Here is a 57,671-nt window from a genome sequence, read left to right on the forward strand (position 1 = left end):
TAGGATAGACGCAGTCAACGCCTGTACCTAATACTGCAATCGTTTTCCCGCGGGCAGCAAGGCATCCTTGATGCGCTTGGGCATCAATTCCTAGAGCTAAGCCACTAACGACAGTAATACCATTTGTTGCAAGATCAAAAGCAAATTGCCATGCAGCTCGGGAGCCGGTTACAGATGGTTTCCGGGTACCAACGATGGCTACAGTTAAGTGCCTTAAGCAGGTTAGATCGCCTATAGTATATAAAACGGGCGGAGCGTCATAAATTTGTTTTAGCAAAGTAGGATAGTGCTCATCCTCCCAGGTGATTAAATGATGATTGCTCATCTTTTCCCAGTTTAAATCTGACTCAATGTTTTCTAAATCGAATCTTTTAATAGCACTCGCTAATTTAGTTGGTATACCTACTGTTTCTAATTGATTTTGAGATAAAGCAAACATATCTGCAAGTTGTGGCCAACGCGTTAAAAATTTTTTTATAGTACGAGGTCCAATACTAGGAATATGATTAAGCGCAATTAAATAATGTTTGTTATTCATGGGTTTGTAACAATATCTCCTAAATGAATTGCTCGTATTGAGCGTACTACTAAAGCAAAACTAGTTTGAGTGAATACCCGAAAAATCATTGCTTCGCCTAACCGCTCGCGCGGTAAAAGTACTGATTTAGAGCATTTTAAAGGGGTATAACAATCTTTAGGATCACGAATTAAGTGAGCAGGCGAATAAATTCCTAATACATCACCAGATTCAAGGCCTGCATCCTGACCTCTATTAATGACAGCTACTAATCCTACAGCACCTTGTGTATATCTAGGTAAAACATCAATAATGACGCCTCGTAAAGGGTAAGCAGGTGTTTTAGGTAGGAAATTAGGATTAAAGGCAGGAAAGTCATTAAACAAAACCCGATCTCCTATGCGGACACCTTCTGTAACTTCAGTAATTGATACTGTTGCTGGCTCACCACCCTTTACTAGTTGCCCATAGCCAACTAAGGTGGCTTTGTAACCTAATATCTTTTTTGTACTTGGATCTTTGTAAGGGCAATTAGGTCGGTAAATAGCATAAGCAATAGTTGTATCATCACAAGCTTCAGGTGCTCGGTGTAGTCTTCTAACATAAATCTCATCGCCTTGACCCCCTAACATGTGCTCACCTACATAAGCAACCACATAGGGTGCCTGAGCTAAACGATTATCATCCATAATTAAAGAGTCATTTAAAAAGGGATTAATCTCTGCAAGTGGAATAGGCAAAATGGGCTCGCCTAAAATATAAGGACGAACGTAAGGTGATAGTTTAATAGTTCCATTAGATAAAACACGAATATAAGGATTTTTTTTAAAAAATCGTAGTTCAAGTATTGCTCCAGCATAAAGGCGATCTGGATTTTTAATTTGAGGATTTGCATACCATAATTCTTTCCACTCCCACGGACGGTGCAGGTAGCAATTGGCAATACTCCATAATGTATCACCAGGTTTAACAATATAGCGTTTAGGATAATCAGCACGAAGGGAAAGTGCTTCAGCGCAAAAAGATAATAATAAACAAACTATAATCAGCACATTTCGCATTCATCAATCCTTGAAGCAAGAGGTTCCGAGGCTTAACACTTTGGCATTTTAGTTTGAAGTGTTAATTTTATTTAATATTTGCTTCTTACATCTAAGGGCTTTTATGAAGAATAACATTAAGACGTTACTTAAGTATATTGCTGCACTTCATAAATAATTTTTTTGCCCTGAAAAGTCTATGGCTTTAACTTTAAGTGTTTTAAAGCCTAATTATCTTGCAGCAACTAAATGTATTGGCGATAATACCACGCATTCTTATTATTAACATAGATCCATATGGCTATTAGGAAAATCCTTTATTTACCCGATGCTTGTTTAAGACAAGTGGCAAAACCCGTAGAAAAGTTTGATGAGCGGCTTCATGAGTTAATCGAAGATATGTTTGAAACCATGTACGCTGCTGATGGTGTAGGTCTTGCTGCGCCCCAAATTGGTGTCAGTTTACGTTTATCTGTTATCGATATTATTGGTGACAAAAAAGAACAATTGGTTTTAGCAAATCCTGAGATTATTGCGTCAGAGGGCGTTGCTGAGTATCAAGAAGGCTGCTTATCAGTCCCCGGTGCTTATGATACGGTTAAAAGGGCTCAAAAAGTTACTATTCGTGCTCAAGACCGCTTTGGTGAATTTTATGAAATGAGTGGCGAAGGTGTTTTAGGTGAGTGCTTTCAGCATGAAATTGATCATTTAAATGGCAAACTTTTTGTTGATCTTCTTTCTCCTTTAAAGCGTGCTATGGCAAGAAGAAAATTAGATAAATTTAAACGTCACTTGCAGGCACGTAGTAAATAATGACAAGTTTAAAAATAGCTTTTGCTGGCACACCTGAGTTTGGTCTACCTTGCTTGGAAGCCTTATTTAACTCTAAACATGAGCTTTTGGCTATTTATACTCAGCCTGATAGGCCAGCAGGGCGAGGTCGAAAACTGCAACCCTCGGCAGTAAAAAGTTGGGCTTTAAAACATCAATTACCTGTCTATCAACCAATAAATTTTCGCGACATAGAAGAAGTTGAGAAATTAGCTGCGCTAAACCTTGATCTATTAGTTGTTATTGCTTACGGCTTAATTTTGCCAAGACGTATTTTGTCTATACCGCGATTAGGCTGTGTGAATGTGCATGCTTCTTTATTACCACGCTGGCGTGGTGCCTCTCCTATTCAGCATGCTATTTTACATGGTGATGAGTGTTCCGGAGTAACAATCATGCAAATGGATGTTGGTATGGATACGGGTGATATGCTTAATAAAGTGACTTATCGACTAAAATCGACGGAAACGGCTGGCTCTTTACACGACGAGTTAGCTCAATTAGCTGTAGCGCCTTTACTGGAAACCCTTAATGCTTTATCGGAGGGTGATAGCCTGCCTATACCACAAGACAACTCTTTAGCGAGCTATGCCGGAAAAATTAATAAACAAGATGCGTTAATTAACTGGAACCAAACAGCAGCAGTCATTGATAGACAAATAAGAGCTTATAACCCTTGGCCTATTGCTTATGCTGGTACAGGCTCTGATGTTGTACGTATTCATCAAGCTGAAATTGAATTTATGACTACTACTCAAAGTCCGGGAACAATTATTAATATTGATAAAAAAGGAATTTTAGTCGCTACGGGTGATCAATTAATACGTATTCAGCGATTACAGTTTGCTGGCGGTAAAATTTTATCTGTAGCCGATTGGCTCAACTCTGCTCGCCTTCAACTTGAAATTGGTCAGGTTCTTCAATGAATAACTTGCGATTAAACGCTTTACATGTTTTATTAAAATTATTAAAAAATAAAGTGTCTCTGACACAATTATTACAAAATGATATAGAGCAATCTTCATTAACTAAAGCTATTTGTTATGGCGTCTGCCGCCATTATTATCGCCTTGAAGCGATAGCAGATCATTTACTTACAAAAAGGCCTAAGCAAATAGATGTGTGGTTAACTGTACTGATAGGATTATATCAATTAAATTATCTAAATAAGCCTGAATATGCGGTTGTGCAAGAAACAGTAGCCATGCTTGATAAAGAAAGGAAAAGTTGGGCAAAGGGGTTAGTTAATGCTGTTTTGAGACGTTTCTGTCGAGAAAAAGAAACAATTTTATCTGGCCTAGAAAAGCAAGATAAGTTTATGTATGGTCATCCTGAATGGTTTGTTAGACAAGTAAAGCAAGATTGGCCGAATGCTTGGCAAACAATTTTAACTAATAATGATGCACATCCACCCCTGAGTCTAAGGGTCAATCAGCAGCGAGTTAACCGAGATGCATATTTAGAGCACTTAAAGCAGTCTGGTTTTAATGCCAGAGCACACAAATACTCCTCGGTTGGAATAGAGCTGGATGTCCCTTGTGATGTACATGAGTTACCCGGTTTTGCAGAAGGCCATGTTGCGGTGCAAGATGAAGCAGCACAATTAGCTGCTCCTTTGTTAATGCTTAAACCTAATTTAAGCGTTTTAGACGCATGCGCTGCCCCAGGTGGAAAAACATGTCATATTTTAGAAACCGAGCCACATTTAAAAGAATGTATTGCATTAGATATTGATGCTAAGCGCTTACAACGGGTACAAGATAATTTAAGCAGGTTAGGGTTGAAAGCGACTCTTCGCCAGGGTGATGTGCTGGACCTTGATGCTTGGTGGGACGGACAACTCTTTGACCGTGTTCTTCTCGATGCGCCTTGTTCTGCAACAGGTGTAATAAGAAGACACCCTGATATTAAATTATTACGAACCCCAACTGAAATTGAAATGGTTGTAAAATTACAAGCAGCTTTGCTACAACGGATTTGGCATGTACTCAAACCTGGCGGAATTTTAGTTTATGCAACATGCTCTATTTTAAAGAAAGAAAATACTGATCAAATTGCTCATTTTATAAGAAATCAGGCAGATGCTCATTACATTATGGAAAAACAGCCATGGGGCGTTGTTACAGATTATGGTTATCAACTTTTACCTGGAATAAACAATAGTGATGGTTTTTTCTATAGTGTGTTGAAAAAGGGAAATTATGACATTTAATTGGTCAATTACATTCTTTTTGTTTTTCTTAGCGCTACCTGGTGTTTACATTGCTATTCCGCGGCTCATTCATTTACTTCTACCCCATAACAGCAAAGAATTAAAAAGTCGCTTCACACGTATTATTACTGTACAAACGTTAATTATGGTTTTATTAATGAGTGCGGCAGGAAGTATTTTATCGTTAGTAACAGGACTAGGAGATCCAATTTTAAATGGACTTTTACAGGGTCAGTCGATTTTAGACTTAATTGACGTTATTCCGGTCTTAATTGCAACTACCTTGGGACTCATCTTTTTCCTTTTTCTTTATTATGGTTTAGCTAGCAAACTATTAGATAAGACAACGCTTACTGTCATGCAAACATTACGCGCAACTTTTGGTATTGATGGTTGCCTTTTATATGGCAGTGTAGTTGAAGAGATTCTAGTCCGTTGGGGTTTAATTAATGTAATTACTTTTTTTGCTTTCCTATATACAGGTGACAAACAGCCATTGTTAATTTGGATTGCTATTCTAATTAGTGGCTTAGTTGTGACCCTTGGACATTTACCTGCTTTTATTGCAGCTGGTTGCTTAACGACTCAGCGCTTTATTTATGTTATGTTGTTACTTCATATGACTCAAGCAATTATTTTTGGTTGGATTTTCTGGCATTACGGATTATTGTCGGTCATTTTTGCACATATGCTTTTCTATTTAGGTTGGTACTTTTATGATAGAGCTTAAGGTATTAAGCTATTTTAGGACACTAAATGGCGACAGTTTACAAAATCCTACCCATTGAAAATTTGCAAAGGGGACGTTATCAACCTAGGCTTCATTTTGATGAGCAATCATTACAAGAATTAGCAAATTCTATTCAAACCCAAGGTTTAATTGAACCATTAATTGTTCGTGAGATTGTATCTAACCGCTATGAAATTATTGCTGGTGAAAGGCGCTGGCGAGCAGCAATGCTTGCCAACCTTACCGAACTACCCTGCCTTGTTGGTGATTATACTGATGCACAAGCAGCAGCAATTACCCTAGTTGAAAACATTCAACGTAAAGAATTAAATTTAATCGAAGAAGCAAGAGGTTATCGGCGTTTAAGGGACGAATTTAATTTTCATCAAGATGAGATAGCAATTTTAGTTGGTAAATCTCGCAGTCATATTGCCAATATTCTCCGTTTATTGACTTTATGTCAAAATGTACAAGAAAAAATTATTTCTGGTAAGCTAACCTTGGGTCATGCGCGCTTACTTGTAGGTTTTTCTCCTCTAGTACAAAATGAATTAGCAGGGCTAATTGTTAATAAGGATTGGTCAGTTCGAACTTTAGAAAAACATGTAAAGGGATTGAAAAAATCAATAGGAAAAGATAAAGCGACTTCTAATTTAGATGTTAAATATTTAGAAACTCAATTAGCTGAGCAAGTAGGTGCGCCAGTACAGATTGTTACACATCATTCTGGAGGAGTACTGCAATTTCAATTTTTTGATAATGATACACTAGCCGGCCTTCTGGAGCGAATGGGCTTGCGTTATGACTAAACGTAATTCTTAAATAAGGATATCTAATTAATGAAAAGGATTTTCACTCACATGGCTTTAATGTTAAGCCCAGCAATTTTATATGCTAGTATTCAAAGTGGTGCTGATAAATTAATTAATCAGATTGATCCTAACATTAATATGGGTATCGAAGTAGTTGACTTAACTAGTGGCGTTACTTTATATCAAAGAAATTCAGCTCATTCTTTTATTCCTGCCAGTAATATGAAGCTTTTTTCAGATGCTGCTGCTTTAATGGTACTTGGCCCGGATTACCGTTTTAAAAACAAACTCAGTATTAATTCCGCGCAGGTTCAGCAAGGAATATTAAAAGGAAATCTCTATTTGCATTTATCCGGGGATCCTTCTTTTAGCCGAGAACGCTTAAGAGAGCTAATTAGCGAATTAAAAAATTGGCATATAAATCGAATTCAAGGCAATGTCATTATTGATAGTAGTCATGCAGCCATTGATCCCTATGCGCCTGGTTGGATGACTGAGGACTTAGCTTACAGCTATGGCGCTCCACTGGCGCCTGTTATGATAGATGCAAATAGGATGACTGTCACAGTTAATCCTGCTGATAAACCATCTTTACCTGCAATAGTTGAAGTAGATGACGATAGTGGCAGTATTAAAGTAAATAACCAAGTTACTACAAAAGATAAGGCTGGGCATTGTGGTGTGAGCTTTATTATGGACAAAGAGAATCATCTTAATGTTTATGGCTGCATTGGTATCGGACAATGGGCAATTCAACAGAAAATGGCTATTCGTAATCCGCTCATGTATGCTCAAGGCTTATTAAGACAGCAATTATTACGAGCTAATATTACCCTTGAAGGCGATGTGTTATTAGGGAGAGCACCGGTAGGTAATTTGTTAATTGCTACCGATATTTCAAAACCAATTTCACAGTTATTAGCAGACACTTTAAAGCCTTCAGATAACCTATACGCTGATAGTCTATTTTTACATGCAGCCGATAAATTAAATGGCGCACCTGTTAATTGGAGTCAAGCCCAAACAATTATCAAGCAATTTTTACAGCAACAAACCGGAATTGCTCTAAAACAGGCTGTTTTAACAGATGGTTCTGGTTTATCACGTTATGATTTGCTTACGCCTAATCAAACAGTTAACTTACTTCGTTTTCTTTTTGCTCGCTTCCCCTTAGCTTATGAATATATAGCCGCCCTACCTGTTTCTGGCCGAGATGGCACTTTGCAAAAACGCTTTAAAAAGCCGAATCAACAGGATTTAGTCCGTGCTAAAACCGGAACCATGCGTGGAATAATTAGTTTGTCAGGATACTTATATACAGCAAATGCCCATACGCTTGCTTTTGCTATTTATGTTAACACCCGCCGAGGTACAAGTCCGGCTATTTCTGGCAAGTATCGCTATTTAGTAGATGCTTTATGCACTTACTTTTTACAACAAAAACCAATCAATAATACCTGGTCTAATGTACTTATGCCACATACTAGGTTTAAATTTCAGCAAAACCCAACTCAAGCAGAGCAGCAACGAGGAAAACAAGCAAAATGGCGGCGGCTGGAGACGGTCATAAAACAAGCTCTTAGAGGGCAGCCTGTGACAGTGATTTATCGGAATAATGAATTGATCTTGCAAGACAAGCAAGTTGATATTGGTCATGTCCTAGCTGTTTTACAAGCAGCCCGTAAAAGATATCCTTTCTCAGTGGCGTTAGCTTCTAAATCAATGCCGGCTATGCACAGCAAAAACTTCTTTTTATGGGTTGAATCAACATTATTGCCACCTAAGACACAACGGATATGGACAATTCGTGAAGCAGCAAGTTGAACGGATAGTATTGCCTGTTTGAATAAGCTAATGAGTTACGAAATACATTAATTGAGGATTCCAACCAGGCATCTAATTACATATCTTAATAAGTAGTTTTTACATTAAACATCTGAACGAAGTCTTCTAGTTACTAAGATATACTGGTGGTGTTACTGTAAGCACCCTTAAAGAATCATCATTGGTATAAGCGCAGCCCCACCTATCTCCATTCTCTTTAGGGCCACCTATTAAATGTATGCTTGAAAGTGCTTTGTTCGTTTTGCTTATTGCATATGGCTATCACGGGCTTGGATAAGAACCATGAGAGTCCATTTATTAGCAGTTCCGAAGCTATGGCTTGCGCGATAAGTAACCCAGGCATCATCATTAGAATGAAATGTCTCATTAACGCCAACAGCTGCAAGGGTTTTCGGATCCGGGCAAGTAGCAGGTTGGTTTGACGGAAGGGCAAATACTAACTGAGAAATTAAAAGAAGTAGGACAATCGCTAGTTTCTGAAAATTCATTACAACACCCCTTCTAAGATTTTTTAATTATGCTTCTTAAAACCAGTCTAACACTTAAGACACTAAGTATTGATCAACTATCCGAGAAAATAGATACCTGCTTAAGTTACTAACTTAGCAGATATCTATTTATAATTTTAATGAGTAATTTTTACATTAAACTTATGAGCTAACGCTTTCCAGTTACCAAATAAAGGAGGCGTTACAGCGATAGCCATGAAAGAGTTATCACTATTGGCATATAAGCAACCCCACATACCGTCTTCTTCTACAGGGCCTTCTAGTAAAGCTAAGCTTGGTATTGATTTATTCGCTTTTTTGATTGCCTCAGAGGCACTTTTAGCTTCTATAGGTGCAACTGCTAAAGTCCATTTATTTGTGGTTTCAAAGCTATTGCTTGGACGATAAGCTAGCCATATATTACCATCGTCGACAGACTCAGCATCACTTACACCTACCGAAGCGAGAGCTTGCAAAGAAGGGCATGTGTTAGGTTTATCAGAGGTTAAGGCAAATACAGATTGAGATACTAGCAGTGGAAGAGCGAAAACTAATTTTGAAAATTTCATTACAGATATTCCTTATATTAACTTCCATAGGACTATGCTTACTAAAATTATTTTTAGTAGTTAAAGACTAGGGTATAGGGTTAAACACTTGAGAAATTAAATACCTACTTCAATTGCTAGCTTAAGCAATTATTTAAAGCAGGTATTTATTGATAATTTAATGAGTAATTTTTACATTAAATTTATGAGCTAACGCTTTCCAGTTACCAAATAAAGGAGGCGTTACGGCAATAGCCATTAAAGAATAATCATTATTTGTGTATATGCAGCCCCACATACCATCCTCTTCACTTGGGCCTTCAAATAAAGCTAGGTTTGGTAGTGATTTATTTGCCTTACTAACAGCTTCAGAAGCATTTTTAGCTTCAATTGGTAGAACAACCAAAGTCCATTTATCCGCTGTTTCAAAGCTATTGCTTGGACGGTAAGTTACCCATAAGTTGCCGTCTTCTACAAACTCAGCATTGCTGACGCCTACAGCAGAAAGGGCTTTAATACTAGGACAGGCATCTGGCTTGTCAGCGGTTAAGGCAAATACAGATTGAGAGACTAACAGGGGAAGAGCTAAAACTAATTTTGAAAACTTCATTACAAAAACTCCTTATATTTACTTCCATACATGAAGCTGTGAGCATTTAATTTACAGCCTAGGCATGTTATGTAAACTAGACCGGCTCTGTCAATAGTTTGATTAGTTTTAAAAAAATTAAGCTCACCTGAAAAAGCTATTCTATCATTGATTTAATGACAAATTTTTTATTTTAATTTTAAAAATTAACTTTATCTAAGCTTTCTACTATATTGAATAAAGAGATTATGTAGGAATTTTAATGAAAGAACAGCGATTTCGGTATAAAGATATTGAGCTTAATGTGATGGAAGGGCCAAAGCAGGGTTTACCTATTTTACTACTTCATGGTGCCACCAAAAATTGGCAAGTTTTTAAGCCCATCATTGAGGAGCTCGTACATTACTTACATGTTTTAGCGATTGATTTTCGTGGCCATGGTAAGTCTAAACATGTACCTGGCGCTTATAAATTACAAGATTATTTATTAGATACACATTGTTTTATAAAAGAATATATTAAAGAGCCTACGATTATCCTAGGACACTCGTTAGGCGGAATGATTGGCTTAATGACTGCTGCCCATTATCCTAAACTTGTACGGGCATTAATTATGCTTGATGCGCCACTAACAACAGCTGCCTTAAAAAGGCTTATAACAGAGCAGGGTGAATTTGCTAATCATTTAATTCAATGGCTTAAAGTTAGCCGTCTTTTAAATATCCCTGCATTTAATAATATACATATCCCTGAGAGCCTAGCCCAATGTGACCCCGATATGTTACATGCTATGATTAATGATTTTGAAGCGACGTTTCATCAATATAGTATTGATGAATTATTTCCTAAAATAAAATGTCCTCTTTTAATTATTCGAGGTAATCCAAAGATTGGCAGTTTAGTTGAGGATCATGAAGTGAGGCAAGTTAAAGCATTTCTATCGGACTTTACTGATATCAAATTACCTTATGCAGGGCATTCACCCATAAATCATGATAAGCGAGCAGTATTAAAAGCAATAAGTGTTTTTCTTAGACAGTATTTTAAAATTTAATCGAGCTAAAGTATTAATAGGCTTTCATATTTTATTAAATAAGCCAGCTTTACATATTAATAAGTTGAATAACATTTTGAAATTTACACCTATTGTAAACACAGCGATTGAAGTATAAAATGAAAACCCTTCCACCGCTATGGAAGGGCTTTTTAAAGCTAATTGAATTTGTCTATTCTGAATTAATATCTTTTCTACTGCGGCCCTCACTTTTCTTGCTAGCTTGACTTGAGCTACTGAGGCCGCGTGTTTTCGATGTTTGCCGCTGCTCTCCGCCTTTTTTTCCTGCTGCACTTAGAGATTCATGTCCACGGCTTGCTGCTGCTTTTTTACCACCTTGTGTTGTTCCAGTCATACTGTTCTCCTTAAATTAAATTAATTAATAGACACCTATTGTCAAATTTTAATTGACATTTCGAGACAACAATAAGTGTTAATAATTAACTTAACATAAATGACATCTAAGTCAACACGGTAATTAAGTTTTTTTACATTATATGGCAAAGAAAAATAGACAAAACAGTCATACATTTAGTGCTAAAAATTTTGACAATTTTGCCTATTAGTTAATATAAGATGCTAAGCCTGAGACTTATTAAAGCTAATAATAGCTAATTTCTGTAGTTGTGACATTAAGCGGTACTTCATCCACATACGTTACAGATTCATAAGGCGGAGGTGTTACTACGACTTCTCTATAATCAACTATTTCAGAATTATAATAGCCACAGGCAGTTAATAGTATTATTGGCAATAATGTTATCCATTTCATAAATAATCCTTAATAATCCTTTGTTTAAATTGTAGGTGAACTGCTTAAAACATGCCAATTAACGAAGCGCTTAATAACAAATATTAAATTTACTTGTCACGAGTAAACACCTTTAACTATACTGACACCCACTTAACATCAATAACTAATTAAGTTTGAAATTGTGACACTGTTATAGCTAGTTTTCAGGATAAAGATATAAAGGATTGATTTTTTCAAAATTAACTTTGGCTTAAAAAGTGTATTTTATAAGATAAGTAAAGCAAATATATTTTGGAAAAATTAAACTACAGGGTGTAAATATGTTAGATAGAGCAAGTGTAGTTGATGAGCAATTTATTAAACGTGTTAAAGAAGCTAATTTCCCTAGCCCTCGAAGTAATACTACGCTGCTGTCAACAAGACTAGATAAAAAAGTTGCTATTGATCTCTTCGATTCACAAATTAAGTCACGCCTGCTTGATATTATTGCAAGAGAACTTAAGGAGAAAGGTTTATCATTTTATACAATAGGTAGCAGCGGTCATGAAGGAAATGCCGCTGTCGCTTATACATTTCGTCATACAGATATGGCATTTTTGCACTATCGAAGTGGCGCTTTTTATCTTCAACGCGCCAAGCAAGTAGCAAGCTGTGATGGCGTTAGTGATATTTTATTATCTCTCGTTGCTTCAGCTAATGATCCTATTTCTGGTGGGCGCCATAAAGTATTTGGTAGCGTAGCGTTAACTATTCCTCCACAAACATCAACCATTGCTTCCCATTTACCAAAAGCGCTAGGCGCTGCAGTATCAATTACTCGTGCAAAAGAGTTGAGGATTGATAGTAAACTTGCAGCTGATTCCGTCATTTTATGTTCTTTTGGTGACGCCTCGACGAATCATGCCGCAGCGCAGACTACATTTAATGCGTGTTCTTGGCTTGCAGCGCAAAATTATCCTCTACCGCTTGTCTTTATTTGTGAGGACAATGGTATAGGTATTTCTGTCCCAACACCCACAGCTTGGATTGAATCTTCAATCAAAAATCGATCAGGCTTACACTATATAGCGTGTGATGGTTTAAATATTGCCGATGTTTATCTCAAATCAATGCAAGCACAAAACCTAGCTCGCCTAAAAAAACAGCCCGTATTTTTGCATCTTAAATGTGTAAGATTATTAGGACATGCTGGCTCTGATATTGAGTCGCAATATTTACAGCAAGCTCAAATTGATGCAACAGAGGCGAATGATCCCTTGCTACATACTGCTAGAATGCTCTACGAGGAAGGCTTTATGGAGCTTGAGTCAATGATTGAGCTTTATCAAACTAATCGTTCTTTAATTGAAGCAAAAGCGTTAAAGGTAGTACGGTTACCCAAATTAAATAGTGCTGATGAGATTATGAGATCAATCATTCCTAAGGCTCATAATAACAGTGTGTATCTACCGCCAGCAGAAGAGCGACGTAAAGAAATATTTGGTAGTTCTTATAACCAATTAGCAATTAAGCGTAATTTATCGCAACATATTAACTTTGCCTTAACAGATTTAATGTTGCAGTATCCAAACATGCTTATTTTTGGAGAGGATGTTGGGAGAAAAGGTGGTGTTTATCGTGTTACAGCGGATTTACAAAAACGCTTCGGTCAACGCCGTGTTTTTGATACTCTTCTTGATGAAACAACAATTTTAGGTAGTGCTATTGGGCTTGCGCATAACGGTTTTTTGCCTGTTCCTGAAATTCAATTTTTAGCTTATTTACATAATGCAGAAGATCAATTACGTGGAGAAGCGGCGACTTTATCTTTCTTCTCTTCAGGACAATACCAAAACCCTATGGTTATTCGTATTGCTTCACTTGCTTACCAAAAAGGTTTTGGCGGTCATTTTCATAATGATAATTCAATTGCTGTACTAAGAGATTTGCCAGGTGTTATCGTTGCTTGCCCATCTAATGGGCCTGATGCGGCAAAACTGTTGCGTACTTGTTTACGCTTAGCGCATGAAGAGGGGCGGGTGGTTGTCTTTTTAGAACCTATTGCTTTATATATGACAAAGGATTTACACACGCCTGGTGATAATGGTTGGTTGTTTGAATATCCTGCTCCAAACCAGACAATTGAGCTCGGTGAGGTTGGCGTTGCAGGTGAAGGCGAGACAGTTATTCTTACCTATGCGAATGGGTTTTATTTATCTCTACAGGCAACAAAGATTTTAAAAGAGGAGCACAATATTGCAGTCAAAATAGTTGATTTGCGTTGGTTAAGCCCCTTACCTGTGGAAACCATTTTACGAGAAGTGAAGAATGCTAAAAGGATTCTTATTGTTGATGAGGGAAGACGTAGCGCATCTGTAAGCGAAGGATTAATAACACTCTTACTTGAACAGGCAGCGCCCAATTTAAAAATAAAGCGTATAACAGGTGAGGATTGCTTTATTCCATTAGGCAACGCTTGGCAATACTTATTACCAAGCCGTGATTCTATTATTGCGGCATTATTAGCATTACACTCTATTAACGGGGAGAAAAAGCGTGGACGATCTGTTGTTTCTTGATGAGCAATTACAAGATGATGAGCGATTAATTAGAGAAAGCGTAACCCGCTTTGTTAATAATGATGTCGTACCTTTAATGGCAGAAGCTTTTGAGCATGGTGAGTTCCCTAAAGAACTTATTCAAAAATCGGCTGATTTAGGACTGCTAGGTTTAACCTTGCCTGTAGAGTATGGTGGCGCAGGTGCTTCCTATATTGCTTATGGTTTAGTCTGTCAGGAACTAGAGCGCGGTGATAGTGGCTTGCGTAGCTTTGTATCTGTACAAAGTTCTTTATGTATGTATCCTATTTTTCGTTATGGTAGTGAGGAACAGAAACAGCGGTTCCTACCTGCGATGGCTGCTGGTGAAATTATTGGCTGTTTTGGTCTAACTGAACCTGATTCGGGATCAGATCCAGGAAGTATGCGCACTTATGCTAAAAAAGTATCGGGTGGTTGGCAGCTAAACGGTGCTAAAATGTGGATTACTAACGCACCTATTGCTGATATTGCTATTGTTTGGGCTAAAACTGATGAAGGTATTCGTGGTTTTATTGTGGAGAAAGATTTTAAAGGATTTAGTCGACCTGAAATTAAAAACAAAATGTCTTTAAGAGCGTCTATAACAGGTGAGCTTGTTTTTGAAGATGTTTTTGTACCAGACGAAAATCTTTTAGCTGGAACTGAAAAAGGCTTAGGTGCCGCATTAAGTTGCTTAAGTCAAGCGCGTTATGGTATTGCTTGGGGAGCAATAGGTGCTGCTATGGCTTGCTTTGATATCACAAGAGATTATTTATTAGAACGCAAACAATTTAATAAGCCACTTGCCTCTTTCCAATTAATACAAGCTGAATTAGCGCAAATGTATAGCGAAATCATTAAAGCTCAGTGTTTGAACTTACAGGTTGGAAAATTAAAAGACCAAGGGCGTGAAACACCTGTCATGGTATCTTTAGCCAAACGAAATGGCTGCCGTGAAGCGTTAAATATCGCCCGTAAATGTCGTAATCTTTTAGGCGGTAACGGAATTAGTTTAGAATATCATGTGATTCGCCACATGTTAAATTTAGAATCAGTCTTTACTTATGAAGGTACCGACAACGTCCATACTCTAGTATTGGGTCGCCATATAACAGGAATTAATGCGTTTAATTAGCTAAATTTTAAAATGAATCGTTTTTTGTTAAAACTTTAAATCAATTAGTTATTTCGATGGGCAACAGAGGTTCATTGAAATAACTGATAGCATTTAATTAATGAAGACTAAAATCATAATGATGCAAAAATTAAGTAACTAAATAGGCTAGTTTATTAATGTAAGCCTAATTTGCTAACAACTAAGTTGAACTACCGTAAATTTGTCAGACTATTTAGCCTCTCTAGAAGATAAGATAGAACCAATCATTAATGTTTTAAATCAAAAATCTTACCCGTTTTTATCTTTTCTGCGCAAAAAAAATACTTTTAGTGGTAATGATTCTGTTAAATTGTTAATTTTTTAATTTGTCTGATCTATAATTGTCGCTCTATTCAATATTAGTCCTTATATTATGAAGAAATTAATTATTGCTTTAAGCACTTTTTTTATTATCCAAGCACCTAGTTTTGCAGCAGATGGTGTTCCCTTCACCTTTAGCCCCTATGCTGATATAACAATTAATACCCATTGGGATTCTCAATATCAAGATATGGAGCCGATGGATTTAACCACTATTGCTTTAAATCAAGGTATTAAAGCTTATCGTCTAGCATTTATTACTGATAGTGGTACCTGCCAACCTGCTTGGGGCGGGCAAGCAACTTATAGTGTTGCTAATCAGTGGGGCAAACATCTAACCGATAAATTGGCTGAAAACAATATCGCTGTAGTTGTATCTTTTGGTGGAGCAAGTGGTAATGATATTTCTTTAAATTGTAGTAAAGATCAGCTTATAACCTTATTTAATGATACAGTTAATATTTATAAAGCTAAGGCACTAGATTTTGATATTGAAAATGGCACAGCAAATGTACCTAATTTAATGCAAGCTTTACAGGTATTTCACCAACAAAATCCTAAGATTCAATTAATTTTTACATTACCTGTTATGCCAGAAGGTCTTACTTCAACAGGTAAATCAATCGTTGAAGCAGCAAAAAACTCAGGTATCAACTTTCATGTCAATATTATGGCTATGGATTATGGGCCAGCTTATTCAGGGGATATGGGAGAGTATGCAATTCAAGCAGCTACCGCCTTGCATGATTATTTACAGACCCTTTATCCGTCACAATCTGATGCCGATGTTTGGCATTTAATTGAAGTTACGCCCATGATAGGGGTAAATGATGTTAATGTTGAGCAATTTACACTTCAAAATGCCGATAGGTTAGCGCAATTTGCTAAAGAAAAGGAACTAGGTATGCTAGCAATGTGGTCAATTGCACGAGACAAACCTTGCGCTGATAAGTGGGCGAGTCCAACTTGTAGTGGCAATAATTTGCAACTTACGGATTTTGAATTTAGTAAGCATTTTCAGCTTTAGCTATATTGATATTTTCTAAACAACAGCTTGTTATTCCTAAAAAAACAAGCTATTCTTCACAACCGAGTCGGGGCGTAGCGCAGCCTGGTAGCGTACTAGCATGGGGTGCTAGTGGTCGAAGGTTCAAATCCTTCCGTCCCGACCAGTAAATATCTTTTTAAATCAGTAAGTTGGGGTCTTTCCCATTTATGGGGGTAACTTTAATCAACCGCAGAGGACCTTAACACGGGTTCTGTAATTTTCAAAATTTCTAAAACCATAAGCTCTTCGTTGAATCAATTTCATCTTACGATGAAAGCCCTCAGTGATACCGTTTGATTTGGTAAATCGCCACATACGCGCTATTTCCTCTTTCCAAGCAAACAAGGTTTTCCCAAGCGTTGCTAAGGCTTTAAAAGGACTATTTTTGAGTTGTTTAATCTTGTCAAGGAGGATAGGAATGAGCTCGCGACAGCGATGTTTATCGAGCATTTTATGCATTAAGAGGTCATGAAGTTGTTGCTGGAACTGATAAATGGCGTTGATAGCGGGATTATCGTTTAAGAAGCCATCACGCTTAGCTAAGGCTTGAGCAGAGAGCTTGTCGGGTCGGGACCGTAGTAGATTTAATAGTCCTCGATTGTATTTGAGGTTGTTGGTTAATTCCCGATAAGTCATCATACATTAATGCTTGATTAGGCGTATAACATGAAAGCGATCAGCGATAATTAAAGCGTTAGGGAAGTAGGTTTTAACGATAGCGCGATAGGTGGTACTTAAGTCCATGCAAACGACTCTAACGCGTTCTTTTTGTTGAAGTGTGTTCAGGTAAACTTGTAACTCACTTGCCTTACGCCCTTTAGCAATATCAAAGATTTTGTGATGGCGAAGATACACAGGGTTGTTGCAAACCCTTGTTTGCGATTAAAGAAATGCTCATCAATCCCTAAAATACGGGGACAAGCCTGATTACTACGCTCTTGATGTTGCTTCTGATAATGCTTGTGATACCAGCGCTCAATGGTGGCTTTCCCTTTCTTGTAGTGGTTTGCAAGCTCTTTTTGTGAAACACCACGGGTATGTTCATGGAAAACCGCGGCTTGCAAACGCCACGTCGACCGTTGATGTTTATTAATGCCAGGAAACTGCTGATTACCGTAGCGACCACAATTCTTGCAATAAAGCTTATAGGCTCTAAATGGTAGTATACTTCGCCTATGACCAATCAGCTCATGATGAACTAAACGCTCATAAGAAGCTTTCTTACGTACCGATTTGCTAGCACAATGTCCACAACGAGGCAATCGACTATATTTCACATCCAGTAGTAAGGGCTGATAACCGCTTACTTTTTGTACTGTAAATCCCGGTAAATTTAAGATAACATTAAACTTAGGCACTTTAATCTCCTTTTTGATCGCTAAATCAAGGGGTTAGTTTAGACTAAGCTGATTAAAGTGCCCCCGCAAATGGTGTAGAGCCAATAACTTTATGTAAATTTAAGCAATTAAATCGCTTTATCTATTTAAATTGAGTTATAACAATCATGCTAGACCCTATAAATGATCAACCGAGCCATGACATGAATAATATTCGTGATCACATGGCGAATGAGAGAACGTTTCTCGCTTGGATAAGAACAAGTATTGGAATAATGGTGTTTGGATTTGTATAAAAATTCTCGCTTTTTCTTAAACAGATTAAGAGCTTCTTAATGCATTCGTCTGTGGTGCCTAAGCCTGATCTATCATTATACTTCTCAGGTTATTCAGCTCTTTTAGGTATAGTTCTTGTTGCAATAGGCGCTTTGATGAGTTTACTTGCCTTTTTTAAGTATGTAAAAATACGAAAACTAATCAGAGCCAATCAATTTAGAAATACTATTATCCTTGATTTCACTTTAACTTTAATTGTTTTTTTAGTTGGACTCATTTTAACAATTTATTTGATAGGTAATAGATTATTAAGTTAATAGCAGATATCTAGTGGCTCAGGACCAACTTGCTTATGTTAATAGAACTCGTGAGTCACTAAACAAACGCTTCTCCACATTCCGTCATATTTCATTCTCAGGCATCAGATTGATAAGCTTCAAAATAAAACTGATATTTACCTATGCCATTGCTAACTTCATCAAAAAGTTAGGCTTTGCCCATTAACAAAGTTTTATATACTAAACATATAAAAACAACGAAACATATTTCACGTAACTAGAACTTTATTGTTAATTATCTCTATAATGATTAGGTTAGTTTTACCAAGGACAGGTAATTCAATGAACAACCTAAGGAAGCATATGCCAACTAATGAAATAAGCACTAAGATTGTTCCTCATCTTTACCTGTTACTAGCTACAATTATCTTAGTATTAATTGCTTGGTATATCATTGATGTTTTTCTTTTAGCTTTTGCTGGAATTTTATTAGCTATCATTATTAGATCGTTAACTCATTTTATTAACAAATATATTAGTTTGCCTAACTCTATCGCAGTAACCTTAGTTTTAATTGCTCTAATTTTATTATTAGCCGGTATTAGCTTCATTGTTGCTCCATCTGTTAGTAAACAAATATCACAACTCTATACTGATTTACCCGATGCCTGGAATAAGCTTAGAAATGAATTTTTTTCATTGATTAATGTAACCAGTGATACAAATTCTTTACAAGAAATAAGTTTACAAAACACTTTAGCAAAAACGGATAATATTCCTTCTAAATTAGGCAGTATTTTTACAAGCACATTCGGCTTTATTGGAAATATTTTTGTTATCTTATTTTTTGGCATTGCGCTAGCATATCAGCCAAAGATTTATATCAATGGGCTAGTAAACTTATTTCCGCGACAAAGACAAAAGAAAGTAAAAGAAATATTAAATGACGCAACTGAAACGTTACAGTATTGGTTAGCAGGTAAAGCGGTCTCCATGCTCATTATTGGTTTATTAACTTGGGCAGGTCTTTGGCTTTTAGATATACCTCTTGCTATTACTCTTGCCCTTTTAGCGGCGCTTCTTTCTTTTATTCCTAATATTGGCCCTATTATTTCAGCTGTACCAGCTATTCTACTCGCACTACTTAAAAGCCCAATATTTGCTCTCTACGTTGCTATTTTATACTTAGTGATTCAAGCCATTGAAAGTTATCTTGTTTCGCCCCTTATCCAACAGAAGTCAATTGCACTCCCCCCGGCCTTAATTGTTTTTATGCAACTTAGTATGTCTTTATTAGTTGGGGCACTAGGCTTGGCTTTAGCTACGCCCTTGCTAGCTGTAATAAGTGTAATCAGTAAGCGAACCTATCTGAGTAAAGAGTAATTAATACCAATCCAGTTTACAGTATTTTGTTTATCAAGTTTCAGAAAAGGTTAAAGAGATACAAAGTCTGTATGAGAGATATTTCAGTTAACTGGGAACCCATCAATATTGAAAGTTCATTTAGAATTCAAATTAGTCATAAAGCGCTTATTTTTATTGACTGTCATTGTTAGATAAGAGGTTGCGTTCATTGTCAACTGCTTTATGTTGGTTAACTTGTTTTTGCATTTCAGCCATTTCACTGCGAAGTTCACCTTCAGCATGTGTTGCGACAGTTTCGGCCTCCTCTCTTTTAGGCTTTTCCTCTATACTAGAAGTTTTATCCTTAATTGCTTGAACCTTAATCATCGTGTCTTTGGCAATATTTACATTCAAATCTGCGCCCGGCATTGAAATACCAGCATCCTGAAAAGCGCGTTTAATTAAACGAATAATCGATGATTTAACCTTCTCCCAGTTATATTTTTTGCTATCAAGCCAGAAATAGATGCGCAGATTAATTATGCCGGCTTCTAAGCTATCAACTAGTACTAATGGCTCAGGATCATTTAAAACTGCAGGATGTTTACTTAGAGTGAGTAGTGCTGTTTCTTGCGCTATCGAAATAGGTTCATGACAGTTAACTGCAATTAAAAAACTCTCGCGTCGTTTAGGGTTTTTAGTATAGTTCATAATGTTGCTTTGATAGACTATAGAGTTAGGTATTTGTGCTTGGTGCCCATTCTGGGTTACTAATAGAGTTGCACGCATTGTCAGCCCCTGTACGTAACCTCTGATGCCTGCGACTTCAATTAAATCATTAGTGTGAAATGGCTTTTGTATACTCAGTAAAATACTCGCTAAAAGATTCTCGGTAATATTTTTAAAGGCAATACCTAAGATAATACCAATAACGCCTGTACCACCAACCAAGGTAAGTGCTATGGTTGTTAAACCTAAAAGTTGTAGAATTAAATAAAGCCCTAATATAAGAAACAAAAGCGCTATACTACGCGCGGCAACATCCGCTAAAAGTGGATGTATACCTCGAAAACGTAAGGATTTTCGAATAAGTTTAGCAATTAAATGTGCGGCAATCCAGGCAGTTGTCATGATAAATAAAGCAAAAATTAAAAAGGGTAATGCTCGTAGGAATTGGCGCCATTGCTCTTGCAAACCAGCACTAATTTGCTGCTTTATGTCCCACAGAGAAGGATCGATGATCTCCATTTGATTGACTACAGTAACAACGTCTTGTGTCTTTCGGGCGAGATTTTCAGCCCATTTTTTATGCTCAGTTGTTTTAGTTTTTCCCTCTAAAAAAACCACACCATCTTTTACATTTATTTTTGGCTGAATATACCAGTTGGTTGCTTCAAGTATTGCTTCAAGACGGTCCTTAATTTCGTTATCACGGGCCCGAGGCTTTATATCTACTTTCGAAATCTCTTCTTCAGGTTTAGAAATTAAATCCTGCGGTGAACTAGATAAGGAATTCTCTTTGCCAAAAGATAATGAAGCAATAAGAAAGATACAAATAAATAAAAATGTTAAGCTGTAAGTAAATTTTTGTTTCTTCAAAATTATTCCTCTTGTAAATAATATTGCCTTTATATCGAGAGCAGGCTTATAAAGTGTACTCAAATTGCTATGAAGGGTAAGCTCATTGATGAAGCTAAATTTGTAAGTAAAATGGTGTTCTTATAAAATAATCTTTTTGATGCTACTCCTTTACTCAAAAATCAAAGCATTGGTATAAAAGTTCATTTTTGAAAAAAAAAGAGGGTAAAGTCCGCGCCTTGCTTATTCAATAGGTAAAAATATGGAACTCGATTATCAGCCAAGAATTTGGTGCTCATGTAGTACCATAAGCCTAACAATTTATAGTGGTTAGTTTTTATTGTACGAAAAGGAGAACTGTTGGCTTTTATCTAAAGCCAACCAGAAACTCAAGGTAAAAATAACCCTTTGTCTTGCCCAATAAGTAATTTCTCTTTTGATTACTACTATAACATTGTAATATTAATGTCTTGGAGAAATTTTTAATTAAATTAAATTATTTAATGGATTATAAGTGTATAGTGTATTGATAGCATTTTTTCTGGTCGCCACGCTTTTCTCTTTTCTTTGTTCCCTATGGGAAGCTGTTTTGTTAAGCATCACGCCTATTTATGCACAAATAAAAATGCGTGAAGGTACTTTTATTGGAAAGCAGATTCAATATTTCAAAGAAAATATTGATAAACCACTTGCGGCTATTCTAACACTTAACACATTTGCGCATACAGTAGGTGCCATTGGAGTTGGAGAGCAAGCGACGCTAATCTGGCGTGACAGTAATCCTATGATAACAGGGATTATTGTTCCATTAGTGATGACGTTGGCTATATTAATTTTATCTGAAATTATTCCTAAAACAATTGGGGCAAATTTTTGGGAAAAATTGGTAACGTTTACGGTATATTCATTAAGTGTTTTGATAAAGGTGCTATACCCTTTAGTATGGCTATGTCAGCTAATCACCAAAGTATTTCGTTCAGACACGAATAAAAGTATTTTTTCTCGAACAGATTTTATCGCATTAACTGAAATCGGAGAACAGCAGGGTGTTCTTCATGCAGAAGAGTCCGATATCATTGAGAAAACATTAGATCTATATGAACTTCGGGTAATAGAAGTCATGCGCCCTGTCAGCGATATGATTATAGTCAATAAGGATGAGTCAATGGAAAGATTAATTGAGCTTATCAAAACTTACCGATATAGCAGATACCCCGTTTGTGACGATAAAAAAAACGAAATTATTGGCATCTTACATGTTAAAGATGTGTTTACAACAAATAAATCGAAAGAAGTTCAATCAATAAGTGAGATAATGCGTCCGGTATTGAAAGTTCCTTACCACCTTCCAGTCAATAAATTGTTTAGACGATTTCGTGAAGGTATGCCTCATTTTGCATTAGTTTATGATGGCGATAATAAATTACTGGGTTTTATCACGCTGGACAACGTACTACAGGTTATGCTTGGTATCATTAAAGATGAGTTTCACCGTACGCATTTAGACTGGGTACAAAATAAAGATGGTACAATCACAGCAACGGGTTTCTGTTCTATATACTCTCTGGAACAAGCATTAAATATAGATATTGAAGCAGATGAAAATATTGAAACATTGTCTGACCTTATTTTACAACATCTAGGAAGGGCACCTAAGAAGGACGAGCGCCTTCATTTTGATGCATTTGATGTGAAGATTGAAAAAGTGCAGGGTTCACGTGTTTTGGCTACTACCATTTATTCTAATCGTCTGACGCCAATATCCTAAGAAATACAAAAAGTTAAGGCCCTTATAAGAGGTTTAAAAAGAAACGGAGGCCGGAAGTCCAGGGCTGTCTGAAGCATATTTGTTGCCTGTTTTTGTTCCTGCCGGGGCTGGGATACCTCGGCAGCTTTCTCAAAAATTGGCGACACTATCGAAGAGTTGAATTATTCACGAGTTTCTTTTTTCCATTAATAATGATTTGATCTATCTAAGAATTAATTTCATCACTATGCCAAGCTAAAGTTGTACCGTTTATTTTACAGGTTGAGGAAACTTGCCCGTTAGCCACCAGCGACGCAAGGTCACCCGGTTTCTGCCAATCATTCTTTCAAGGTCAGGTATGAATAATACTTTTTGAGAAATTTGCTTTTGTACTCCATCAATCATGTTAATCTCCTGTGCATCAGGTTTCGTAAGGTCTATGGTATGATTTTGATCTTGAACCTAGCGTTAAAAAATGTTTTAAGCATAAGCTTACTTCCAATAAAAGTTCTTTTGTTATCCATAAAGAGAGCCTATGTAAATTACAAGGCTTGGCTGTTAAGCGGCTCCAATTTAAATTATAGAATTTTAGTTTGAATTAAGATTAAAAACGGTTCAGTTGCTAAATAAAGCTCCTAAAAAAGGATTTCAATGCTCCAACCTTAAATCATTTTACGGTAGGCCATGTTCAGTATTTAAGTGGTATATTTTTAGTTAACTGATTTCATTAAAGCGATTAGCTGCGGCGGTAAGTTAGAGAATTTCTGCCGCTGACAATAGTGAACTGTTTCTACTTCAATTCCACAATTTAGCGAATTCCATTATTTTATTGTACATTAATTATGACTCCGTACTTATAGTACATACTTTATATTATATGGATCATGAACAATGGAGTATCTCCATGAGTAATACAGCTAATAAAGCAACTCTTTATCGTATGGTAATGCCAAAACATACGTGCCCTTATGGTCTCAAAGCTAAAGACTTATTACAACGGCACGGTTATAGCGTTGAAGATAAGTGGTTAACTAGCCGTGAGGAGGTGGACGAGTTTAAAACGAAACACGACGTAAAAACAACGCCTCAAACGTTTATCAACGGAGAGCGGGTTGGCGGATATGATGATTTACGTTCCTATTTTGGAAAAAAAGTGCAGAATCCAGACGAAAAAAGTTACCGCCCTGTGATTGCTCTTTTTGCAATATCCGCACTTATGGCACTTGCTACAAGCTATGCCTTTACCGGCTCAGTTTTTACAACAAGGGCTTTAGGCTGGTTTATTTCATTTAGCATGGCGATACTTGCGCTTTTAAAACTACAAAATATCGAAAGTTTTTCAACTATGTTTCTAAATTACGACCTTTTGGCCAAGCGGTGGGTCCCTTACAGTTATATTTATCCTTTTGCAGAAGCATTAGCAGGGATTTTAATGATTGCAGGAGCTTTGCGTTGGCTTTCAATCCCAGTTGCCTTATTTATAGGAACGATAGGCGCTATTTCTGTGTTTAAAGCCGTTTATATCGATAAACGTGAGTTAAAATGTGCCTGCGTTGGCGGCAATAGTAACGTACCTTTAGGGTTTATTTCATTGACTGAAAATTTAATGATGATTGGAATGGCCTTAACCATGTTAATTATGTCATGAAATTGCAATACAATTCCTGTAGACTTTACCATTTAGCCATCGATTTATTGGTAACAGTTCAGGTGGTATTTACGTCTTTATGTTTACTGAAAATGTTGAGTGAAGCCCAGCTTTTCACAAAAGAAACATTATCACTACTATTAATATTCTGCTCAAGTTGAGGTAGCGAGTAAGCAGTCTAGCCTTACAAATCCTCAAATACGGAGGATTAAAGAGCTTACATTTGCAATAAAAGACCTACCTACTAAGAAATTTGATGGAGTCATTATTAACTATACACCTGGGCAAGATAGTGCTCCGGGATTCATCAATGTACAGGGAGTTTTATAACATGCAAAACCAAAAACCGAGCATGAGTTGGGTCAAGTTCTTTGCAATGATCGCGACTTCAACACTCATTATGTTTTTCTTAATGTATCAGCTAGTCTACTCATGGGATCATGTCATGTTCAGCATCAATCGTTTACTGGCGTCGTTGATAATGGGATGCGTTATGACTATTGTTATGCTCGGCTTTATGTGGTCGATGTACAAAGGTCAGGCTGTTAAAATCGGTATTCTTATTGCAGCGGTGATTGGCTTTATTTTACTTTTATTCCTCAACAGGAGTCAAACGATGGTGTCGGATGTTTCTTTTATGAAATCAATGATTCCTCATCATTCGATTGCTATCAATAATGCGCGAAAGGCGACTATCACAGACCCGCGCGTACGAAAGCTTGCTGATAAAATAATTGAGGGGCAGATACGTGAAATTGCTGAGATGAAGTTATTAATTAATGACATTCAGCAGAAGGGCGCTCAAGGTAACACGGCTTTACCACCTCGTACAACTGAGATAACGCCCGAGATGGAAGTTCAGATTAAGGAAGCTGTACAATAAGAGAAATTGTCAGGTTTAATTGGTTTTATTCTTCTTAGAAAGCATTATGTTACCTTTCTTGTAGCAATTTCTTTAGAACATTAAGGATTAGGTGATAGGGCATACTAAAAGTATGCCTGATTAAGGATAAGTTATGTTAGTAAGAAGTTTAGTTTACTCGTTTTTTTTATTTTCTTTTCTTCTATGTTTTAATTTGTGGGCTCAGCATGAGCATCATATGAATAAAACGCCATCTAACCACATAAACACTCTAAATGAGAAATCCAGTAGTTTCTCTGTTGTAAAACCATTAAGGAGAAAAGTTACAAAGGGTTACGGGCATGTTAATGCACAGACAGAACATGTTATTAACTTAGTTGTAGCGTACAAATGGGTAAATTTTGCAGGAAAAATGCGCCGCGCTATTGCTGTTAATAACCAAATTCCAGCGCCTACCCTTCGTTTTAAAGAAGAAGAGCGTGTCCATATTATTGTGCATAATCAGCTAGATGTAGGAACAGCTATTCATTGGCATGGTATATTAGTGCCTTGGCAGATGGATGGTGTGGAACACGTCACGCAAAAACCAATACTACCTGGCAAAGAATTTCATTATCGATTTACACCGCATCAGTCGGGCACTTATTGGTATCATGCGCATGCTGATGTACAAGAACAAGATGGACTTTATGGCGCTTTTTTAATTGATCCTAAAAGGCCACCTGCTTATCAATATAATAAAGATTACGTTATTGTTCTTTCTGATTGGAGCAATATTCCAGCCGAGCAAGTTTTTTTTAATTTAAAAAAGGATGGCGATTATTTTGCACCTAAATTTCCCCTGCAGCCTTCGCTAAGCAAATTTATTCAAGATTATCAGCGTGCCGATGCTAGCGAGCGCAAATCATTGGTTAGTGACTATACAATGATGCAGCAAATGCGCATGAGTATTTATGACATCAGTGATGTAGCCTACGATGCTTTTTTACTCAATGGTCAGCCTAATACCTATCCTTGGACTGCACTGGTTAAAACAGGCGATGTTGTGCGTTTACGATTTATTGGGGCAGGTGCTAGCACCACCTTTCGTGTAAAAATTCAGGATAGCCCTATGACGATGGTGCACGCCCAAGGTAATGACATTAAGCCATTTACCGTACAAAGTTTTGATATTGCACCGGGTGAAACCTACGATGTACTTGTCCGCGTTCAGAAACACAGTCCCTATCTTATTTACGCAGAATCGATTGATACGATAGGCGCCGCAATTGGTGCTCTTATTACCTCACCTAATCAGCCTCTTAACTTTACCCAAATAACACGCTTTCCTGAGCCTTTACCAGTCACGCGTTTAATGATGGCTAACATGATGGAAGGAATGAGTCATGGTTCAAAGTCACCTGAGGGCATGAAGCATAGTATGCAGCACAACGGAAATAGTACCCAGAAAAAATCTCTAGAGAAAAATTCAAGGGAAATGCGTGTTTCTGTACAACACCAGCGTAATAGGAATCATCATTCCATACAAAAGGAGAATACTAAACATCTTAACCACGTTAAGGAGATGCCTGCTCAACATTCGTCTCATCAAGTTTTTTCTGACATAGAGCAGCATTCCCGAGTGAATGAAAATAGCTCTATGAATCATGCCATGAGCATGCCGACTGAGCCTAGTATTGTAGGCGATGCAATAACACCTCTGAATAACTCTAACGCTCAAGCGATGACAATGGGCACAAAATATCAAGATTTAACCGCGGCTATTAAAACCAATAATCCAAATAGGCCTGTTGACGGTGTTATTCGTATGGAGTTATTCGGCTACATGGAGCGTTTCATTTGGTTTATAAATGGGCTACCTGAGTATAAGGCCAAACCTATTTTAATTGAGCCTGGAAAGCGTTACCGAATTATTTTTACCAACAACTCAATGATGCGCCATCCTATGCACATTCACGGGCACTGGTTTATTTTACGCAATGGTCACGGCGCTTATGATCCTTTGCTGCATACTATCAATGTTCCACCTGGCGCTACAGCCGTTGCAGATTTTGATACGGATGCAAGTGGTCAATGGTTCTTTCATTGTCACCAATTTTACCACATGATGGCCGGTATGGCGCGTACTTTTCAATATAGAACGCTGTTGGAAGTGGTAAAAGGATTGCGAGCACCTGAGTATGAAATCGCTTCAACAGATTATTATAATCGTCCCATCGTAAGGGTAGATGAGTTGGTTCCTATTGACAAAAATCTAACTGTAAACCCTGTAAGTCACCGCGCCAGGTTTTATTTTGCAAGCTTTCTTGATATAGCCGCTGATCCATTCAATAGTGTGCAGCGCCTCACCTATTTAGGCTTGTATGGACCTGATTACCATAAGTTACAACTGTTTACCAATGATGCTGAATTTAGCCATGGCGAAGTTGAAAGTGCTGATATTGATATTTTTTATTGGCACCTTATTAGCCAATTTTGGGCTATAAAAGGGGGCGCTAATTACTTTAATGAGCCTGCTTTTTCACCTTATTGGCAGCCAGGTGTTGGCATTGAAGGTGTATTACCTTATTTTATTGCAACCAACTTACGTAGTTACTACTACAATGGTAGTGTTAAGTTGGATTTAGAGCTCTTGAGAGACACACAATTAACCAACAACCTTTTTCTACGTTTAGGCATTCGTAGTATTTTAGCTACAAAGACAGTAGCTGAAGGCGGTATTGGCAACGGTTTAAACCAAATGCGCTATATTGTAGGGCCTTATTACAGACTCATGCCAGGCTTAAACTTGACGGCGGAATTTGAGCATGAAAAAGCGTACGGTTCTTTCAAGAAAATCTTAAGAGGCTTAAAGCAAGACACCAGCGAAAATACCTTAACCTTTGGCCTATCTATCCTATTTTAAGAAGTGCCTTGAAGCAGGCACTTCAAAGCTAGTTAAGAGTGAGTTTTCTTATGCGTTCGACGCCATCTTTCTACACTCTTTTTCACAACGATAGCAGGCTTCTTTGCATTGTTGGCAATGTTCCATATCTTTGTGATTAGCACATTCATCACCACATGCTTTGCAAACATCAGCACATAATTTGCAAAATTCAGCAGAAAATTGAGCACTACTTGCCATCATCTTTACAGCTAAACTGCAAATATCACCACATTCCATATCAAGTGCAATACATTTTGCTAGTTTTTGAACATCTTGCTCTTGCAAACAAGCGCTAGCACAATGATAGCAAGCTACTGCACAGGCTTGACAGGCCTCTATACAAGATTGGTATTTTTCATGAGTCATCCTTTTCTCCTTAATTAAATAGATTTGCTGGGTAAGTGTAGTTAGCCTAACCTTAAATCGCAAAGTTCAATTTTAAGTGTCTTAGATTTATTCTTATTTCAATAGGCTTAATGAGGGTGCGGTTGTGGAAGAACCGCAAAACATAGGCAGATTAGTCTACGAAACCTAGTTTTGGTTCGTCTTTTATTTGTTCAAAAATTATCTGCTTTTTGGCGAAAGAAATAAAGCTTAATCAATTCATTAGGTTATGCAAAAACTCTATTGTTGGTTTGAACAAACTGATTACGCTAACACAATGGCGGATAGGGATTAGTTCTAGCCCAAGGGTTACGGAACTCTTCCCAGCAATTCAAGATAGTGCAGCTGCACAAGCGCTGATAGATCATTTTTCTCAACATTACGAAAGAGTTCCCTGTTATTTTTAACGCCAAATATAATGAATTCACCTTTTAAATTTAAAAAAGCACATACTGTTTCAAATGCAGATTTAAGTTGGCTGGTAGAGATTTTGAATTCTAAATGATCTGATTCGCCTTTCTTAACAAGTTGCCTTAGTTGATCAATATTCATAGAGTACATCCTCTTCAATAATGGATGTAATTTCGATTAGATCTGATATCAAGAACATGGGGTGCTAGTGGTCGTAGGTTCAAATCCTACCGTCCCGACCAATAAAGCCATTAAAAATCGGGGCTGATAACCGCTTACTTTTTGTACCGTAAATTCCGGTAAATTTAAGATAACATTAAGCTTTGGCACTTTAATCTCTTTGATCGCTATATCGAGGGGTTAGTTTAGACTAACCTGATTAAAGCGTCCCTTTATTTAGGGTAGAGCCAAAGCTTAGCTTCAAGCGCGAAATGATCCGACAAATCTGTATCGGCGTAAGGCGTACCGACATACATTTCTTTAGCGTGATTGCCGCGAAGGACTAACATCTTGCTTTCATAACTGAATTGAATGTTCTGATTATTAAATGGCAAAATGTAATCTAGAATACTTTTTGAATTTCCCGTGTTCATCCAATTTTTAGATGGATCACTACTAAATGAAACGACTTTATAATTCTTATGCACCCTATAATTAACTTTTAATTCAGATATTAATCGTTTGAATTCAGTGCAATGCCCTGTTTCATTATTTGTACATTGGCTGGCATTGATATTGAGATCACCCATGAGTAAAACAACTTCGTTAGCAGGTATATTCTGATCACTAATGAATTGCTTAAGTTCTTGGATTTGCGCGATTCGAGCACGGACATCACTGTGGTCATCTTCTTTTTCATTGGCCTGTAAGTGGGTATTAAAAATATGATAAATCTTTCCTAGTTTATCGATTTTAATATAGATTGCGCCTTTATCGGCATGACAATCAATATTACTACAGGCTTTATAGATTATTCCTCCGGATTTAATAATTGGCCAACGACTAAAAATCATCAAGCCACTGGATAAAAATGATTTACCCATATTAGGGCCATAATGAAACGGATACTGTTGCAACATATTATTAGTTAAAGTTTGTCGGTAATCTTTATCCATTAACTCCTGAAAGGACACAATGTCATAATGCTTCATATAATCGCTGATTATATTCACTCTCACCTCAGGTCTGTTTAATCTTATCCCACCAACAGGCCCATAAAATGGCCAGAGCTGAACATTATAGGTCAGTAAACTAAGTTCTTTTGAGTTGAAATTATAGTTAAACGGTTTTTGCTTTTCTAAAATAGTGTAGGTTAGTGCATCTGTAGATTGAAAATTAAAATGGGGGTTTGGAACAGTGTACTTAATTGTAGCACAGTATAAAATCATCTCCTTATTGCTGTTAAAGATATTCTCAACCTTTTGACTGTAAACTTCTGAATACATGGGTTGAGGTTTTTTATCAAAAAAATATAATTGCTGGTTTTTTGTGGTTAATTCAGATTGATAAAGATGAGAGCCAATGCTTTTCCCCTCTAAGTAGGTAGTAAAGGTTAGGAGAACATCCCTATCATTTGGATGCTTCTTCACAAAAATATTAAATTTATACTTTTTTCCCTTATCTATATACTTATCATAATTAAAAACCTGAACTTTTGCTGCTTGATAAGGTTTTAAAGCCTTATCATGCCAGCCATGATAGCTCCTGGGATCTAAATTTTTTGAAGCGTCCGTGTCAATATAAACAGTGTGCGGAGTATCATTTCGTAAAAAGATATCATATTGAGCACAAGCCCAGCTTGGGAGAGAGGTAAACACTAATACATACATAAAGGTTATTCTTTGTTTTGTATTATCCATAATATCTGCCTTTATATTTAGCAATAAGGCTTATTTCATGAATAATTGTAGCAGTATATTGACAAATCTGTTCAATTATTTGACTGTTGCGCAACTTCACACAAATCACCGGATTTTTTATTTCTGGAGTGGAGCACTATTTTATAAACCAAACGGTATTTTAGACATGCCCTTCAAAATCAACTCAACCAGCCTGTTTTGAATGCATTAAATCATCACACAAATACAAAGAAGAAGGCCTTCTTTAGATTGAATTAGCTACAAGTATTTATAACCTCTTTAAGTTCACCTAGCCCATTTGATATAACAAAAAAATCTACGAATTTTATTCATTGCTTCCTTTCTAATATAAAGTCAACGACAGAAATTTTATTAAGAACCTTGAAAGTCGTTCATTATTAAATGAAACTTAATACTCTGCTAACTTCACTGCATAAACTACATCTTTAACCATTAGTAATTAATTCATTAACGCGCATTCTCTTGTGGAAATAAAAATTTGTTTACCTAAAGGTGTAAATGAGGCTTGCTGGTTAGTTGTTTGATAAGCTGTTTCGTATTTTTTAGTTAAACTGCTAATTGCATCTTCTAACGTTTTCTGTGTAAAGTACAAATCTAAATATTTTATTTGTTTAAATATTCTTATCACTCTACTTAAAACAAAAGTAGCATGATAAATACCAAGAAGAGGCCTTAAATCAGTTCTAATAGGTGAGCAAAAAAGTTCAGTAGGTACATTTAAAATCAGTGGATCATGAGCAAGGATAGTGTTTAAGAACAAGTGTGATGTTTCATGGACTAGATGCTCAATTAGAAATAGCATGGAAGAGTTTTCTATATGGCTCTCAGGTAAAGACAGATAGATAGCACCAAAGAACATAGGTGAAGTTGCTCCCACACTGACTTTGCTTTCCACTAAAAAGAGTGTTGAAACGAAGGCTTCTATCTCACTAGCAAATTTAAAATCAGCAGCAGTAATTAACTGCATTGCTTCTTTTACATCTGCTTGAAATTGCTCCAATTGACTAGGTATGGGTGTAGAGGCTTGTAATTTATCTGAGCCAAAAGCGACACACACTTCCTCATAGAAAATTTGATTTTCCCACGGTTCCTGCAAACCTAAACTCACTTGCATTTCTTGCATGATCCAGGCGTAATCTTCGGTTTTAAGTGCACTTATGATTTGCTTTACTAAGGCTACGTCATCATCTTGCATTGCTTTAAGAAGCTTAAAATAATTACTATACAATCTGGGTGAAATAAATTTAGGTGAGTGAGACTCAATTGTAGCAATTCTATTTAATAAAGATTGATAATCGCTATCCAACACCTGATCAGCGTAATCAATAATTTTCCTTAAGCTATGAATGAATTTATTCCTGTAGGTAGTATGTAAGATAGGTGCTATGCCTATTTCGGGGACAGCTGATAACTTATTAAAAATTGAATCTATCATAAGCTTTGTTAGATAAGGCTTATTGATTGGGCCGATTCTTCTTTTTGACTGAGCTCTTCATCCTTATCAACAACAATAATGACATTGCGCATAGTAGGAAGGCTGGTTTGTAATAGATTTCTAGGTAAATTTTTAAAGAATCTATTTTGGTTAGTTTTGTCTTTCTCTTGGTTATCAAACTTCATGGCTTTCCTTTTTTACTCTGTGCGCAAAGAATAGCATTCTTCTTGTTTCGTCTCAATAAATACCTAAATTATGCTTCTTAATAGTTAGCCAGTTTATATTCAGAAATGCCCTTGCCTTATTAAGCGTGGTTATTCTAATTTACAAGATATGAGTCCGTTATCTAATTGAAGCTGGTTACCGCCCCAATCAGCCATAAATTGTCCTTTGTATTCGCCATTTTTTTTGTTAGCAGCTTGTGCAGAAATAAAAAGTCGCGGACGTGATTTTTCTTCCTGATCCATGGCCACAAGAAGTAAATTTTTTTCTCTCATAACGAAAACTGTGGTTTCTACAGGATATGGGAAATCAATATGAGGTAAATCTCCTGTCTTTTGAGGAAGAGAGAATAAAAATTTATCTTGCAACCCTTGCATAGTGCAAACAACCGTTTTATGAGAAGCGAAAGAGGTGGTCATGTGAATCAGGAAGATAGGTATAAGTCCTAGTTTTTTCATAATAAAAATCCTTGCTTTGCACAAATGATTTGTGGTTTTACTTATAGCTCAAAGTAACTAGTTTATTTATTACTCTGTTTAAAAAATATTAACAATTTAATTATGAAAGCTTTAAATTCTAGATTAATAATAGGTTTACCTGCATTTTATTCAAATAGATTTAGTTAATTATTTCTGATTTAAGGCATTTAAGGCGCCTGAATTTCCATAAATAAAGTAGTAATGCTGGAATTTAGTGAATTATAAGGCCTAAACTAGTAAATTTAAGTTTAAATGTTATACTATTTGTATCTATTTTAAGTTTATGGGTAGATATTTTGTTAATTTTTAAATCTCCTTTAGTAGAACAAAGTATTGTTGATGAAAAGCAAAAAGTAAAAGCGATTAATTCGTGTTGGCTCTATGCCCCAAGTATAGTGAGATGTAACTCTGAAAAAGAAGAAGAATTTGAAGCACAAAAAGAATTTTTACTTAAGCAAATGCTAGAGTCGGGAATATCGCCTGATACTTTAAATAATATGTTGCTAAAGGGGGCACCTCCTACAACTGATTTTTATGACAATCAAAGCAAAATTTTAAACTTAACAAAAACTGTAAGCTTAAGTGATATTACGGGTACGTTTGAGGATTATAGAGAAACGACTAATAAGGAAAAAAGATTGATATATCAAGAGTTACATTCTTTATTAGAAAAAAATGGTCCACTAATTTTAGAGTACCCAGCCTTTGGGTTTGAGGCTATTCATAGAACAGCAATTACTGGGATAATTTTAGTTAAAAATAGCAAAAAAGATCTAGAAGAAATTTGCCTTATTTTGAATGATACAATGGAGGGCCGGCTTAAGGCTTTATCGGTAGCAGATTTTTTAGAAAATGAAACTGTAAAAGAGGGCGTTAGTAGATTTTTTATTCCAGCGGAAGAAAGACAAGAGATGCCAGAGCGCTACTTGACTCCTGAAATTGTTGTAATGATGGGTACTTTTAGTAGTCATCCTGGTCACGCTAATTTAAAAACGGATATACTGGTATTACATATGGATAGTTTTATTGATTTTAATGCAAAAGCTGTTATAAATTTTATTGGTGATGAGTCTTTAAATCCTAATCAATTTTTTAAAGGTAGCATTACAGCTAAAGAGTCAGCGAAGAGCAGCAAAATTGATAATAAAAATTCTAAAGGAAACTGTACAGTAATTTAGTGTAAATCAGACTTTAGGGTTGTATTTTCTAAATTAAGTACTTGAGATAAAAATTTAGCATTTTTATTTTTATTAATATCTATAGATGAAAGTAATAAAGTAGCAAACTCAGGGTCTCGTTGCTGTGCAGGAATAAATGATTTATATAAATAATAATCTTCGCGAATAACGCCAATAGAAGTGAAAAATATCAAAGGTTTACTGATAAGATGCATCTTAATTAATTCAAATTTCCCCGGATCACCTAATTGCATACATTGACTAATGTAATCGGATATAAGTTGCTGTTTTTTAAATTGAAAATTTTCATTTATATTATTCCTTAATTTTAGCTCATTAATTAAATTAACCGCATTTAAGTTATATGTTTTTTCTGGAAAATTCTCATTAGTTTCTTGTTCTAACAGATTAAGTTTAGATTTAAATTCCAGCCACAATTTATTGACGTGATATTGTTGTACTTCTTGCTTATATTCACTGACTGAGGTATTCCAAAATTGAGATACTAAAGCAATCTTTTTGTAAGAAGCTGGTGACTCATGAACAACGTATGATAGGATCATTTTCAGGAGTTCTACCGGTAGTGAATCCATATCCATATAATTAAATTAAATTAATTTAATTATATCATGATTCAGAGCAATTATTTTAAGTACAACCTGTAGAGGCTACTTAAACCTAATTTCTAATAAAAACGAATAGACTAAGAAAGCTTGTGCTTAGCCTATAATTTATAATATTGTTTTTTAGCCTTACAATAATTAATTAAATCTGCCAAGTTGATGCTTTTTGTAAATAATGAATATTTCCTTCTGGATCAATTTTGCCCTCTTTTATTGCCTCTTCTAATGTATAGTCCCTATAAAGCTCAGAGTGTTTATCTAAAATTTCTCTTTCTGGGGTAGCGTTTAGGTCTGGGGGGCCCGGTATAGGCTTAGGTGGATTTTGAAAGAAAGTATATCTTTTTTGATAATTAATTTCATCAGAGTAAATAGAGTTTTTAATAAAGGCTGCATATCCATAATCAAGAGACTCGGAGTTCTTTATTGAGCCATCAGGACGAAAACTGATATCTATAATACGCGGATCCCAAGCATCCACTTCCCAGCGAGAAACCTCAATTTCATTAGCTAATTGAATAAGAACTTCAATGTAAACATGGTCGACTTCTTTAGAACTAACAACACGAAGTCTTGCGGTTGCATTATACCAGTCAATTCTCTTACCGATTTCAACTAAAAGATAGTCCGCTAATTCATGGCAATTACCTAGACCTGTATATTCAATAAAATCATGTCGATATATATAGGAATGTTCTGGAGAACTAATTAAGGGAGGGCGGACGTTAGCTAAAAAATAATTATTTTCTTTTATTTCACGATGATAATTTTGATAGCCACTTTTTTGATTCCTAATCGTAATTCTATCTCGGGTATAAAAAATTGCTTGATTGCACAATTCGACAAATTGTTTTCTAGTTAAAAGCATAGTGACTAATATAAAAGCATGAATAATAGTATATGTTGCGATTTTAAACAAATCTTAGGCGTTTATTTAGCTCGTTGGCTTAAAGGGAATTTACCCGAGAAGATTTTTATATATTTAATGCTTACTCGTTTATAAACTTTATAATTTTGCGTTACATAGGAAATCTATGTTGGCTATTTTTTCTTCTTTTAAGGGTTTAAAAAATAAAAGTCGTGGTTGCCCGCCAAATTTTTTAAATTCTTCTGGTTCTTGTTGTTTAAGTGTTTTTTCTAAAATTCTTAAGGAGCCTTTATTAAGTGGATGAACTGTAGCAACAATCTCTTTAATCTTATTTTCTTCATTTAAGTTTGTTAAATTTGCAGCAAGATATTTTATGTATTTTTTTCCAAGGATAGCTATTTCTGTGCCATAACCTTTGCCATTAAATTCTTTATCAATAATATAGCCAATTTCTATTGCCTGCTTATGGCCAGCACCAATATGCGCAAAATCATTAATTGCCTGATTAATAAATAAACTACCGATAAAATTTTTAGTTTTTGCGTCATATACAGCAAAAGCACCATAATTTCTTCCTTCACGCCAATATTTTTCTTCCTCTAGAACGAAATCTTCTACTTCTTTCTCGCTCCAGATTTTGCCTGTACCAAACCATTTTGTGTTTTCAGGGTTAATTAAGAGAGGTTTATATTGATCAATTAAATATGAAATATTACATTGATTAAGCGATTTAAGTTTTAAGCGATCGGAGCAAATAGTTGCTTGATGGCCTTCTGTTCTAACAACAACTGTGCCTATTTTCTTTGATTGGTATGTCGTTATTTTCATTAAACTATCTTCCTTGGTCAGTGAAACTACATCGTTTAAAGTCGTAAAATGTTTAGTATAAATATACTTTTAAGGTATTGAAAATTTTTTTATATAAAGATTAAAGTATAAATGTAATCTAAACAGGGAATTTATGAAAAATACAAAAAAAAACAGACCGGTTAATGAACTATTTAATAGGTTTGCAACTGTAACATGCGAAATAGCAGGTAGCCTTTGGTCATTTATTATTGCCTTATTATTAATTATTATCTGGGCTGTAACAGGACCTATTTTTAAATACTCTGATACCTGGCAGCTAATTATTAATACCGGTACGACCATTATTACTTTTTTGATGGTTTTCTTAATTCAGCATACTCAAAATCGTGATACTAAAATTTTAAATTTAAAACTGGATGAATTAATTAAATCAAGTCAGCGTGCTAATAATTTCTCGATTGATTTAGATAAATTAAATGATGACGAGTTAAAACTATTAGAAATTGAATATAAAAAGCTATGTAATAAGAGAGCGGCCAATAAATCTTAGTATAATGTACTAATTATTACGCTGCAAATAACCTCATGTATTGGTTAGAAAAATATAGTGACTTAGCAAAAAATCGTTGCTAACCACAATCTCTACCTCATAATTTTCATTTTTTTTTTGGAATTATTGATTGATTATGAGTTTTTAAGTTTAAAAATTATCCTATAATTAAGTAGTAAACTGATGTACATAGGTTCAATATTATGTTTAAAAAGTTTGATACAACAGCAGAGGCAAGCTCATTATTAGCTGAATTTTTAGAAGATCCTGCAAAAAATAAAGAGGTATTCTTTAAACTAGCTCCTCAATTAGTAAAATTAATGGAAGCAAACTTAAAAGATCGCTTTGAAAACGGCAAGGAAATAGGTGCTGATGATAGAGTAAACGCTATGGAAAAAGCCATAAATACTCTTAAATTTCCTGACACAGTCCATAAGAATTGGGAAGAAGCAATCGGAGCGCTCCTAGAAAAAAATATGGAGCCCCTTTTACCATCGGCACAAAAAGGTAGAGCAAAAGTAAATCAGGCTACACTTGAACGGCTAACTGGAGAAAATACAGTACTACAGGTATTAGCTGGACTTATTGAGGAAAAGGTTAGCAAAAATGAAGTTACGCTAGTTGAGCCACCCAATTGCACTATTAGTTGATATCCATCATTTTCTAGGCTTTGCAGATTTAAGTTGCTGAAAATAAATGAAAATTATAATGAATTTTAATATTGCGCGTCCGTTTTTTAGAGCGATAGTCATTATAAGTAGTTCTACGTATTGTAGTTAATGTAGATTAATAATTATAATATTGATTAAAATTTATACAATATTTGAAGTTATTAATTTGAGGTTAACGAAATGAAAAAATACACAAGAATTTTTATTATAGGACATCCTGGTGCGGGCAAAACATTACTGGCGCAGTCATTAGCAGCTAAGCTAGGCTGGGACTTTATTGATGCAGATTGTGGATTGGAATATAAAATTGGCCGAATGATACATGAGATTATGGGTCCTAAAGGGACTGCTTCTTTTTTTAATTGCCAAAAGGAGGTTTTATCTAATCTTTTAAAAAGAGAAAATATAGTTATAGCTACTGATGCGAATATTATAGAAAGCAAAGAAATTGCCAAACTTTTAGAAAAAGAATACTTAGTTTATTTACAAGTAAGCTTACCTACGCAACTAGAGCGGTTATCACGTAACCCAGCGCCACTTCTGCTAAAATCCACAGAAGTTGACTCTTTTCTCCAAGCTCTTCACGACCAACGTAATAGACTTTACGAGAACTTAGCAATGATGACGATTAATAGTAATGATAATAATCTAGAACATCACGTTAGTACTATACAAGAAAAGATAACGGATGCTAAATCATCTAAAGCGCGTACACAGATAAATTTAGAAAAAAAAGATTTAACTTTATTTCATAAAATCTTGCACCTACCTATTCCTTTAACTAAACAGCAAGCAAAATGCGTTAAATTATTGGCTCAAGGAAAAGCGGCTAAAGAAATTGCGAAAGAATTAAAAACGTCATATCGGACAGTAGAAGGTATTTTAGCTAAGGTTATGGAAAAACTAGGTTGTCATACTAGCAAAGAATTATTAGCTTTATATCATAGCTGAGGTTGATTAGTTAACGTGAGTTCGACATGAAAGAGGCGAAGGCTCTTTTATGGCGCTAAACGAAAGTTATCCCTTAAAATGCGAAGCATTTGTACGTGATCCAGATTAAATATAAATAAATTCGACATGAAATATAGCAAATATATTTTATGTCGAATTCACGTTAATTAGACTAACTTTCTCAAAGATGTTAAAAGTTTAAAGGCATTAATAAATAAATTTTGTAATTTATAAATCACCTTAGAAATGAGTAGCCATGATCAGTAAAGAAAAATGGGATAATTTGAAACATTGGATGGAAAAGCTTGATGTTCAGGATTCCAAAATAATTGAGAAATTTATTATTGGTAGTGGCAGAGGTGGTCAAAATTTACATAAAACTGCTTCAACAGTTTATTTAAAATACCTGCCTTTAAGTATCGAGATAAAATGCCAGGAAACACGCAGTCGTGAGGATAATCGTTACTTTGCTAGAATACGGCTTTGCGAAAAATTAGATGCTATTTATAGTGATGAAAAATCTAAAATACAACAAGAGATTGAGAAAATAAAGCGGCAAAAGAAGCGCCGATCAAGAAGAACAAAACAAAAAATACTGGCAGAAAAATCTAAACAAAGCCAAATAAAATCATTAAGAAAAAAACCTACAGTGCATGACTAATAAGGTTCCATTTTCTATATAAAGGAACCCTATTAATTAATATATTTAACAGCAAAGATTAAGTTGACTGAGTTGCCTGCATAATGCACACTGTGACTCCTAATTTCAATAAGGAGAATTAACATGGCTAAAGTTAGACTTGATAAATATATTAAACCTGAGACACTGGAAAATTTAAAAATTAATAAAAATTTTAAAGCACAAAATGTTGCTGCTCCAGTTTATAATTTTTTAACAGGTCCAGTGCGTTCAAATACGACCTCTAACTTTTTTGCACCTTACAAAGGTCTTACAACAAGTAAAGGCCTTACCGATGTTGCAAAATCAGTTGGTTCAGTAATTTATGCGCCACTAGCTTGGGGTGTTCTTAGTGTTGCAGTTGCCGCGGTTACAGTCGCAAGTGCTATTGCCAGTTTAGGTTACTTAATGATGGCTGGTGGTACTCGTTTGGCAGGGAAAAAGGAAGCTTCTGCAGATAATTTGGCAATTTCAAAACAACTGGGTATTTTAGCTGGTATGTTTACAGTAGGAACAGTTGCTTTAGCAGTTATGACAGCGATCTCAGCGCCTGAGAATCTCTTAAAATTAGGTACTCGTACTTTTAGTACTATTAAAGATAAGGTTAACCAACCTAAAGAAGAGCCAGGATATTCTAATACTGCTTACCCATTCTAATTTAAAAGTAGATTACGCTTTATTAGCGTAATCTATTGACATTATTTAACAGTCTTTATTTTTAAATAAAATTTAAAATATTTTCCTGTAATAACTGATTAAAATTGCTAACAGTTTTATTTGTCTTTAAATCATATGCATTTTTACAGCTAGTAAGTAATCCAATAACCTGCATTCCTGCTGCTTTAGCTGCTTGAATACCAAAAGGAGTATCTTCAATAACTAAACAGTTTTCAGGGATAATATTTAGTCTCTGCGCGGTTAATAGATAACCTTCTGGTGAAGGCTTGCCATGGCTTACATCTTCAGATGTTATAATGGTATCAAAATAAGTTTGTAGCTTACCTTGTGCTATTTTAGCTAAAGCTGAATTTATTTCATTTTTGGTAGAACCACTGCATATTGCTAGTTTTTTAACTTGGGTTGCCATCTTAATGAGAAATTCTGGAAATCCTTCAATAATAGGTAAATTGGAGCAGTGTGAAATTATTTTTTCGTAAGCTGAAACTTTTTTATTGATTAACGCAGCAATTTCTTCTGCAGAAATAGAGTAATGCCTATCATGCATGAATTGCGGAAACATATCTTTATCAGATAATCCTAAATAGTTTTCTTGATAGTCATCATAACTTAAAGCAAGCCCCAAAGGTGCTAAAACTTGGCAGCATGCTTTATAGTGTAATGGTTCGCTATCTAAAATAACGCCGTCAAAATCAAAAATAATTGCTGCAATCATCTGGTGATATTCCTGCTAATTCATTTATAAACGCTATTTTTTCTCAGTTATCCTACTATAACACATACAATTATTGTTTATTTTTAAAAAATATTGACCCTCACGTGACGTAATAGGTTAAAATTTGTATCAAAGAGAGGGTTGTATGAAATATTATCAGGTTAAAGAAGTTAGTCGAATGACCTCTCTTACGGTTCGTTCACTACAATATTATGATGAGATTGGCTTACTTAGGCCTACCAAACGGTCAGTTTCTGGCTATCGTCTTTATTCTGAAAAAGATTTATTAATTTTACAGCAAATTATAACGTTGAAATACTTGAGGTTTTCTTTAGATGAAATAAAAAAATTTATTGAAAAACCAAGTTTTAATTTAAATGCTTCTCTTAAAATTCAAGCCGATGAATTAAACGCAAAAGCCATGCGAATTAATGAAGCTGCTTCATTATTAACCTATATTACTAGCCAAATAGAGATGGGTAGTTCAATAAATTGGCAAAGCACAGCAAAAATTATTGAAATATTGGAGTTAAATACGATGAGTGATCAAATACTTAGTAAATACGAAGCGATTAGTAACGAATCGGAGTTGGGAAAAAAATCAGATTATGATCTGACTTACAATCCCGATAGGCTTTATCCCATACCGCGCGCTGGTAAACGGCAAGAAATAGGGATCAATTCATCTGCTTTACCCTTTTTCGGTTTTGATTGTTGGAATCACTATGAAGTATCTTGGCTTAATGAAAAAGGCAAGCCAATGGTTGGTATAGCTGAAATTATTTATGATTGTCGTTCACCTAAGTTAATTGAATCGAAATCACTCAAGCTTTATTTTAACTCTTTTAATAATACAAAAATTAAAGATAAATTCGAATTAGAAAATATTGTGAAAAGTGACTTAGAAAAGCGAATTGATTCTGAAGTTTCAGTCACTATTTATTCGCTTGCAGAGGCAAGACAATTTAAAGTTATTGAATCTTTTGATGGTGAAACGATTGATAATCTTGATGTCGGATGCTCTATTTATCAAGTTGAGCCGTCCTTTTTATCAGTCATAGAGGAAGAAGTAGAAGAAATTCTTTATTCTGATTTATTAAAATCAAATTGCCTAGTTACCAACCAACCAGACTGGGGTAGCGTGCAGATTGCCTATAAAGGTAAGAAAATTAATCGTGAGGGTTTATTAAAGTATCTTATTTCTTTTCGCAATCATAATGAGTTTCATGAGCAGTGCATTGAGCGGATTTTTGTAGATATTATGACTTATTGTAAACCTGAGCAATTAACTGTCTATGGGCGCTATACCAGGCGAGGTGGTTTAGATATTAATCCTTATCGCTCGACAGAAAATACATTACCTGGCGGTAAGAATAAGCGCTTAATTCGACAATAAAAAAACGATTTTACTATCTATTCGGTTTTTATTTTTAGAATAGACCTCTTGCCTAACCTATTTATTTTACGCGATTGCTGTGTTGCAAGGTTTTCTCCGGTGCTCATTTACGGCATGTAAACTCCGCTCCTCAAAAACCTTGCGCCTTGCACTCACCGAAAATAAACAGGTTAAGCAAGAGGTCTAATAAAATATACTTATTTTTTAATATTTATAAACTAAATATTTGTAGAGAATTTAAGTATATTTTATTTATCATCTAGAGAATTAAATACTTCTCTTGCTAGCAAGATAGCGTTAGCTGCAGCTGAAAAACCACAATAGGCAATCATTTGCGTAATCACTTCTACAATTTCCTCTTTAGTTGCACCGCAATTTAACGCAGCTTTGATATGTAATTTTAATTCTAAATGGGCATAACCTAACACTGTTAACGCAGCGATAGTGGCTAATTCTCTGGTACTTTGAGCAAGTGTACATTCATGTGCATAGAGATCGCCAAATGGAAATTCTACATTTACTTTGGCAAAAAAAGGCGCTACTTCTTTAATTTTTTCTATGTGCTCATCAGCTGCTTCTTTCCCTAAATGCTCACGGATTATTTCTAAACCTTTTTCATATCAATTCATATCATTCTTCCCAGATTAAATATAACTAAATGACCTTCTACTTCGGAATATAAAAAGAAAGCAATCTGTTAATGGTAGTTTGAAAAAGGCTTAAAGTTATTGGCATTCCCTAAGTAAGAGCTAATGGTATTGGCCCTGTTATAAACCTTAACTCTATCTGCGCCTATTTAATTTGCTCGAGGTGGCCGGCCATTATAAGCACCTACTCTAGCTCCCCACTCTAATAAATTTTTATTGCAATCATCTCTATCCAAAAATACTTCAATAAAACATAGTGTATCGGCTTGTTTTGCTTCTTCTATGACATCTAACAGTTCTTGATGAGTATGCGCTTTGAAAGCACGCGCTGTTCCTTTATCACCATTAAAAACATCAATTAAAGTCGCGTAATGCCAATTATTGATAATATTATATGGCCCATCATGAATTTGGACTTCAATAGTATATGAAGCGTTATTCATCAAAAAGATAATGGGCTTATAACCATAGCGCACCAATGTGGAGATTTCTTGGGCGCTCATTTGAAAGGAACCATCACCAATAAGAGCAATAACCCGCTTTTTATTATGTAGTGCTGCTTGCATACCTAATAGGGCGCCAACAGACCAGCCTATCGAGCCATATTGCATTTGTATTTCAAATTGACAATCCTTAGGTAGATTAAGGCGCATGCCATTAAACCAAGAATCTCCTGTTTCTGCTAAAACAGCATAATCACTACTTAACAGTTTTTGAATTTGACCAAATAAAAAGCGGTTAGTAAGAGGCGAATTCAAATCTTTCGGTTCTATATATAAAGGTGCAGAGCCCTCAATACGCTTGTAAGCTTTTAATGCAGTATCATTGTAATTTAATTGATCTTGTAGGCCACGCAAAAATTCATTCATGTATACATCTGTGTATACATTGCCGGCTACAGATACGCTTCCGTCAGCAATCGTGATTAGTTTTTTGGGTTGTATGTTACATACGTGCCCAACGGTTGTATAATCATTAAAATTAGGCCCTATAAAAAAATATAAATCACTGGATTCAACAATTTCCCTACAACCTGGTGTGCTTACTGGTCCCCAATAAATACCAATGTAATTAGGATGCTGTTCTGAGACAAATCCTTTTGCATCCGGCATCGCTGCTAGTGCGTAACCACAAGACTGACTTAATGATTCAATCATTGCAGTTGCCTCACAACAACGTGATTTGCTGCCCGCTATAAGCACAGGTTTAACTGCAGCATTTAATTTAGCAACTGTATCTGCAATGGCGGCCTGTAGGGAAGAGGTGTCGCTTAATCGTTTGACATTGAGTGCTCGTTTTGTTGGCGGTGAAACTTCTAAGGTCGAGATATTACAGGCAATTTCAATATAGACTGGCTTTCTTTTCTCTAAGGCTATAGCAATTGCGGTATCTATTTGCATTGGGGCATCACTGGGTCTATGAATAAAAACACTATGTGCCGTAACATGCGAAAATATTTCCCGCACATAACTATAATTTTCAGTCGCTAATGTATGATGTAAGATTTCAGCATCCTGAACTGAGTTGGTATTAGGTCCCCCAGAAATAACGATAATCGGCAGGTTTTCTGCATAAGCGCCTGCAACAGCATTAACTGCACTTAAGCCGCCCACACTATAAGTCACAACCAGTGCAGATACACCTTTTACTCGAGCATAGCCATCTGCAGCATAGCCGGCATTGAGTTCGTTGCAGCAATTGATCATGTTTAGCGAGGTATTTTTTAAAAGCTCATCCAATAGCCCTAAGTTGTAATCGCCAGGAATTGCAAAATAGTCCTTAATGTCTAGCTCTTGAAGACGCTGCGCAAGATATGTCCCTACAGTAGTCATAAGAGGCTCCTACCTTGTGATACTATTGATAATATTATAATTAAGTATGTCAGGGGTTTATTATTTATTCAAACCTTGCTAGCAGTTTGTGTTAAATAGATTTTGTCTAGTTAGCTGTTCTATCACATAAGAAATTAGACTGAACTTTTATTTTAACAGTATTATTTATGGTATAGAGCTAGTTAGGTGCTCATCTTGCTCGAATTTTGTGGATGGCGCTGGAGTTTTATTAACATAATCAGTATGAGGACGCCAAAACGGATGAAATCCAGATAAAATCTGGGGAGTTTTAGGTGATAATTGAGGAAGTTTATCGTCTGACGGGTTTTTACGTTTAACTGGTTGTAAGGGAATAGATATAGGTTTACTGCGACAAGCTTTAGAGTCAGCTTCTATACCAAGTCGTTTTGGTTGAGCTTGTTTTTGCTCATTCTCTTGAATTGTAGCCTTTCTAAAGGGGGTTAATTCTTTGATCCTAGGAGAAAAATAAAAACCAAGTACTCTTAACTTAAAGACTAAAAGAAATGCCTTAAATTTGGTTAATTCTTGATAACCATAGTCAGCGGGAGTTTCCAGCGTGTTTTTAAATTCTGCAGGGGAAAGCATTTTAATCGTTCTAACATCTTGCCGAAAATACACTTTTCCATCTTTTCCTTGGATGAACAGGGGCTGCGTTTGGCGCTTGGTATAATCAATTTCAGGTAAAAAGGTTAAACCACCATATGCTTCAGGTTTGCGAACATGACCAGTTGTCATGATATGGGCAATATCCCCTAATGAGTTATCCATACCATTAATTAACATATTACTATTTTCATCATTATTACGCTTTGCATAGGTCCCATCGCCATAAGCTTGGCAATCTTCATGAAGTGCTATAAAAGAGTCTTCTTTATGAGTACTGTCGTTGCGAAATTTTTTATGCTTACCATACTTTATAAATTGCAAAGAATTTGTTGTGGTAACACCGTCTGTATTGTCTTCATTATGCATATTATTAATTAAAATACTGCCCCAAACACCAAATTGCTCAGGCATTTTTTTTCGTAGTAATCCTATACGGCTTAAGTGTCCACCAGCAAAATGATCAGAGTAAAAGTGAAGCGTAAATAATTCGTAGCTCACAGCTAAAGCATGATAACGATTTCTTAATTCTTGATAAATATCAAGGGGCTTATTAAATTTATATTTATTTGGGTCGCTCTTAATTTTAATTAAAGCAGCTCGTAATTCTTGAGGAATCGTTTTTTCGTTTGGAAATAAGTTTCCGTCAGCTAATTGCTGACAAACGTAAGCTAAATATCCCATACGTAAAGCTGTATTATGGCCAACTAAATAAGCACGCATTGACCAAGGTGCAAAATGGGCCTCATTATTTTCTAATTTAGCACCATAATTTTTGACAGTGAGGGAGTAGACCAGTTGTTGAAGTAAGCTAGGTAGCTTTTCTTCAATACTATAAATACGCTTTATATCTGTTGATTTTACAGTGGGAGAGGCTAGATCATGGTAAGCTTCATTAAACGCATTTTGTTCAGTTAATTTGATAGGCAAATCAATTACTTGCCTATTTTCATAAGTATCAGAGCCTTGATTTAATGAGGGTGGGAGTTCTAATTCATTACCCCAACCTGCTTTAGTATAATAATCCCCAGCAAGAGCAACGATATCGCCTGCACTTAAGTTTAAATCAAGCGGTACTGGGACACCATCTACGAGCTGCATAAGGGTAAGTGTTAATTTATTCTTAGGATTTGGATTGAGCGTGTCACTTCCATGAAGATAGGGATTATTAAATGTTTCAATTCTTATTTGATCACCAGCAGCTTTATGCTCAAATGTTTCCATGGTATAGCTAAATTGGGGACATTTAGCTCATTATAAGAACAAATTATTAAGAAATTATTAAGAACCTTAGTTGTACTCAAATTTTTAATAAATTATGGGTTAGGTAGCTAATTTTGCTATCAAATTAACTTGTAAATTGTCTTGTTTGCTATATGGCTGCTTGATTTTAAATAATGCAGGGCTTTATTTGAACTAAAATAAAGATATGTTGTATTAGTAAGGTAGATTTTTATGCCTTGGTATACTGCGGCGTTAAAGCCTATAACTGATAAAATTTCTCCTGCTGAGAGAAAATTAGCAGAGCAATTCTTAGAAGCTTATTTTAATGTTTTAATTGAGGCTCGAGCTAATCCAATAGATACTTCAGAGAATGATTCAAACCCAGATCCAGGTGCTAATTTAGATGATAATGTAGATGAAGCTATAGGCCTAGGTTTGCAGGTAGATAAAAAATTAAAATTACAATTAGAACTAGAGTTTTATTTTGGTGTTATTGAGAAAGTTTACACAAAGTTTGCCGACCAAAAAATAATATTTTTAGAAGAGTTTGCTAGGTATTTGTTAGGAATAATGCCTGCATATACAAAAGTAGCTGAAGATGAAATCGATTTTGTTAATATAGACGCGATAGAAGTCGCCTCTGAACAAAAACTATTTAACATTTTACCAAACCCTTTAATTTTATCGAGTCTTCCTATTACCCTATTGGAAGGCAAAATAGATGAAGATTTATGTATATCCGATTTGCCTTTAAAATTAATAATATATTTTGAAGATGCATTAGAAAAAGCGAGGGAAGAACTGCCAGACAGAAATGAACTTATATCTGAACTACCAGATGAATATAAAGATTGGTTGAAAAGCCAGCCACAAGATTTATTTCTATTAAGCGTTCCCCTTACAACAGAGGAAGGTGAAGTAATAAATAAAAATTTACGCCTATCTGATTTCCCCTTAAAAGTAATAAAAGATTTAGAAAAAGAATTAAAAAATATTGGCGAAAAACCACTAAAAAGAAATACACGTCTATCCAAACTGCCAATCGAATATATAAATTGGTTAGAAAGCCAGTTAATAAAGAAATTAATAAAAGAGTCAGAAAGAGAGGTGCTAAAAGATTTACGTTTTAAAATGAACGTTAATCCATGGCAAGTGATAAGTCTATTAGTAAATTCAGAAGCTAAAATTCCCCAAGAAGTGGCTAAATACCTCATTGCTCTGTTCAATCGTAATGAAGAAAAAAGTAGCAAAGAGGAAGCGTTTTTAGATGAGTTAAGTGGTATTAGAAAGGAAGATGAAGAATTAGATAAAATTATTGCGCAAGCAGATGAAGAGCCTATTATTGAAAATTTAACTAAAGTAATTTGGCATTGTATCGAGCAATCTATTAAAGATGATAGAAAATCATCTCCCCCGCCTTTTTTTCAACGCGAAAGCGTTCCAAGGAAAGTGAGAGCAGCCGAAAACTTAGTTAACGCATTACAAGGGGAGTACTCTCTTTCCAAAGCAGACAAAGAAGTCTTGAAAAAAGATATCGGGCTTATGGGAGCGCTCGGAAAATTATTAAAAGATCGCGATTATCGTGAAAGATTAGAGGATGCCTTGGGTACCCAAGCACTTATGAGGCTTAATAAAGTGAGTAAATTGTTTAACTATTTAGCTCTTTTAAGTGAGCCTGCAGACCTTCCTGAAGCTCGTAAAAAGTTACTTTAGTCTTTAGATAAACTCTACCAAAAATAAGATATCATTTATTGTAAGTTGTAGAAAACCTAAATAAGGTGTTTTTCGACACCTTATTTGGTTTCACTAATTTTTTATCATACTAAACTTAAGTTTTTTTCTAAGCTTGCCAGTTCCGTCTCCTCAATTGGTAAATTAATATCCCAAGGATGAATAGGCTTTGGTAAAACAATTTTTTTACAATAACTTTCTAAAGCAGACACAGAAATATAATGAATATTAAATTCTTCAACTAACTTTTTTTGCCCAATTTCGAAATTCGAGAGCGTTTCTTTAATATAGAGTTCGCCTATTTGTTTGGAAAACTTTAATGCATTAGAGGCGATATCCCATATTAAAACTTTGTGGCCTTCATTGGTTATGACACCCACTAAAGTTTTTTCATCACGAATAGGTAAAGTAGAGGGGTGGCGTTCAAGTTTTAATAAGTTATTTTGTAATTGTTTTATACTTGCTTCTTGTAAATCTGTTTGTAGTAGCCTTGTCCATTTGTCCTCGACTTTTCGTTCAAGGATATAAAAGTTACCGCATGGATAAAGTTTATATTGATCAGGATATTGACTAACGAGTTGTTCTGAATTAGTAATTAAGATGGGCCGCCTTGGTGCACTTGAGCCAAGTCCTGGATCAAGAAAAAATTCCTGATTTCCAATGCGTACAACTAATAGCATATGGGTAGGAGGTAATTCTAGGATTTTTGGATCATTAACTGGTGCCCCATTTAAAATGCGTCCTATACAAGGTTTTACAGAGAAACCAATTTGCGTTAAAGCATCATAAAGAAGCATAGCTGTTTGATAGCAGTAGCCGCCTCGGTTATCCGTAAGTAACTTGTCATAACTAAAAAAGTTTAATGATTGTCTTTTTAAAAGATGTTGCTTGGCGATTAATCTTAATTCAAAATTTTCATAGGGAAAAGTTTTTAAATGCGCAAAATAAATTTCTTCTAGAAATTCCAATTGTTCTTTAGAAGGTAAAGAAACAAGGCTTTTTTCACTAATATTTATTTTTTTAAAGTAACTTTTTAAGTTAATCATCTTTTTGCTTTGTGATTTTTTGATAAGCAATAGCATATCTTTTTATAAAAAGAAATATTTTATTAGTGTATTTAAAATAAGATAAATTCTGCTGTTAATGTTTGATTGATTATAGGATATTAAATTACATGTCATACAAATAATTAAGTAATTAATTATTAATTTAAATTTAGTTATTAAAGCTAATTTTTCTGAGAAAAACTAGGTATGGCCTTTGATTTGCATAGTAGGTGAGTTTGTCGTTCTCGCGTAAGCGGGAATCCATTTCAAACAAAGTAAGATGGCTTTTGAGAAATAGGTTACCGCCTACGCGGGAATGACAATGATTCTTAATAAGATTCACTTTACTTAACATCAACTGAAGGCGCACCCAAAAACTAATTTATTTACTCTATTGCTGAGGGAAAAGGACTTTAGGATTAAACTATGGTGCAAGAATCGGACGGTTTAAATAGAGATATATTTCGCTACAAATGTTGGTTTATTTCTGGTGTCTTATTACTAGGATATACTTATATTCATGTGCAATTAACGGGTCTTTATTATGAAGTTCCTCTAGAAAGTTGGTTAGATTTCACAGTTCCCCTGCCTTTTGCTCAACGTCAGCTTGTGCCATTTATAGCTCGCTTACTATTGAGCGTGATTTCATTACAAGTTGATGAGATTTTTTTTCTTTTAGAGTTTATATTTGTTATTTTAACATTTTTCACCCTACAAAAATTATTACAATTAGAATTTAATAACAAATTAGCCCTTTTGCTTAGCTGGCTTTTTTTTCTTTTATTACCGTTATGTACCGTTATTAATTATCGATTTACTTTACAAGGCGGGGCTGCGGCTATTTTTTATCCTTATGATACGTCGGCACTATTTTTTATTATTCTTGGTTTGTATTTATGTTTAATGAAAAATTGGTTTTGGCTAGTAGTCTGTATTTTTTTTGCAACCTTAAACCGTGAAAGTAGTATTTTAATTGTTTTATTAATTCCCATATTGTATCTACGCTCTTTAAAAGATGTATTTAAATTATTAATCCCTTTTTTTTCAAGTTTAGGGGTTTATATATTAGCTCGTTTATGGATCTATTATTTAACTTTAAACTTGTCAGGCTCATATGCTGACTGGTATCGATATAATACTTCAATAACTAATTTTTCATTTAACCTACAGTGGCTTATTGCCAATCAAAATATCTTAATGTTTATCTTTGCGTTTGTGGGATTGCCTTTATTTTGGTTCGGTTTTTATGATTATATTCCATTAAAATATCGACCTATGCGCTATATTGCTTTTTTTTATTTTTTAGGATTGCTAGGTGTAGGTTTGATTGCAGAAACACGCATTTTTGCTGAAATTATTGTTTTAATTTATTTGCCAATATGTATTGCTATATCTAATTGGCTACAAAATAATTATATTGTTGAGTCACAACAGCGAGGTTTTTGGTATTATTTGAACCGCTACATTATTTTTCTTTTAATAATACTAGTTTTATTTAGCAGCAAGTTAATTGATTCTATTATAAAACAGACGATACCTGTCCCTAATTGGAAAAGTTTTCAAGCAAGTCTTGCCAATTTATCTTTAATAGATGGAACTTAATATAAATATAGGAATATATGACTAAGAGCCAAAAAAGACTATTATTTCTCTCAAGCTTAGGCGGCGTCTTAGAATTTTATGATTTTATTATTTATGCCTTGTTTGCGAGTTATTTGGCTAAAGTATTCTTCCCAGTAACCCATCCTCTTGTTAGTTTAATAATTACTTTTGCTACCTTTGCTATTGGTTATATTGTGCGGCCAATTGGTGGCATTATCTTTGGTCATTTTGGCGATCGCTTTGGTCGAAAAAGTACATTTACTATCTCTATTTTTTTAATGGCTATAGCTACCTTAGGGATAGGTTGTACGCCTGCTTATAATCAAATAGGACTTAGCGCGCCGATATTAGTATTAATTTTTCGAATTTTACAAGGTTTATCTGTTGGTGGGGAAATACCGGGTGCTATCACCTATGTTAGTGAGTCTATACCGGAACAAAGGGGACTTGCTTGTGGTATAATTTTTTGTGCTTTAACAATGGGTATTGTTATAGGCTCCGTCGTTTATGCCGTTATTGTAAGCTCGTTTAATGATATTCAAATGCAAACATATGGGTTTAGATTACCATTTATTATTGGCGGTATAATGGGCTTGTTTAGTTATAGAATGCGACGCAATTTATATGAGTCATTACAATTTCGAGCAATTGAAAAACAAACGGAAAAATTTCCTCTTTTAACAGTGATAAAACAGCAAGGTAAAAATACGTTAAATGGCGCTTTACTTACGGCACTTTGTGCGGCCATTATTACTTCTCTTTTTTTATTTATTCCTGCTTATTTTAATGAAATATTAAACTTATCTGCTACTACGTATCTTTGGGAGCGCACTGCAGCTGTAGCCTTAGGCTCTTGTCTTGCTGTTCCTTTTGGTTATCTTAGTGACAAATTTCATGCTAAAAAATTAATTTTAATGCTTAGTGTTTTATTAATGGTATTGGCTTATCCTATTTTTGCTATTTATGCTTATTTAACTTCCTATTACTTCGTATCATTATTACTAAGTGCGGTTTTAATGGGGCTTTCAGCAGGTATCATTCCTGGTTTTCTAAGTAGGCTATATCCAACGTCTATTCGATACAGTGGTATTGCCGTTAGTTATAATTTAGGGTTTGCTTTCTTTGGTGGGTTAACACCCTTTATTTCATTTTCTCTTATTTATTACACAGGGATAAGCACAGCACCTGCTTTTTATTTAATTGTAGTTGCCTGCCTAGCTTGTATCTCGCTGATTTTAGTAAAACCGCAAGTAAGTGAAAATGACTTACGGTTAAATGACAAAATTTAATCGTTTTTAAGAGAGGCCATATCAATAACGAAGCGGTAACGTACATCGCTCTTAAGTACACGCTCATAAGCTTCGTTAACTTGTTGAATGGGAATCATTTCGATATCGGATGTTATATTATGTTTGCTACAAAAGTCTAACATCTCTTGGGTCTCCTTAATACCGCCCACTAAGGAGCCTGCTAGACTTCGCCGATTTCCGATTAAGGTCATTGCACTAACAGGAATATTTTTTTCTGGTACACCAACCATGACCATGGTTCCATCTAATTTTAATAGTTGTAAATATTTATTCCAATCGATAGGTGCAGAAACGGTATTGATAATGAGATCAAATGAATTATGTAACTCACGAAACGCTTCTTCACTGGTTAAAGCATAAAAATTATCAGCACCAAGACGTTTTGCATCCTTCTCTTTAGAAGGTGAATGACTTAGAGCAGAAACTTGAGCTCCCATTGCATGGGCTAATTTAATACCCATATGTCCAAGGCCACCTAGGCCTACAATAGCCACTTTTTTATTAGGTCCCGCTTGCCAATGGTGTAAAGGTGAATATAAGGTAATACCTGCACATAATAATGGTGCTGCTTCTGCCATAGGAAGGTTATCAGGAAGATGCAAAACAAAATGTTCATTAACTACTATGCAATTGGAATATCCACCTTGCGTAGTCCTGCTTCCATCACGCTCCATACTATTGTATGTTGATGTTGGACCTTCTATACAAAATTGTTCAATGTGACTCTCGCAAGGCTCACAGTGTCTACAAGAATCGACAAAGCAACCAACAGCTACTTTATCACCTTCTTTAAATTTAGTGACAGCTGAACCAACTTCGGCAATAATACCCACAATTTCATGCCCGGGCACCATAGGAAATAAAGAGCCTCCCCATTCATCGCGTGCTTGATGAATATCGGAGTGGCAAATACCACAATAGTGAATATCAATTAGAATGTCATAATCACCAACGTCTCGGCGCTCAAAAGAAAAAGGCTTTAAGGGCGCTTTAGCGGTCTCTGCGGCGTAACCTTTTGCTTTTATCATCAGTCATCCTTTATAAGTTAAACTTAAATCACTATAAGTGATAAAGGAGGGTTTGGCTATATCAAAGCTAATACTAGAAGTAATAAAGATGATATATAATGGTTAACTTTTCTTCGAAATGAAGACCTTAGCTTATTTGATCATTAACAAGTTAAATTTTTTATTATATAAAGATTATTAACTTAGGAAAAAATTTTTATAAGTTAGGGATTAATTTCAGGCAATCATTTTTTTTGTTCAAAAAAGATACCAAATTTAATAGTGATTTGATATAATGCTGGCCAATTTTTGCAGACCATGCGAAGGAGTAGCTATTGTCTAGTTCAGTGACAATTGATGCGGGGCATGTTGTACCTCGAAGTGGTATAATGGCATGGCTTGTTTGTTTATCGGCTGGCCTATTTTTCTTTTATGAGTTTTTTCAACTTAATATTTTTGATGTAATCAATGTACCCCTTCGTCAAGATTTTCATCTAGATGCTACTGAACTTAGTTGGATGTCTAGTACTTATTTGTGGGCTGATATCCTTTTCTTACTGCCAGCAGGAATTATTTTAGATCGCTTCTCGACCCGCCTTGTTATTCTTATTGCAATGTTTTTATGCATTGTAGGTACTTTTGGTTTTGCTTTAACTAATTCTTTTTATTGGGCTTGTTTTTTTCATTTTCTGTCTGGGATAGGTAATGCATTTTGCTTTTTATCCTGTGTTGTTTTAGTTTCTCATTGGTTCCCACCTCGAAGGCAAGCATTCGTCATTGGTTTACTAGTAACAATGGCTTTTTTAGGCGGTATGATGGCCCATACGCCATTTGCCCGTTTAAATGAATTATATGGTTGGCGTAATTCTTTATTGCTTGATGGCGCTTTAGGTATATTATTATTAGGCTGGATTGCTGTTATTGTTCAAGATAGCCCTAAAGGAAAAGCAATAATAAAAAGTGATATACAAACACATATTTTAACGAGCTTTTTACGTGCTTTAAAGAATCGGCAAAATTGGTTGGCAGGCCTTTATACTTCTTTCTTAAATTTACCTATTATGGTTCTTTGCGCGCTTTGGGGTGCAAGTTATTTAGAGGTGGTTCATCAAGTTTCAGGGTTTGCGGCGAGCAATATTGTAAGCTTAATATTTATTGGCAGTATTATTGGCTGTCCTCTTGCAGGTTGGCTATCTGACTATCAAGGTAAACGAAAGCCCCTTATGATTTTAGGAGCATTAATTACTTTAGTTACTGTACTGCCTTTCTTTTTAGGTATTAGACTTACCCCGTTACAATTAAGTATCTTATTTTTTACGTTAGGCTTTTTTACAAGCACACAAGTAATTAGCTATCCTTTAATAGCCGAAAGTAATAGAAAGGATAATACTGGTGCTGCAACTGGGCTTGCTTCAGTTCTAATAATGGGCGGAGGCGGAATGGGTCAAGTCTTATTTGGTATACTAATGCAGCATCATGCTGGTTTAGCTAGTACTCAGTATTCTGTGGCTGATTTTCAATACGCCATGTGGATGTTTCCTTTAACTGCTATCGCTGCATTGATTGCAGTACTGTTAGCTAAAGAAACAAATTGCAAAAACGAAGAATAGTGAATGTAGTTAAAAAAGAGCAATGATAGAGGAAAATGTAATGCACATCGCACAAGAATCTAATCAAGTAGCTAATTTTGAAAGTAAGTTATGGCCATGGGTTGTTTGCTTTAGTGCCTCATTATTTTTCTTTTATGAGTGCATTCAAGGTAATATGTTTGCCTCTATTGCCGACAATATTATGCAAGATTTTCATATCCAAGCTGATAAAATGGCTTACCTATCAAGCATTTACTATGTATCAAATGTTGTTTTTTTACTCGTGGCCGGTGTTGTTCTAGATAGATATTCTGCTAAAAATACAATTTTAGTAGCAATGTTACTTTGTATATTAAGTACATTTGTTTTAGCATACGCCCACTCTTTTTATTTGGCATTACTTTGTCGCTTTATAACAGGGATTGGTAGTGCATTTTGTTTTCTTGGTCCCGTTCGCATTGCATCACGTTGGTTTCCACCAAGGCGAATGGCCATGATCACTGGTGTCATCGTCACTATTGCTATGACAGGTGGTATGTTAGCGCAATATCCATTAGCTAAATTGGTAGGTCAGATTGGTTGGCGAGATTCGCTGTTTCAAGTAGGCTGGCTTGGCCTAGGTATGCTTATTATTATGTATTTTGGTATTGTTGATAAAAAAAATAGTAATCCGCCCATAGCAGTAAAAAATGGAAGAGAGTTATTAAGAATTGCAAGGAAAACTTATCTAAATAGCCAAAACATACGTGCTGCTTTATATGCAAGCTTGATGAATATGGCGATTGCTGTTTTTGGCGCGATGATGGGTTCATTATATTTAATGCAACGATTAGATATAACGAAAGAGGATGCTGCTGTTATTAACTCAATGTTGTTTTTAGGTGCTATCCTAGGAGGCCCATTTATTGGTTGGCTATCTGATAAGCAAGGACTGCGTATTTTACCAATGAAGATAGCAGCATTGTTATCATTATTAACTCTTTGCCTAATATTATATTTCCCGCTAAGTGCGCAGTTGATGAAGATTCTTTTTTTCTTCTTGGGCTTTTTTACAGCAGCACAAATTATAAGTTATGCTGTTGTTGCAGAAAGTAGTCCTAGTAATATGACTGCGACAGCAATAAGTTCTGTATCAGTTTTAGTCCAAGGCGGCTATATCCTTTATCAAAATTTGTATAGCTACCTTCTGATTCACCATGGAGAAGTTAAGTTTTTAAATAATATTCCTGTCTATTCTTTAGGGGACTATCAATTCGCTGCTCTCATGTTACCTATCGGTCTTATAATTGCTTTACTTGGTTTATTTGGCTTAAAAGAAACGTATGGAAAGAATTTGGAAGATTAATTCATGACAGAGAAAAGGGTATGTATTTTATTAATGGATTCTTTTGGTCTGGGCGCAAGCTTAGATGCTCATCGTTACGGTGATACAGGCGCCGATACTTTTGGCCATATTCATTTAGCTTGCCAAAAAGGGGAAGCTAGTCGCAGTGGCCTTCGAGAAGGGCCATTACATATCCCTAATTTAACTAAACTAGGTCTCTATCATGCTGCTTTAGCGAGCACGGGTGTTAAATTATTATCTCTTGATGAATTAGATAAACCCTCTGGATATTATGGCTATGCTGTTGAGCAGAGTTTAGGCAAAGATACACCTAGCGGTCATTGGGAATTAGCGGGTGTTCCAGTCAAGTTTGAATGGGGTTATTTTCCAGAAACCGTCCCTTGTTTTCCTTCGAAATTAATTTCTGATTTCTTAGCGCAAACAGGTTTGCCGGGCGTACTAGGTCAAAAGCATGCTTCAGGCACTGTTATTATTGAAGAACTTGGTGAAGAACACATTAAAACCGGTAAGCCTATTGTTTATACTTCTGCAGACAGTGTTTTTCAAATTGCGGCACATGAAGAATATTTTGGTTTAGCTAAATTATATCAAGCATGTGAAATTGCTCGTAAACTTGTTGATGATTATAACATTGGCCGTGTGATTGCAAGGCCATTTATAGGTGAGCCAGGTTCATTTAAACGTACGGGTAATCGCCACGATTATGCAACCCTTCCACCAGCGCCAACCTTACTTGATTTTTTAAAAAAGCAGGGCCGAGAGATTATTGCAATTGGAAAAATAGCTGACATTTTCGCTCATCAAGGCTTAACGAAAACTATTAAAGCTGATGGTAACATGGCCTTATTTGATGCTACCTTAGATGCTTTAGAGAGAGCGCCAGGGGGAAGTTTAATTTTCACAAACTTTGTAGATTTTGATTCTTCTTATGGACATCGCCGAGATATTGCTGGCTATGCTCATGCTCTTGAAGAATTTGATGCACGACTTCCAGAATTACAAGCCAAGCTAAAACCGGATGATTTAGTGCTTATTGCCGCTGATCATGGATGCGATCCTACTTTTCCTGGTTCAGACCACACACGTGAGCATATCCCCGTTTTAGCGTTCGGTCCTAAAATAACAAGTACATTTATTGGACGACGAGAAACGTTCGCTGATATTGGCCAAAGCTTAGCTCAGTATTTAGAGATAAAACCTCTACTTCATGGGGTATCTTTTATTTAAGGTTTGGAAAGAGATCTATTTAAATAGTTGAGTTGCTCTTTTTACAAAGACGATATAATCT

54 protein-coding genes, 1 tRNA gene and 3 pseudogenes (1 of these 58 only partly in view) are annotated in these 57,671 nt (G+C 35.5%); 32 read left to right on the forward strand and 26 right to left on the reverse strand.

Annotated features, from left to right (window positions below; translation table 11 throughout):
- Both dprA and E1P04_RS09555 read right to left on the reverse strand, forming a co-directional pair.
- A protein-coding gene (dprA, locus tag E1P04_RS09550) for a DNA-processing protein DprA (RefSeq protein WP_131782680.1) crosses the window boundary here: on the reverse strand, positions 1–538 show its 5' portion. It extends 533 nt beyond the left edge of the window; the window shows 538 of its 1,071 coding nt (coding positions 1–538); its start codon is at positions 536–538; its stop codon lies beyond the left edge, outside the window.
- The gene (locus E1P04_RS09555; RefSeq protein WP_131782681.1) at positions 535–1,578 is read right to left on the reverse strand and encodes a LysM peptidoglycan-binding domain-containing protein; all 1,044 of its coding nucleotides are present in this window, start codon (positions 1,576–1,578) and stop codon (positions 535–537) included. The genes dprA and E1P04_RS09555 overlap by 4 nt, the downstream gene beginning before the upstream one ends.
- Positions 1,579–1,854: 276 nt before the next feature.
- Between E1P04_RS09555 and def the strand changes: the two genes are divergently transcribed.
- The 6 genes from def to dacB are packed head-to-tail and all read left to right on the forward strand — an operon-like array spanning position 1,855 to position 7,966.
- A complete protein-coding gene (gene def, locus E1P04_RS09560; protein WP_131782682.1) occupies positions 1,855–2,370 on the forward strand; it encodes a peptide deformylase in 516 nt (171 codons plus the stop codon).
- Positions 2,370–3,314, forward strand: a complete 945-nt coding sequence (gene fmt, locus E1P04_RS09565) for a methionyl-tRNA formyltransferase (RefSeq protein WP_131782683.1) — start codon at positions 2,370–2,372, stop codon at positions 3,312–3,314. The genes def and fmt overlap by 1 nt, the downstream gene beginning before the upstream one ends.
- Complete coding sequence (gene rsmB / locus E1P04_RS09570; RefSeq protein ID WP_131782684.1) at positions 3,311–4,600, forward strand: 16S rRNA (cytosine(967)-C(5))-methyltransferase RsmB; 1,290 nt, start codon at positions 3,311–3,313, stop codon at positions 4,598–4,600. The genes fmt and rsmB overlap by 4 nt, the downstream gene beginning before the upstream one ends.
- Positions 4,590–5,330, forward strand: a complete 741-nt coding sequence (locus E1P04_RS09575) for a CPBP family glutamic-type intramembrane protease (protein ID WP_131782685.1) — start codon at positions 4,590–4,592, stop codon at positions 5,328–5,330. Before rsmB ends, E1P04_RS09575 begins: the two co-directional genes overlap by 11 nt.
- Before the next feature lie 26 nt (positions 5,331–5,356).
- The gene (locus E1P04_RS09580; RefSeq protein WP_131782686.1) at positions 5,357–6,139 is read left to right on the forward strand and encodes a ParB/RepB/Spo0J family partition protein; all 783 of its coding nucleotides are present in this window, start codon (positions 5,357–5,359) and stop codon (positions 6,137–6,139) included.
- 30 nt (positions 6,140–6,169) lie between these two features.
- Positions 6,170–7,966 (forward strand): D-alanyl-D-alanine carboxypeptidase/D-alanyl-D-alanine endopeptidase, encoded by a 1,797-nt coding sequence (dacB, locus tag E1P04_RS09585; protein WP_131782687.1) that lies wholly within the window; start codon positions 6,170–6,172, stop codon positions 7,964–7,966.
- 266 nt (positions 7,967–8,232) lie between these two features.
- Here the strand turns inward: dacB and E1P04_RS09590 are convergent, their stop codons facing one another.
- From E1P04_RS09590 to E1P04_RS09600, 3 genes are all read right to left on the reverse strand, one after another.
- Positions 8,233–8,475, reverse strand: a complete 243-nt coding sequence (locus tag E1P04_RS09590) for a hypothetical protein (protein ID WP_131782688.1) — start codon at positions 8,473–8,475, stop codon at positions 8,233–8,235.
- Between the two features lie 137 nt (positions 8,476–8,612).
- A complete protein-coding gene (locus tag E1P04_RS09595) occupies positions 8,613–9,044 on the reverse strand; it encodes a DUF4949 domain-containing protein (RefSeq protein ID WP_131782689.1) in 432 nt (143 codons plus the stop codon).
- 157 nt (positions 9,045–9,201) lie between these two features.
- Positions 9,202–9,633, reverse strand: a complete 432-nt coding sequence (locus E1P04_RS09600) for a DUF4949 domain-containing protein (RefSeq protein WP_131782690.1) — start codon at positions 9,631–9,633, stop codon at positions 9,202–9,204.
- Positions 9,634–9,874: 241 nt separating this feature from the next.
- Between E1P04_RS09600 and E1P04_RS09605 the strand changes: the two genes are divergently transcribed.
- Positions 9,875–10,666, forward strand: a complete 792-nt coding sequence (locus E1P04_RS09605) for an alpha/beta fold hydrolase (RefSeq protein ID WP_131782691.1) — start codon at positions 9,875–9,877, stop codon at positions 10,664–10,666.
- Positions 10,667–10,838: 172 nt separating this feature from the next.
- Here the strand turns inward: E1P04_RS09605 and E1P04_RS09610 are convergent, their stop codons facing one another.
- Together E1P04_RS09610 and E1P04_RS17645 are read right to left on the reverse strand one after the other, a co-directional pair.
- Positions 10,839–11,021 carry a hypothetical protein gene (locus E1P04_RS09610; protein ID WP_131782692.1) on the reverse strand — a complete coding sequence of 61 codons (183 nt, stop codon included), beginning with the start codon at positions 11,019–11,021 and terminating at the stop codon, positions 10,839–10,841.
- 246 nt (positions 11,022–11,267) lie between these two features.
- Complete coding sequence (locus E1P04_RS17645; protein WP_165482727.1) at positions 11,268–11,438, reverse strand: hypothetical protein; 171 nt, start codon at positions 11,436–11,438, stop codon at positions 11,268–11,270.
- Positions 11,439–11,740: 302 nt separating this feature from the next.
- On the opposite strand from E1P04_RS17645, the gene E1P04_RS09615 reads away from it, so the two are divergent.
- The 4 genes from E1P04_RS09615 to E1P04_RS09630 all read left to right on the forward strand — a co-directional run bounded on the left by E1P04_RS09615 (position 11,741) and on the right by E1P04_RS09630 (position 16,627).
- The gene (locus E1P04_RS09615) at positions 11,741–13,978 is read left to right on the forward strand and encodes a thiamine pyrophosphate-dependent enzyme (protein WP_131782693.1); all 2,238 of its coding nucleotides are present in this window, start codon (positions 11,741–11,743) and stop codon (positions 13,976–13,978) included.
- Positions 13,956–15,113, forward strand: a complete 1,158-nt coding sequence (locus E1P04_RS09620) for an acyl-CoA dehydrogenase family protein (RefSeq protein WP_131782694.1) — start codon at positions 13,956–13,958, stop codon at positions 15,111–15,113. The genes E1P04_RS09615 and E1P04_RS09620 overlap by 23 nt, the downstream gene beginning before the upstream one ends.
- A 394-nt stretch (positions 15,114–15,507) precedes the next feature.
- The gene (locus E1P04_RS09625; RefSeq protein ID WP_131782695.1) at positions 15,508–16,482 is read left to right on the forward strand and encodes a chitinase; all 975 of its coding nucleotides are present in this window, start codon (positions 15,508–15,510) and stop codon (positions 16,480–16,482) included.
- Positions 16,483–16,550: 68 nt separating this feature from the next.
- Positions 16,551–16,627, forward strand: a tRNA-Pro gene (locus E1P04_RS09630).
- Between the two features lie 59 nt (positions 16,628–16,686).
- Here E1P04_RS09630 and E1P04_RS09635 read toward each other — a convergent pair.
- Positions 16,687–17,861, reverse strand: a pseudogene (locus E1P04_RS09635) (ISL3 family transposase).
- 146 nt (positions 17,862–18,007) lie between these two features.
- Here E1P04_RS09635 and E1P04_RS09640 point away from each other — a divergent pair.
- The 3 genes from E1P04_RS09640 to E1P04_RS09650 all read left to right on the forward strand — a co-directional run bounded on the left by E1P04_RS09640 (position 18,008) and on the right by E1P04_RS09650 (position 19,777).
- Positions 18,008–18,136 (forward strand): YidH family protein, encoded by a 129-nt coding sequence (locus E1P04_RS09640; protein WP_131782696.1) that lies wholly within the window; start codon positions 18,008–18,010, stop codon positions 18,134–18,136.
- A 39-nt stretch (positions 18,137–18,175) separates the two neighbouring features.
- Complete coding sequence (locus tag E1P04_RS09645; RefSeq protein WP_131782697.1) at positions 18,176–18,433, forward strand: YidH family protein; 258 nt, start codon at positions 18,176–18,178, stop codon at positions 18,431–18,433.
- A gap of 324 nt (positions 18,434–18,757) precedes the next feature.
- Positions 18,758–19,777 (forward strand): AI-2E family transporter, encoded by a 1,020-nt coding sequence (locus E1P04_RS09650; RefSeq protein ID WP_165482728.1) that lies wholly within the window; start codon positions 18,758–18,760, stop codon positions 19,775–19,777.
- A gap of 153 nt (positions 19,778–19,930) precedes the next feature.
- Here the strand turns inward: E1P04_RS09650 and E1P04_RS09655 are convergent, their stop codons facing one another.
- Positions 19,931–21,337 carry a mechanosensitive ion channel domain-containing protein gene (locus E1P04_RS09655; protein ID WP_131782699.1) on the reverse strand — a complete coding sequence of 469 codons (1,407 nt, stop codon included), beginning with the start codon at positions 21,335–21,337 and terminating at the stop codon, positions 19,931–19,933.
- A 493-nt stretch (positions 21,338–21,830) separates the two neighbouring features.
- Here E1P04_RS09655 and E1P04_RS09660 point away from each other — a divergent pair, with 493 nt between their 5' ends.
- Complete coding sequence (locus E1P04_RS09660) at positions 21,831–23,084, forward strand: hemolysin family protein (RefSeq protein ID WP_131782700.1); 1,254 nt, start codon at positions 21,831–21,833, stop codon at positions 23,082–23,084.
- A gap of 205 nt (positions 23,085–23,289) precedes the next feature.
- On the opposite strand, the pseudogene E1P04_RS09665 reads toward E1P04_RS09660, so the two are convergent.
- A pseudogene (locus tag E1P04_RS09665) lies at positions 23,290–23,468 on the reverse strand (helix-turn-helix transcriptional regulator).
- Between the two features lie 499 nt (positions 23,469–23,967).
- Between E1P04_RS09665 and E1P04_RS09670 the strand changes: the two are divergent.
- The 3 genes from E1P04_RS09670 to E1P04_RS09680 all read left to right on the forward strand — a co-directional run bounded on the left by E1P04_RS09670 (position 23,968) and on the right by E1P04_RS09680 (position 28,478).
- Positions 23,968–24,711 (forward strand): glutaredoxin family protein, encoded by a 744-nt coding sequence (locus E1P04_RS09670; RefSeq protein WP_131782701.1) that lies wholly within the window; start codon positions 23,968–23,970, stop codon positions 24,709–24,711.
- A gap of 481 nt (positions 24,712–25,192) precedes the next feature.
- Positions 25,193–25,594 carry a DUF305 domain-containing protein gene (locus tag E1P04_RS09675; protein ID WP_207386006.1) on the forward strand — a complete coding sequence of 134 codons (402 nt, stop codon included), beginning with the start codon at positions 25,193–25,195 and terminating at the stop codon, positions 25,592–25,594.
- A gap of 133 nt (positions 25,595–25,727) precedes the next feature.
- Positions 25,728–28,478, forward strand: a complete 2,751-nt coding sequence (locus E1P04_RS09680) for a multicopper oxidase domain-containing protein (protein WP_131782703.1) — start codon at positions 25,728–25,730, stop codon at positions 28,476–28,478.
- A 48-nt stretch (positions 28,479–28,526) separates the two neighbouring features.
- Here E1P04_RS09680 and E1P04_RS09685 read toward each other — a convergent pair whose 3' ends face one another.
- The 7 genes from E1P04_RS09685 to E1P04_RS09705 all read right to left on the reverse strand — a co-directional run bounded on the left by E1P04_RS09685 (position 28,527) and on the right by E1P04_RS09705 (position 33,289).
- The gene (locus E1P04_RS09685) at positions 28,527–28,865 is read right to left on the reverse strand and encodes a four-helix bundle copper-binding protein (RefSeq protein WP_131782704.1); all 339 of its coding nucleotides are present in this window, start codon (positions 28,863–28,865) and stop codon (positions 28,527–28,529) included.
- Between the two features lie 327 nt (positions 28,866–29,192).
- The gene (locus E1P04_RS09690; protein WP_165482729.1) at positions 29,193–29,435 is read right to left on the reverse strand and encodes an AlbA family DNA-binding domain-containing protein; all 243 of its coding nucleotides are present in this window, start codon (positions 29,433–29,435) and stop codon (positions 29,193–29,195) included.
- 48 nt (positions 29,436–29,483) lie between these two features.
- Positions 29,484–29,624 (reverse strand): hypothetical protein, encoded by a 141-nt coding sequence (locus E1P04_RS17650; RefSeq protein WP_165482730.1) that lies wholly within the window; start codon positions 29,622–29,624, stop codon positions 29,484–29,486.
- 62 nt (positions 29,625–29,686) lie between these two features.
- Positions 29,687–31,153, reverse strand: a complete 1,467-nt coding sequence (locus E1P04_RS09695; protein ID WP_131782706.1) for a sphingomyelin phosphodiesterase — start codon at positions 31,151–31,153, stop codon at positions 29,687–29,689.
- Positions 31,154–31,613: 460 nt separating this feature from the next.
- Entirely contained in the window at positions 31,614–32,609 is a 996-nt protein-coding gene (locus tag E1P04_RS09700; RefSeq protein ID WP_131782707.1) for an aKG-HExxH-type peptide beta-hydroxylase, read from the reverse strand.
- A gap of 8 nt (positions 32,610–32,617) precedes the next feature.
- Entirely contained in the window at positions 32,618–32,794 is a 177-nt protein-coding gene (locus E1P04_RS17655; protein ID WP_165482731.1) for a hypothetical protein, read from the reverse strand.
- A gap of 129 nt (positions 32,795–32,923) precedes the next feature.
- Entirely contained in the window at positions 32,924–33,289 is a 366-nt protein-coding gene (locus E1P04_RS09705; RefSeq protein ID WP_131782708.1) for a hypothetical protein, read from the reverse strand.
- A gap of 317 nt (positions 33,290–33,606) precedes the next feature.
- Between E1P04_RS09705 and E1P04_RS09710 the strand changes: the two genes are divergently transcribed.
- Positions 33,607–34,488, forward strand: coding sequence for a papain-like cysteine protease family protein (locus E1P04_RS09710; protein WP_131782709.1), 882 nt, complete (start codon positions 33,607–33,609; stop codon positions 34,486–34,488).
- Here the strand turns inward: E1P04_RS09710 and E1P04_RS09715 are convergent.
- The 3 genes from E1P04_RS09715 to E1P04_RS09725 all read right to left on the reverse strand — a co-directional run bounded on the left by E1P04_RS09715 (position 34,485) and on the right by E1P04_RS09725 (position 36,804).
- Complete coding sequence (locus E1P04_RS09715) at positions 34,485–35,051, reverse strand: hypothetical protein (RefSeq protein ID WP_131782710.1); 567 nt, start codon at positions 35,049–35,051, stop codon at positions 34,485–34,487. The genes E1P04_RS09710 and E1P04_RS09715 overlap by 4 nt on opposite strands.
- A gap of 202 nt (positions 35,052–35,253) precedes the next feature.
- Positions 35,254–35,976 (reverse strand): hypothetical protein, encoded by a 723-nt coding sequence (locus E1P04_RS09720; RefSeq protein ID WP_165482732.1) that lies wholly within the window; start codon positions 35,974–35,976, stop codon positions 35,254–35,256.
- A 138-nt stretch (positions 35,977–36,114) separates the two neighbouring features.
- The gene (locus tag E1P04_RS09725; RefSeq protein WP_131782712.1) at positions 36,115–36,804 is read right to left on the reverse strand and encodes a GNAT family N-acetyltransferase; all 690 of its coding nucleotides are present in this window, start codon (positions 36,802–36,804) and stop codon (positions 36,115–36,117) included.
- Positions 36,805–36,937: 133 nt separating this feature from the next.
- On the opposite strand from E1P04_RS09725, the gene E1P04_RS09730 reads away from it, so the two are divergent.
- The 5 genes from E1P04_RS09730 to E1P04_RS09750 all read left to right on the forward strand — a co-directional run bounded on the left by E1P04_RS09730 (position 36,938) and on the right by E1P04_RS09750 (position 40,294).
- Positions 36,938–37,336 (forward strand): low affinity iron permease family protein, encoded by a 399-nt coding sequence (locus E1P04_RS09730; RefSeq protein WP_131782713.1) that lies wholly within the window; start codon positions 36,938–36,940, stop codon positions 37,334–37,336.
- Between the two features lie 203 nt (positions 37,337–37,539).
- Positions 37,540–37,986, forward strand: a complete 447-nt coding sequence (locus E1P04_RS09735) for a hypothetical protein (protein WP_131782714.1) — start codon at positions 37,540–37,542, stop codon at positions 37,984–37,986.
- A gap of 201 nt (positions 37,987–38,187) precedes the next feature.
- Positions 38,188–38,958: a shikimate kinase gene (locus E1P04_RS09740; protein WP_131782715.1), complete on the forward strand. Its 771-nt coding sequence runs from the start codon at positions 38,188–38,190 to the stop codon at positions 38,956–38,958.
- 256 nt (positions 38,959–39,214) lie between these two features.
- Positions 39,215–39,619, forward strand: a complete 405-nt coding sequence (locus E1P04_RS09745; RefSeq protein WP_131782716.1) for a peptide chain release factor family protein — start codon at positions 39,215–39,217, stop codon at positions 39,617–39,619.
- A gap of 123 nt (positions 39,620–39,742) precedes the next feature.
- The gene (locus tag E1P04_RS09750) at positions 39,743–40,294 is read left to right on the forward strand and encodes a hypothetical protein (protein ID WP_131782717.1); all 552 of its coding nucleotides are present in this window, start codon (positions 39,743–39,745) and stop codon (positions 40,292–40,294) included.
- Between the two features lie 61 nt (positions 40,295–40,355).
- Here the strand turns inward: E1P04_RS09750 and E1P04_RS09755 are convergent, their stop codons facing one another.
- A complete protein-coding gene (locus E1P04_RS09755; RefSeq protein ID WP_131782718.1) occupies positions 40,356–41,030 on the reverse strand; it encodes an HAD family hydrolase in 675 nt (224 codons plus the stop codon).
- Between the two features lie 178 nt (positions 41,031–41,208).
- Between E1P04_RS09755 and E1P04_RS18055 the strand changes: the two are divergent.
- Both E1P04_RS18055 and queF read left to right on the forward strand, forming a co-directional pair.
- Positions 41,209–41,328 (forward strand): annotated as a pseudogene (locus tag E1P04_RS18055) (MerR family DNA-binding transcriptional regulator); the annotation flags it as partial.
- Between the two features lie 240 nt (positions 41,329–41,568).
- On the forward strand, positions 41,569–42,426 hold the full coding sequence (gene queF, locus E1P04_RS09760; RefSeq protein WP_242604428.1) for an NADPH-dependent 7-cyano-7-deazaguanine reductase QueF: 858 nt from the start codon (positions 41,569–41,571) through the stop codon (positions 42,424–42,426).
- 248 nt (positions 42,427–42,674) lie between these two features.
- Here queF and E1P04_RS09765 read toward each other — a convergent pair whose 3' ends face one another.
- The 3 genes from E1P04_RS09765 to E1P04_RS09775 form a co-directional block, all read right to left on the reverse strand.
- Positions 42,675–43,028, reverse strand: coding sequence for a carboxymuconolactone decarboxylase family protein (locus tag E1P04_RS09765; RefSeq protein WP_131782720.1), 354 nt, complete (start codon positions 43,026–43,028; stop codon positions 42,675–42,677).
- Between the two features lie 194 nt (positions 43,029–43,222).
- Complete coding sequence (locus E1P04_RS09770) at positions 43,223–44,905, reverse strand: thiamine pyrophosphate-binding protein (RefSeq protein WP_131782721.1); 1,683 nt, start codon at positions 44,903–44,905, stop codon at positions 43,223–43,225.
- Positions 44,906–45,070: 165 nt separating this feature from the next.
- Entirely contained in the window at positions 45,071–46,753 is a 1,683-nt protein-coding gene (locus E1P04_RS09775) for a hypothetical protein (RefSeq protein WP_131782722.1), read from the reverse strand.
- A 231-nt stretch (positions 46,754–46,984) separates the two neighbouring features.
- Here E1P04_RS09775 and E1P04_RS09780 point away from each other — a divergent pair, with 231 nt between their 5' ends.
- A complete protein-coding gene (locus tag E1P04_RS09780; RefSeq protein ID WP_131782723.1) occupies positions 46,985–48,466 on the forward strand; it encodes a hypothetical protein in 1,482 nt (493 codons plus the stop codon).
- A 104-nt stretch (positions 48,467–48,570) separates the two neighbouring features.
- Here E1P04_RS09780 and E1P04_RS09785 read toward each other — a convergent pair whose 3' ends face one another.
- Positions 48,571–49,530 carry an arylamine N-acetyltransferase family protein gene (locus E1P04_RS09785; protein ID WP_242604422.1) on the reverse strand — a complete coding sequence of 320 codons (960 nt, stop codon included), beginning with the start codon at positions 49,528–49,530 and terminating at the stop codon, positions 48,571–48,573.
- A gap of 426 nt (positions 49,531–49,956) precedes the next feature.
- On the opposite strand from E1P04_RS09785, the gene E1P04_RS09790 reads away from it, so the two are divergent.
- Together E1P04_RS09790 and E1P04_RS09795 are read left to right on the forward strand one after the other, a co-directional pair.
- Positions 49,957–51,132, forward strand: coding sequence for a hypothetical protein (locus E1P04_RS09790; protein WP_131782725.1), 1,176 nt, complete (start codon positions 49,957–49,959; stop codon positions 51,130–51,132).
- Between the two features lie 17 nt (positions 51,133–51,149).
- Positions 51,150–52,421: an MFS transporter gene (locus E1P04_RS09795; RefSeq protein ID WP_131782726.1), complete on the forward strand. Its 1,272-nt coding sequence runs from the start codon at positions 51,150–51,152 to the stop codon at positions 52,419–52,421.
- Here E1P04_RS09795 and E1P04_RS09800 read toward each other — a convergent pair.
- Entirely contained in the window at positions 52,418–53,470 is a 1,053-nt protein-coding gene (locus tag E1P04_RS09800) for an NAD(P)-dependent alcohol dehydrogenase (RefSeq protein ID WP_131782727.1), read from the reverse strand. The two genes, E1P04_RS09795 and E1P04_RS09800, sit on opposite strands and share 4 nt — an antisense overlap.
- Positions 53,471–53,784: 314 nt before the next feature.
- On the opposite strand from E1P04_RS09800, the gene E1P04_RS09805 reads away from it, so the two are divergent.
- The 3 genes from E1P04_RS09805 to E1P04_RS09815 are packed head-to-tail and all read left to right on the forward strand — an operon-like array spanning position 53,785 to position 57,610.
- Positions 53,785–55,059 (forward strand): MFS transporter, encoded by a 1,275-nt coding sequence (locus E1P04_RS09805; RefSeq protein WP_165482733.1) that lies wholly within the window; start codon positions 53,785–53,787, stop codon positions 55,057–55,059.
- 40 nt (positions 55,060–55,099) lie between these two features.
- Positions 55,100–56,383, forward strand: a complete 1,284-nt coding sequence (locus tag E1P04_RS09810) for an MFS transporter (protein WP_242604423.1) — start codon at positions 55,100–55,102, stop codon at positions 56,381–56,383.
- Positions 56,384–56,386: 3 nt separating this feature from the next.
- Positions 56,387–57,610 (forward strand): phosphopentomutase, encoded by a 1,224-nt coding sequence (locus E1P04_RS09815; protein WP_131782729.1) that lies wholly within the window; start codon positions 56,387–56,389, stop codon positions 57,608–57,610.
- Positions 57,611–57,671: the final 61 nt, after the last annotated feature.

This window comes from Legionella gresilensis (assembly GCF_900639865.1).
In the GTDB taxonomy this organism is placed as follows: Bacteria; Pseudomonadota; Gammaproteobacteria; order Legionellales; family Legionellaceae; genus Legionella_C; species Legionella_C gresilensis.

Bases quoted from the DNA above. Each gene is read 5' to 3' on its own strand.
- E1P04_RS09625 (WP_131782695.1), top strand. From the start codon at position 15,508: ATGAAGAAATTAATTATTGCTTTAAGCACTTTTTTTATTATCCAAGCA.
- E1P04_RS09735 (WP_131782714.1), top strand. From the start codon at position 37,540: ATGTTTAAAAAGTTTGATACAACAGCAGAGGCAAGCTCATTATTAGCT.
- E1P04_RS09810 (WP_242604423.1), top strand. From the start codon at position 55,100: ATGCACATCGCACAAGAATCTAATCAAGTAGCTAATTTTGAAAGTAAG.
- E1P04_RS09775 (WP_131782722.1), bottom strand. From the start codon at position 46,753: ATGGAAACATTTGAGCATAAAGCTGCTGGTGATCAAATAAGAATTGAA.
- E1P04_RS09645 (WP_131782697.1), top strand. From the start codon at position 18,176: ATGCATTCGTCTGTGGTGCCTAAGCCTGATCTATCATTATACTTCTCA.
- E1P04_RS09600 (WP_131782690.1), bottom strand. From the start codon at position 9,633: ATGAAGTTTTCAAAATTAGTTTTAGCTCTTCCCCTGTTAGTCTCTCAA.
- E1P04_RS09595 (WP_131782689.1), bottom strand. From the start codon at position 9,044: ATGAAATTTTCAAAATTAGTTTTCGCTCTTCCACTGCTAGTATCTCAA.
- E1P04_RS09725 (WP_131782712.1), bottom strand. From the start codon at position 36,804: ATGAAAATAACGACATACCAATCAAAGAAAATAGGCACAGTTGTTGTT.
- E1P04_RS09680 (WP_131782703.1), top strand. From the start codon at position 25,728: ATGTTAGTAAGAAGTTTAGTTTACTCGTTTTTTTTATTTTCTTTTCTT.
- E1P04_RS09615 (WP_131782693.1), top strand. From the start codon at position 11,741: ATGTTAGATAGAGCAAGTGTAGTTGATGAGCAATTTATTAAACGTGTT.
- rsmB (WP_131782684.1), top strand. From the start codon at position 3,311: ATGAATAACTTGCGATTAAACGCTTTACATGTTTTATTAAAATTATTA.
- E1P04_RS09610 (WP_131782692.1), bottom strand. From the start codon at position 11,021: ATGACTGGAACAACACAAGGTGGTAAAAAAGCAGCAGCAAGCCGTGGA.
- E1P04_RS09670 (WP_131782701.1), top strand. From the start codon at position 23,968: ATGAGTAATACAGCTAATAAAGCAACTCTTTATCGTATGGTAATGCCA.
- E1P04_RS09800 (WP_131782727.1), bottom strand. From the start codon at position 53,470: ATGATAAAAGCAAAAGGTTACGCCGCAGAGACCGCTAAAGCGCCCTTA.
- E1P04_RS09750 (WP_131782717.1), top strand. From the start codon at position 39,743: ATGGCTAAAGTTAGACTTGATAAATATATTAAACCTGAGACACTGGAA.
- E1P04_RS09685 (WP_131782704.1), bottom strand. From the start codon at position 28,865: ATGACTCATGAAAAATACCAATCTTGTATAGAGGCCTGTCAAGCCTGT.
- E1P04_RS09575 (WP_131782685.1), top strand. From the start codon at position 4,590: ATGACATTTAATTGGTCAATTACATTCTTTTTGTTTTTCTTAGCGCTA.
- def (WP_131782682.1), top strand. From the start codon at position 1,855: ATGGCTATTAGGAAAATCCTTTATTTACCCGATGCTTGTTTAAGACAA.
- E1P04_RS09695 (WP_131782706.1), bottom strand. From the start codon at position 31,153: ATGGATAATACAAAACAAAGAATAACCTTTATGTATGTATTAGTGTTT.
- E1P04_RS09605 (WP_131782691.1), top strand. From the start codon at position 9,875: ATGAAAGAACAGCGATTTCGGTATAAAGATATTGAGCTTAATGTGATG.
- E1P04_RS17645 (WP_165482727.1), bottom strand. From the start codon at position 11,438: ATGAAATGGATAACATTATTGCCAATAATACTATTAACTGCCTGTGGC.
- E1P04_RS09640 (WP_131782696.1), top strand. From the start codon at position 18,008: ATGCTAGACCCTATAAATGATCAACCGAGCCATGACATGAATAATATT.
- E1P04_RS09770 (WP_131782721.1), bottom strand. From the start codon at position 44,905: ATGACTACTGTAGGGACATATCTTGCGCAGCGTCTTCAAGAGCTAGAC.
- E1P04_RS09740 (WP_131782715.1), top strand. From the start codon at position 38,188: ATGAAAAAATACACAAGAATTTTTATTATAGGACATCCTGGTGCGGGC.
- E1P04_RS09755 (WP_131782718.1), bottom strand. From the start codon at position 41,030: ATGATTGCAGCAATTATTTTTGATTTTGACGGCGTTATTTTAGATAGC.
- E1P04_RS09650 (WP_165482728.1), top strand. From the start codon at position 18,758: ATGCCAACTAATGAAATAAGCACTAAGATTGTTCCTCATCTTTACCTG.
- E1P04_RS09790 (WP_131782725.1), top strand. From the start codon at position 49,957: ATGGTGCAAGAATCGGACGGTTTAAATAGAGATATATTTCGCTACAAA.
- E1P04_RS09730 (WP_131782713.1), top strand. From the start codon at position 36,938: ATGAAAAATACAAAAAAAAACAGACCGGTTAATGAACTATTTAATAGG.
- E1P04_RS09780 (WP_131782723.1), top strand. From the start codon at position 46,985: ATGCCTTGGTATACTGCGGCGTTAAAGCCTATAACTGATAAAATTTCT.
- E1P04_RS17655 (WP_165482731.1), bottom strand. From the start codon at position 32,794: ATGAAGTTTGATAACCAAGAGAAAGACAAAACTAACCAAAATAGATTC.
- E1P04_RS09785 (WP_242604422.1), bottom strand. From the start codon at position 49,530: ATGATTAACTTAAAAAGTTACTTTAAAAAAATAAATATTAGTGAAAAA.
- E1P04_RS09795 (WP_131782726.1), top strand. From the start codon at position 51,150: ATGACTAAGAGCCAAAAAAGACTATTATTTCTCTCAAGCTTAGGCGGC.
- fmt (WP_131782683.1), top strand. From the start codon at position 2,370: ATGACAAGTTTAAAAATAGCTTTTGCTGGCACACCTGAGTTTGGTCTA.
- E1P04_RS09700 (WP_131782707.1), bottom strand. From the start codon at position 32,609: ATGATAGATTCAATTTTTAATAAGTTATCAGCTGTCCCCGAAATAGGC.
- dacB (WP_131782687.1), top strand. From the start codon at position 6,170: ATGAAAAGGATTTTCACTCACATGGCTTTAATGTTAAGCCCAGCAATT.
- E1P04_RS09675 (WP_207386006.1), top strand. From the start codon at position 25,193: ATGGGATGCGTTATGACTATTGTTATGCTCGGCTTTATGTGGTCGATG.
- E1P04_RS09720 (WP_165482732.1), bottom strand. From the start codon at position 35,976: ATGCTTTTAACTAGAAAACAATTTGTCGAATTGTGCAATCAAGCAATT.
- E1P04_RS09590 (WP_131782688.1), bottom strand. From the start codon at position 8,475: ATGAATTTTCAGAAACTAGCGATTGTCCTACTTCTTTTAATTTCTCAG.
- queF (WP_242604428.1), top strand. From the start codon at position 41,569: ATGAGTGATCAAATACTTAGTAAATACGAAGCGATTAGTAACGAATCG.
- E1P04_RS09745 (WP_131782716.1), top strand. From the start codon at position 39,215: ATGATCAGTAAAGAAAAATGGGATAATTTGAAACATTGGATGGAAAAG.
- E1P04_RS09715 (WP_131782710.1), bottom strand. From the start codon at position 35,051: ATGATCCTATCATACGTTGTTCATGAGTCACCAGCTTCTTACAAAAAG.
- E1P04_RS09690 (WP_165482729.1), bottom strand. From the start codon at position 29,435: ATGAATATTGATCAACTAAGGCAACTTGTTAAGAAAGGCGAATCAGAT.
- E1P04_RS09580 (WP_131782686.1), top strand. From the start codon at position 5,357: ATGGCGACAGTTTACAAAATCCTACCCATTGAAAATTTGCAAAGGGGA.
- E1P04_RS09815 (WP_131782729.1), top strand. From the start codon at position 56,387: ATGACAGAGAAAAGGGTATGTATTTTATTAATGGATTCTTTTGGTCTG.
- E1P04_RS09555 (WP_131782681.1), bottom strand. From the start codon at position 1,578: ATGCGAAATGTGCTGATTATAGTTTGTTTATTATTATCTTTTTGCGCT.
- E1P04_RS09705 (WP_131782708.1), bottom strand. From the start codon at position 33,289: ATGAAAAAACTAGGACTTATACCTATCTTCCTGATTCACATGACCACC.